The organism is Bradyrhizobium valentinum (assembly GCF_001440405.1).
Taxonomy (GTDB): domain Bacteria; phylum Pseudomonadota; class Alphaproteobacteria; order Rhizobiales; family Xanthobacteraceae; genus Bradyrhizobium; species Bradyrhizobium valentinum.
In genome coordinates this window covers 340-56,679 of the sequence record NZ_LLXX01000221.1, presented here as the reverse complement: position 1 = coordinate 56,679, position 56,340 = coordinate 340, and the positions used below count along the sequence as shown (strand labels likewise).

At 63.1% G+C, this 56,340-nt stretch carries 52 protein-coding genes and 1 pseudogene (1 of these 53 only partly in view); 24 read left to right on the top strand and 29 right to left on the bottom strand.

Annotation, left to right across the window (positions count from 1 at the left end):
• The 5 genes from CP49_RS38300 to CP49_RS38280 form a co-directional block, all read right to left on the bottom strand.
• Positions 1-1,200, bottom strand: the 5' portion of a protein-coding gene (locus tag CP49_RS38300) for an AMP-binding protein (protein ID WP_057855260.1). It extends 531 nt beyond the left edge of the window; the window shows 1,200 of its 1,731 coding nt (coding positions 1-1,200); its start codon is at positions 1,198-1,200; its stop codon lies beyond the left edge, outside the window.
• Between the two features lie 138 nt (positions 1,201-1,338).
• Positions 1,339-2,226 carry a 3-hydroxyisobutyrate dehydrogenase gene (mmsB, locus tag CP49_RS38295; protein WP_057855259.1) on the bottom strand — a complete coding sequence of 296 codons (888 nt, stop codon included), beginning with the start codon at positions 2,224-2,226 and terminating at the stop codon, positions 1,339-1,341.
• Between the two features lie 34 nt (positions 2,227-2,260).
• A complete protein-coding gene (locus CP49_RS38290) occupies positions 2,261-3,334 on the bottom strand; it encodes an enoyl-CoA hydratase/isomerase family protein (RefSeq protein ID WP_057855258.1) in 1,074 nt (357 codons plus the stop codon).
• Entirely contained in the window at positions 3,331-4,476 is a 1,146-nt protein-coding gene (locus CP49_RS38285) for an isobutyryl-CoA dehydrogenase (RefSeq protein WP_057855287.1), read from the bottom strand. The genes CP49_RS38290 and CP49_RS38285 overlap by 4 nt, the downstream gene beginning before the upstream one ends.
• Before the next feature lie 120 nt (positions 4,477-4,596).
• Positions 4,597-6,093: a CoA-acylating methylmalonate-semialdehyde dehydrogenase gene (locus tag CP49_RS38280; protein WP_057855257.1), complete on the bottom strand. Its 1,497-nt coding sequence runs from the start codon at positions 6,091-6,093 to the stop codon at positions 4,597-4,599.
• A 172-nt stretch (positions 6,094-6,265) separates the two neighbouring features.
• Between CP49_RS38280 and CP49_RS38275 the strand changes: the two genes are divergently transcribed.
• Positions 6,266-7,180 (top strand): LysR family transcriptional regulator, encoded by a 915-nt coding sequence (locus CP49_RS38275; RefSeq protein WP_057855256.1) that lies wholly within the window; start codon positions 6,266-6,268, stop codon positions 7,178-7,180.
• Between the two features lie 160 nt (positions 7,181-7,340).
• On the opposite strand, the gene CP49_RS38270 is transcribed toward CP49_RS38275, so the two are convergent.
• Complete coding sequence (locus CP49_RS38270) at positions 7,341-7,961, bottom strand: TetR/AcrR family transcriptional regulator (protein ID WP_057855255.1); 621 nt, start codon at positions 7,959-7,961, stop codon at positions 7,341-7,343.
• Positions 7,962-8,040: 79 nt separating this feature from the next.
• Positions 8,041-8,169, bottom strand: a pseudogene (locus tag CP49_RS48395) (PaaI family thioesterase); the annotation flags it as partial.
• An 83-nt stretch (positions 8,170-8,252) separates the two neighbouring features.
• Here CP49_RS48395 and CP49_RS38265 point away from each other — a divergent pair.
• The 4 genes from CP49_RS38265 (at position 8,253) to CP49_RS38250 (ending at position 12,455) form a co-directional block, all read left to right on the top strand.
• The gene (locus tag CP49_RS38265) at positions 8,253-9,023 is read left to right on the top strand and encodes an enoyl-CoA hydratase (RefSeq protein ID WP_057855254.1); all 771 of its coding nucleotides are present in this window, start codon (positions 8,253-8,255) and stop codon (positions 9,021-9,023) included.
• A gap of 12 nt (positions 9,024-9,035) precedes the next feature.
• Positions 9,036-10,727, top strand: coding sequence for an FAD-dependent monooxygenase (locus tag CP49_RS38260; protein WP_057855286.1), 1,692 nt, complete (start codon positions 9,036-9,038; stop codon positions 10,725-10,727).
• Positions 10,724-10,909: a hypothetical protein gene (locus CP49_RS38255; protein WP_057855253.1), complete on the top strand. Its 186-nt coding sequence runs from the start codon at positions 10,724-10,726 to the stop codon at positions 10,907-10,909. Before CP49_RS38260 ends, CP49_RS38255 begins: the two co-directional genes overlap by 4 nt.
• A 262-nt stretch (positions 10,910-11,171) precedes the next feature.
• Complete coding sequence (locus CP49_RS38250; protein WP_057855252.1) at positions 11,172-12,455, top strand: MFS transporter; 1,284 nt, start codon at positions 11,172-11,174, stop codon at positions 12,453-12,455.
• Between the two features lie 116 nt (positions 12,456-12,571).
• Here the strand turns inward: CP49_RS38250 and CP49_RS38245 are convergent, their stop codons facing one another.
• Entirely contained in the window at positions 12,572-14,131 is a 1,560-nt protein-coding gene (locus tag CP49_RS38245; protein ID WP_057855251.1) for an acyl-CoA carboxylase subunit beta, read from the bottom strand.
• Complete coding sequence (locus CP49_RS38240) at positions 14,061-15,038, bottom strand: IclR family transcriptional regulator (RefSeq protein ID WP_057855285.1); 978 nt, start codon at positions 15,036-15,038, stop codon at positions 14,061-14,063. The genes CP49_RS38245 and CP49_RS38240 overlap by 71 nt, the downstream gene beginning before the upstream one ends.
• A gap of 133 nt (positions 15,039-15,171) precedes the next feature.
• Here CP49_RS38240 and CP49_RS38235 point away from each other — a divergent pair, with 133 nt between their 5' ends.
• The 4 genes from CP49_RS38235 to glsA all read left to right on the top strand — a co-directional run bounded on the left by CP49_RS38235 (position 15,172) and on the right by glsA (position 20,715).
• Positions 15,172-15,393, top strand: a complete 222-nt coding sequence (locus CP49_RS38235; protein ID WP_057855250.1) for an acyl-CoA carboxylase biotin carboxyl carrier protein subunit — start codon at positions 15,172-15,174, stop codon at positions 15,391-15,393.
• A 163-nt stretch (positions 15,394-15,556) separates the two neighbouring features.
• Complete coding sequence (locus CP49_RS38230) at positions 15,557-16,708, top strand: TAXI family TRAP transporter solute-binding subunit (protein ID WP_420807689.1); 1,152 nt, start codon at positions 15,557-15,559, stop codon at positions 16,706-16,708.
• 52 nt (positions 16,709-16,760) lie between these two features.
• Positions 16,761-18,833, top strand: a complete 2,073-nt coding sequence (locus CP49_RS38225; RefSeq protein WP_057855284.1) for a TRAP transporter permease — start codon at positions 16,761-16,763, stop codon at positions 18,831-18,833.
• Positions 18,834-18,855: 22 nt separating this feature from the next.
• Positions 18,856-20,715 carry a glutaminase A gene (gene glsA / locus CP49_RS38220; protein ID WP_057855248.1) on the top strand — a complete coding sequence of 620 codons (1,860 nt, stop codon included), beginning with the start codon at positions 18,856-18,858 and terminating at the stop codon, positions 20,713-20,715.
• Positions 20,716-20,896: 181 nt separating this feature from the next.
• Here the strand turns inward: glsA and CP49_RS38215 are convergent, their stop codons facing one another.
• The gene (locus CP49_RS38215; RefSeq protein ID WP_057855247.1) at positions 20,897-23,233 is read right to left on the bottom strand and encodes a Tex family protein; all 2,337 of its coding nucleotides are present in this window, start codon (positions 23,231-23,233) and stop codon (positions 20,897-20,899) included.
• A gap of 228 nt (positions 23,234-23,461) precedes the next feature.
• Between CP49_RS38215 and CP49_RS38210 the strand changes: the two genes are divergently transcribed.
• A complete protein-coding gene (locus CP49_RS38210) occupies positions 23,462-24,718 on the top strand; it encodes an Hsp70 family protein (protein WP_057855246.1) in 1,257 nt (418 codons plus the stop codon).
• Between the two features lie 13 nt (positions 24,719-24,731).
• Here CP49_RS38210 and CP49_RS38205 read toward each other — a convergent pair whose 3' ends face one another.
• The 14 genes from CP49_RS38205 to CP49_RS38140 all read right to left on the bottom strand — a co-directional run bounded on the left by CP49_RS38205 (position 24,732) and on the right by CP49_RS38140 (position 38,845).
• Positions 24,732-25,259, bottom strand: a complete 528-nt coding sequence (locus CP49_RS38205) for a carboxymuconolactone decarboxylase family protein (protein WP_057855245.1) — start codon at positions 25,257-25,259, stop codon at positions 24,732-24,734.
• Positions 25,260-25,775: 516 nt separating this feature from the next.
• On the bottom strand, positions 25,776-26,135 hold the full coding sequence (locus CP49_RS38200) for a Zn-ribbon domain-containing OB-fold protein (RefSeq protein WP_057855244.1): 360 nt from the start codon (positions 26,133-26,135) through the stop codon (positions 25,776-25,778).
• Entirely contained in the window at positions 26,132-27,268 is a 1,137-nt protein-coding gene (locus tag CP49_RS38195) for a thiolase family protein (protein WP_057855243.1), read from the bottom strand. Before CP49_RS38195 ends, CP49_RS38200 begins: the two co-directional genes overlap by 4 nt.
• A gap of 145 nt (positions 27,269-27,413) precedes the next feature.
• Entirely contained in the window at positions 27,414-28,580 is a 1,167-nt protein-coding gene (locus CP49_RS38190; RefSeq protein ID WP_057855242.1) for an acyl-CoA dehydrogenase family protein, read from the bottom strand.
• An 11-nt stretch (positions 28,581-28,591) separates the two neighbouring features.
• Entirely contained in the window at positions 28,592-29,794 is a 1,203-nt protein-coding gene (locus CP49_RS38185; protein ID WP_057855241.1) for a CaiB/BaiF CoA transferase family protein, read from the bottom strand.
• A gap of 235 nt (positions 29,795-30,029) precedes the next feature.
• Entirely contained in the window at positions 30,030-30,245 is a 216-nt protein-coding gene (locus tag CP49_RS38180; RefSeq protein WP_057855240.1) for a hypothetical protein, read from the bottom strand.
• 172 nt (positions 30,246-30,417) lie between these two features.
• Positions 30,418-31,587 (bottom strand): acetyl-CoA acetyltransferase, encoded by a 1,170-nt coding sequence (locus tag CP49_RS38175; protein WP_057855239.1) that lies wholly within the window; start codon positions 31,585-31,587, stop codon positions 30,418-30,420.
• 55 nt (positions 31,588-31,642) lie between these two features.
• A complete protein-coding gene (gene eda / locus CP49_RS38170; RefSeq protein ID WP_057855238.1) occupies positions 31,643-32,293 on the bottom strand; it encodes a bifunctional 4-hydroxy-2-oxoglutarate aldolase/2-dehydro-3-deoxy-phosphogluconate aldolase in 651 nt (216 codons plus the stop codon).
• The gene (locus CP49_RS38165) at positions 32,290-33,237 is read right to left on the bottom strand and encodes a sugar kinase (RefSeq protein ID WP_057855237.1); all 948 of its coding nucleotides are present in this window, start codon (positions 33,235-33,237) and stop codon (positions 32,290-32,292) included. Before CP49_RS38165 ends, eda begins: the two co-directional genes overlap by 4 nt.
• Positions 33,238-33,270: 33 nt before the next feature.
• Positions 33,271-34,257 (bottom strand): D-erythronate dehydrogenase, encoded by a 987-nt coding sequence (denD, locus tag CP49_RS38160; protein WP_057855283.1) that lies wholly within the window; start codon positions 34,255-34,257, stop codon positions 33,271-33,273.
• 188 nt (positions 34,258-34,445) lie between these two features.
• Positions 34,446-35,381, bottom strand: coding sequence for a carbohydrate ABC transporter permease (locus CP49_RS38155; RefSeq protein ID WP_057855236.1), 936 nt, complete (start codon positions 35,379-35,381; stop codon positions 34,446-34,448).
• Entirely contained in the window at positions 35,374-36,333 is a 960-nt protein-coding gene (locus CP49_RS38150) for a carbohydrate ABC transporter permease (protein ID WP_057855235.1), read from the bottom strand. Before CP49_RS38150 ends, CP49_RS38155 begins: the two co-directional genes overlap by 8 nt.
• A gap of 66 nt (positions 36,334-36,399) precedes the next feature.
• On the bottom strand, positions 36,400-37,719 hold the full coding sequence (locus tag CP49_RS38145; protein ID WP_057855234.1) for an ABC transporter substrate-binding protein: 1,320 nt from the start codon (positions 37,717-37,719) through the stop codon (positions 36,400-36,402).
• 58 nt (positions 37,720-37,777) lie between these two features.
• Positions 37,778-38,845, bottom strand: coding sequence for an ABC transporter ATP-binding protein (locus tag CP49_RS38140; RefSeq protein ID WP_057855233.1), 1,068 nt, complete (start codon positions 38,843-38,845; stop codon positions 37,778-37,780).
• A 193-nt stretch (positions 38,846-39,038) separates the two neighbouring features.
• On the opposite strand from CP49_RS38140, the gene gntR reads away from it, so the two are divergent.
• The 5 genes from gntR (at position 39,039) to CP49_RS38115 (ending at position 44,178) form a co-directional block, all read left to right on the top strand.
• Positions 39,039-40,070: an HTH-type transcriptional regulator GntR gene (gene gntR / locus CP49_RS38135; RefSeq protein ID WP_057855232.1), complete on the top strand. Its 1,032-nt coding sequence runs from the start codon at positions 39,039-39,041 to the stop codon at positions 40,068-40,070.
• A 179-nt stretch (positions 40,071-40,249) separates the two neighbouring features.
• Positions 40,250-42,070, top strand: a complete 1,821-nt coding sequence (locus CP49_RS38130) for an IlvD/Edd family dehydratase (RefSeq protein ID WP_057855231.1) — start codon at positions 40,250-40,252, stop codon at positions 42,068-42,070.
• Between the two features lie 115 nt (positions 42,071-42,185).
• Positions 42,186-42,917: an SDR family oxidoreductase gene (locus tag CP49_RS38125; RefSeq protein ID WP_057855282.1), complete on the top strand. Its 732-nt coding sequence runs from the start codon at positions 42,186-42,188 to the stop codon at positions 42,915-42,917.
• 27 nt (positions 42,918-42,944) lie between these two features.
• The gene (locus tag CP49_RS38120; RefSeq protein ID WP_057855230.1) at positions 42,945-43,691 is read left to right on the top strand and encodes an SDR family NAD(P)-dependent oxidoreductase; all 747 of its coding nucleotides are present in this window, start codon (positions 42,945-42,947) and stop codon (positions 43,689-43,691) included.
• A gap of 103 nt (positions 43,692-43,794) precedes the next feature.
• On the top strand, positions 43,795-44,178 hold the full coding sequence (locus CP49_RS38115) for a RidA family protein (RefSeq protein ID WP_057855281.1): 384 nt from the start codon (positions 43,795-43,797) through the stop codon (positions 44,176-44,178).
• A gap of 73 nt (positions 44,179-44,251) precedes the next feature.
• On the opposite strand, the gene CP49_RS38110 is transcribed toward CP49_RS38115, so the two are convergent.
• On the bottom strand, positions 44,252-45,142 hold the full coding sequence (locus tag CP49_RS38110) for a DMT family transporter (RefSeq protein ID WP_057855229.1): 891 nt from the start codon (positions 45,140-45,142) through the stop codon (positions 44,252-44,254).
• Between the two features lie 89 nt (positions 45,143-45,231).
• Between CP49_RS38110 and CP49_RS38105 the strand changes: the two genes are divergently transcribed.
• The 3 genes from CP49_RS38105 to CP49_RS38095 all read left to right on the top strand — a co-directional run bounded on the left by CP49_RS38105 (position 45,232) and on the right by CP49_RS38095 (position 47,306).
• A complete protein-coding gene (locus tag CP49_RS38105; RefSeq protein ID WP_082646456.1) occupies positions 45,232-46,143 on the top strand; it encodes a LysR family transcriptional regulator in 912 nt (303 codons plus the stop codon).
• A gap of 9 nt (positions 46,144-46,152) precedes the next feature.
• Positions 46,153-46,833 carry a site-2 protease family protein gene (locus tag CP49_RS38100; protein ID WP_057855228.1) on the top strand — a complete coding sequence of 227 codons (681 nt, stop codon included), beginning with the start codon at positions 46,153-46,155 and terminating at the stop codon, positions 46,831-46,833.
• Between the two features lie 62 nt (positions 46,834-46,895).
• Positions 46,896-47,306 (top strand): hypothetical protein, encoded by a 411-nt coding sequence (locus CP49_RS38095; RefSeq protein WP_057855280.1) that lies wholly within the window; start codon positions 46,896-46,898, stop codon positions 47,304-47,306.
• A gap of 46 nt (positions 47,307-47,352) precedes the next feature.
• Here the strand turns inward: CP49_RS38095 and CP49_RS38090 are convergent, their stop codons facing one another.
• Positions 47,353-48,264 (bottom strand): helix-turn-helix domain-containing protein, encoded by a 912-nt coding sequence (locus tag CP49_RS38090; RefSeq protein WP_057855227.1) that lies wholly within the window; start codon positions 48,262-48,264, stop codon positions 47,353-47,355.
• Between the two features lie 168 nt (positions 48,265-48,432).
• On the opposite strand from CP49_RS38090, the gene CP49_RS38085 reads away from it, so the two are divergent.
• From CP49_RS38085 to CP49_RS38060, 6 genes are read left to right on the top strand one after another with little or no spacing between them, the layout of a single operon-like run.
• On the top strand, positions 48,433-49,656 hold the full coding sequence (locus CP49_RS38085; protein WP_057855279.1) for an amino acid ABC transporter substrate-binding protein: 1,224 nt from the start codon (positions 48,433-48,435) through the stop codon (positions 49,654-49,656).
• A 27-nt stretch (positions 49,657-49,683) separates the two neighbouring features.
• The gene (locus CP49_RS38080) at positions 49,684-50,553 is read left to right on the top strand and encodes a branched-chain amino acid ABC transporter permease (protein WP_057855226.1); all 870 of its coding nucleotides are present in this window, start codon (positions 49,684-49,686) and stop codon (positions 50,551-50,553) included.
• The gene (locus CP49_RS38075; protein ID WP_057855225.1) at positions 50,550-51,494 is read left to right on the top strand and encodes a branched-chain amino acid ABC transporter permease; all 945 of its coding nucleotides are present in this window, start codon (positions 50,550-50,552) and stop codon (positions 51,492-51,494) included. The genes CP49_RS38080 and CP49_RS38075 overlap by 4 nt, the downstream gene beginning before the upstream one ends.
• The gene (locus CP49_RS38070; RefSeq protein WP_057855224.1) at positions 51,491-52,240 is read left to right on the top strand and encodes an ABC transporter ATP-binding protein; all 750 of its coding nucleotides are present in this window, start codon (positions 51,491-51,493) and stop codon (positions 52,238-52,240) included. Before CP49_RS38075 ends, CP49_RS38070 begins: the two co-directional genes overlap by 4 nt.
• Complete coding sequence (locus tag CP49_RS38065; protein ID WP_057855223.1) at positions 52,233-52,967, top strand: ABC transporter ATP-binding protein; 735 nt, start codon at positions 52,233-52,235, stop codon at positions 52,965-52,967. Before CP49_RS38070 ends, CP49_RS38065 begins: the two co-directional genes overlap by 8 nt.
• Before the next feature lie 23 nt (positions 52,968-52,990).
• Positions 52,991-54,442, top strand: a complete 1,452-nt coding sequence (locus CP49_RS38060) for an aldehyde dehydrogenase (protein WP_057855222.1) — start codon at positions 52,991-52,993, stop codon at positions 54,440-54,442.
• A 115-nt stretch (positions 54,443-54,557) separates the two neighbouring features.
• Here the strand turns inward: CP49_RS38060 and CP49_RS38055 are convergent, their stop codons facing one another.
• From CP49_RS38055 to exbB, 3 genes are all read right to left on the bottom strand, one after another.
• Positions 54,558-55,349: an energy transducer TonB gene (locus tag CP49_RS38055; RefSeq protein ID WP_057855221.1), complete on the bottom strand. Its 792-nt coding sequence runs from the start codon at positions 55,347-55,349 to the stop codon at positions 54,558-54,560.
• Positions 55,346-55,813, bottom strand: a complete 468-nt coding sequence (gene exbD / locus CP49_RS38050; protein WP_057855220.1) for a TonB system transport protein ExbD — start codon at positions 55,811-55,813, stop codon at positions 55,346-55,348. Before exbD ends, CP49_RS38055 begins: the two co-directional genes overlap by 4 nt.
• Before the next feature lie 3 nt (positions 55,814-55,816).
• A partial coding sequence (exbB, locus tag CP49_RS38045; RefSeq protein ID WP_245311081.1) for a tonB-system energizer ExbB occupies positions 55,817-56,340 on the bottom strand: 524 nt, incomplete at its 5' end.

Genomic DNA, 56,340 nt, shown 5'->3' with positions numbered 1-56,340 from the left:
CGCGGGGCGGTCGGCGCCGAGCACCAGCGTGACTTCGCCCTCTTTGGTGACGTGGCCGTCGCCGTCGGTGATCTGCACGCGGTAACCCGGCAGCGGGCGGCCCATCGAGCCGACCTTGACTTTCTGGCCCGGCGAATTGCCGGCAAGCGCGGTGGTCTCGGTCTGGCCGTAACCGTCGCGGATGGTAAGGCCCCACGCCGCCTTCACCTGGTCGATCACTTCCGGATTGAGCGGCTCGCCCGCGCCGCAGACCTCGCGCAGGCTTACCTTGAAATCCGCGAGCTTCTCCTGAATGAACAGCCGCCACACCGTCGGCGGCGCGCACAGCGTGGTGACGCCGCAGCGACCGACGGTCGCCAGCAAGGCTTTGGCGTCGAAGCGCGGCTGGTTGACCACGAACACGGTGGCGCCGGCATTCCATGGCGCGAAGAAGCAACTCCAGGCATGCTTGGCCCAGCCCGGCGAGGAAATATTGAGATGCACGTCGCCCGGCTGCAGGCCGAGCCAGAACATCGTCGACAGCGCGCCGACGGAATAGCTGCGCTGGCTGTGCCGCACCAGTTTCGGCTTTGCCGTGGTACCCGAGGTGAAATAGAGCAGCATCGGGTCGTCGGCATTGGTCGGGCCATCAGGCGCAAAATCCTCCGACGCGCTCGCGGCCTGCTCGAACGGCAGCCAGCCGTCGTGCTTCGACGCCGCGCCGACCACGATCCGCACCAGATTGTCGCTACCGAGGCCGGCAAACTTCGCGACCTGATCCTGCGAGGCCACCACAACCCTCGCCTTGCCGCGATCGAGCCGATCGCGCAATTCATCCGGGGTGAGCAGCGTGGTGGCGGGGATCACGACCACGCCGAGCTTCATCGCTGCCAGCATCGTCTCCCACAACGGCACGACATTGCCGAGCAATAGCAACAGGTGATCGCCGCGCTTTAGCCCTCGCGCGCGCAAAAAGTTCGCGACCTGGTTGGACCGGCGCGACAGCGTTGCGAAGGAAAGTTTTGTCTCCTTGTCGCCGGGATCGACGATCCAAAGCGCGGTGCGGTCCCGGCTGTCGGCATTGCCTGCTAGTTCCGCATCGAACCAGTCCAGCGCCCAGTTGAAGGGGATCGGGTCCGGCCAGCGAAACCCCTTCACAGCCGCATCGTAATCGGTGCGGTGCTTGAGCAGAAAGGCGCGCGCTTCTTGGAAGGTCGTCATGCTGTTCTCTCAGATGCCTCCACACCCACGACCGTCATCCTGAGGAGCCGCGCCTGCGCGGCGTCTCGAAGGACGGGCCCACACCTATCAAGTCACCCTTCGAGGCTCGCAAGAGCTCGCACCTCAGGGTGACGCCTGCTATTTCGCAGCGAGACCCCTAACGTGCTGGATAATCCCGGAAAAATCCACCCCGCCATGGCCGGCGGCGTCAAAGGCCTTGTAGATCTCCTGCGCGTGCTTGCCGAGCGGTGTCACGGCGCCGGCGGCGTCGGCCGCGTCTTGCGCCAGCGTCAGATCCTTCACCATCAAATTGGAGGCGAAGCCGGGCTTATAATCGTTGTTCGCAGGCGAGGCCGGCACTGGGCCAGGCACCGGGCAATAGGAAGTGAGCGCCCAGCATTGCCCGGACGAGGTCGAGGCGACGTCGAACAGCGCCTGATGCGACAGGCCGAGTTTTTCGGCGAGCGCAAAGGCCTCACCGACGCCGATCATGGAGATGCCGAGGATCATGTTGTTGCAGATCTTGGCCGCCTGCCCCGCGCCGGCGCCGCCGCAATGGACGATCTTCTTGCCCATGTTCTCCAGCGCGGGCTTCGCCGCCGCAAAGGCCTTCTCCTCGCCGCCGCATATGAAGGTCAGCGTCGCTCCCTTGGCGCCGCCGGTTCCGCCCGACACCGGAGCGTCGACCGAGAGCACGCCGTGCTTCGCAGCGAGCGCATGCGCCTGCTTGGCGCTCTCGACGTCGATGGTCGAGCAATCGATGATCAACGTGCCCTTGGTCATGACAGGGACGACTTCGTTCCAGACCGACAGCACATGCTTGCCCGCCGGCAGCATGGTGATGACGACGTCCGCGCCCTTGACGGAAGCGACCGAGCTCTCGGCGATCGCAGCGCCGTCGGCCTTGGCCTGATCGCGCGACGCCGCCACCAGATCGAACGCGGTGACCTTGTGGCCGGCCTTGACCAGATTGGCCGCCATCGGCCCGCCCATGTTGCCGAGGCCAATGAATGCGATATTTGCCATCTCGAATCCTCCGCTTTGAACTTTTCTGTTTTGATCAGGGAAATTTCAATTCGTCGGCGCCGATCTCGGCGAAATAAGGCGCGACCATTTCCGGCGTCACATCTTCGATCCGCGGCGGCGACCATTTTGGATTGCGGTCCTTGTCGATCACGGCGGCGCGCACGCCCTCGCGGAAATCGTCGCTGGCAAACACTTCCAGCGCGGCGCGATATTCCCGCACCAGGCATTCCTCCAGCGAGCGGGCCGTACGCGCCAGCCGCAGCAGTTTCAGCGTCACCACCATACCGCGCGGCGACTTTTCATTCAGCGTCTTCAGCGTCGCCTGTGCGAGATCCGAACCGTCGCGCCGTAGAGCCTCAACGATGTCTTCCATCCGGTCATGCGCGAACCAACGATCGATCTTGTCCTGCATCGCCGCAACAGGACCTGCGGTCTCACCCGTCGCGAAACCCGCGATCAGCGCTTTAACTTCCGCCAAGGTAATCCCGGCGCGAACCTTGGTGAGAGCCTCGCGTAACGCGGAGAGCTTGGCCGATGGCACGACGGCATCGGCAAAGCCGGCATGGATCGCGTCCGGGCCATTCATGGTCTGCCCGGTCAATCCGAAATAGGTGCCGATCTCCCCCGGCGAATGCGACAAGAGCCAGGTGCCGCCGACATCGGGGAAGAAGCCGAGGCCGACCTCGGGCATGGCCAGTTTCGTTTTGTCGGTGACGACGCGATGGCTAGAATGCGCTGATAGCCCCACGCCGCCGCCCATCACGATGCCGTCCATGAAGGCGACGTACGGTTTCGGGAATTTCTTGATGCGGGCGTTGAGGATGTATTCGTCGCGCCACAGGATCTTGCCGAGATCGCCGTTTGCTTTCGAGCTTTCCCAGAGAGCGCGGATATCGCCGCCGGCGCACAGGCCGCGCTCGCCCGCGCCTTCCAGCAGGATCACGGCGACCGCCGGATCGACCTCGAACGCATCGAGCGCCTTGTCGATGTCGTGGAACATCTCCAGCGTCACGGCATTGATCGCCTTCGGCCGGTTCAAGCGGAGGATGCCGGCCGAGCCTTCCTTGCGCGCGATCAGGTCGCCCTGTGCAACAGCCGCGTCCGTCATCGCGCGCCCTCGATCATCTTGCGCGACACGATCAGCCGCATGATTTCGTTGGTCCCTTCCAGGATCTGGTGCACGCGCAGGTCGCGCACGATCTTCTCGATGCCGTATTCGCTGAGATAACCGTAGCCGCCATGCAGTTGCAGCGCCTGGTTGGCGACCTCGAAACCGACGTCGGTGCCGAAACGCTTGGCCATCGCGCATAGCATGGTGGCGTCCGTATCCTTGCGATCAAGCGCCGCCGCGGCGCGCCAGACAAAGGTTCGCGCCGCCTCCAGTTCGGTCGCCATGTCAGCGAGACGGAACTGCAGCGCCTGGAATTCGTCGAGGCGTTTGCCGAAAGCTTTTCGCTCTTTCATGTAGGTCAGCGACTTGTCGAGCGCGCTCTGCGCACCGCCGAGCGAGCACGCCGCGATGTTGATGCGGCCGCCGTCGAGCCCGGCCATCGCGATCTTGAAGCCGATGCCCTCCTCGCCCAGCCGGTTTTCGACTGGCACGCGCGCGTTCTCGAATGTCACCGCGCGGGTCGGCTGCGCATTCCAGCCCATCTTGCGTTCGTTGGCGCCGAATGAGAGCCCGGGCGTGTCGCCGTCGATCACCAGCGTCGAGATGCCACCGGGCCCGTCGCCGCCGGTCCGCACCATCACGACATAGAGGTCGCCGCCACCGGCGCCAGAGATGAACTGCTTCTGGCCGTTGAGCACATAATGATTGCCGTCGCGCACCGCGCGGGTGCGGAGCGCGGCGGCGTCCGAGCCGGAGCCCGGCTCGGTCAGGCAATAGCTCGCCAACAGTTCCATGGTGCAGAGCTTTGGCAGCCATTTCTGCCGCTGGATGTCGTTGCCGTAGGCATCGATCATCCACGACGCCATGTTGTGGATCGAGATGTAGGCCGACACGGTCGGACAACCGGTCGCCAGCGCCTCGAAGATCAGCGCGGCGTCGAAGCGCGTCATGCCGGAGCCGCCGACGTCGTCGCGGATATAGATCCCGCCCATGCCGAGCGTGGCCGCTTCCCGCATCACGTCGACAGGGAAATGCTTCTCTTCATCCCAGCGCAGCGCATGCGGTGCGATTTTCTCCGCGGCGAATTCGCGCGCCATGTCGCGAACCGCCGTCTGGTCCTCATTGAGAGCGAACTGCATTCTGGGCTGCTCATTCTTCTCGTCATTGCGCGGAGCGAAGCGACGAAGCAATCCATTCTTCCTTTTCGCGGCAATATGGATTGCTTCGCTGCGCTCGCAATGACGGCCTGGACTACACCATCAATTCATCGTCGGGATCGAGAACTCGGCGCCCTCCTTGACGCCGGACGGCCAGCGCGAGGTGATCGTCTTGGTCTTGGTGTAGAAGCGGATCGAATCCGGACCATGCTGGTTGAGATCGCCGAAGCCGGACTTCTTCCAGCCGCCGAAGGTGTAGTACGCGATCGGCACCGGGATCGGCACGTTGATGCCGACCATGCCGACGTTCACCTTGGCTGCGAAGTCCCGTGCGGCATCACCGTCGCGGGTGAAGATCGCGACACCGTTGCCGTAATCATGATCCGACGGCAGCGCCAGCGCTTCCTTGTAGTCGTGGGCGCGCACCACCGAGAGCACCGGACCAAAGATCTCTTCCTTGTAGATCCGCATGTCCTTGGTGACGTTGTCGAACAGGCAGCCGCCCATGTAGAAGCCGTTTTCATAGCCCTGCATCTTGAAGCCGCGGCCGTCGACGGCGAGCGTGGCGCCTTCCTTGATGCCGATATCGACATAGTTCCTGACGCGGTCGAGCGCTTCTTTCGTCACTAGCGGACCGTAATCGGCGGAGGGGTCGATCGAGGTGCCGATCTTCAGGGATTCGACGCGCGGGATCAGCTTTTCCATCAACCGGTCGGCGGTGGGCTTGCCGACGGGCACCGCCACCGAAATCGCCATGCAGCGCTCGCCGGCCGAGCCGTAGCCCGCGCCGATCAGCGCATCGACGGTCTGGTCCATGTCGGCATCGGGCATGACGATGGCGTGGTTCTTGGCGCCGCCAAAACACTGCGCACGCTTGCCGGTGGCCGCCGCGCGCTCATAAATATATTGCGCGATCGGCGACGAGCCGACGAAACCGACCGCCTTGATGTCGGGATCGTCGAGAATGGCGTCGACCGCTTCCTTGTCGCCGTTGACGACATTGAGGACACCGGCCGGCAAGCCCGCCTCGATCATCAATGCAGCCAGCATCATCGGCACGCCGGGGTCGCGCTCCGACGGCTTCAGGATGAAAGCGTTGCCGCAGGCGATCGCGGGCGCGAATTTCCACATCGGGATCATCGCCGGGAAATTGAATGGCGTGATGCCGGCGACCACACCCAGCGGCTGCCGCATCGAATAGATGTCGATGCCGGGGCCAGCGCCCTCGGTGTATTCGCCCTTCATCAGGTGCGGAATGCCGCAGGCGAATTCGACGACCTCAAGCCCGCGCTGGATATCGCCCTTGGCGTCGGGGACGGTCTTGCCATGTTCTCGCGCCAGCACGTCGGCGAGCTTGTCGTAATCGCGCTGTGCAAGTTCGAGGAACTTCATCATCACGCGCGCGCGGCGCTGCGGATTGGTGTTGGCCCACTCGACCTGTGCAGCCTTCGCGTTTTCGACGGCAGCCCGAACCTCGGCTTTGGACGCGAGTGCCACCTTGGCCTGGACGTCGCCGGTCATCGGCTCGAAAACGTCGGCAGTCCGTCCGGACGTGCCCTTGACCTCTTTACCGCCGATGAAGTGTCCGATTGAGCGCATGAATGATCTCCCTGAGAGCCGAGCCGCGGTCGAACCGAGGCTCTAAATTGTGTTCTGACGCGCTTTCTTCACGCGAACCGGCACCCACTTCGCTCGAAAACGCTATGGAGCCCTTTTTGACCCGCATTTCTTAGGATACAAGTCCGATATATTGCACCATAGATGTGCGGAAATGCTGGATCAAGGCACCAAGACGATCGACTGGGATGACTTCCGTTTCGTGCTGGCGATCGTGCGCGGCGGATCGGTTTCGGCTGCCGCCAAGCAGCTTTCAGTCGATCATGCCACCGTGATCCGCCGGGTCGATCGGCTGGAACGGCATCTTTCCGCAAAACTGTTCGATCGCCGCAAGACCGGCTATCTCCTGACCGAGGCCGGCCAGCGGGTTGCCGACAGCGCGGAAGCTATGGAATCCACCATCGTCGCCAACCAGGAGGCGGTCGGCGGCTCGCGCGCCCAGCTCACCGGCACGGTCCGGATCGGCGCGCCCGACGGTTTCGGCAGCCACTTCCTGGCCGCCCGGCTGGTAAGATTCACCGAGCGGTATCCCGATCTCGATCTGCAGCTCGTCGCCACCGCGCGTCTGTTCAGCCTGTCGAAGCGCGAGGCCGATATTGCGATCAGCCTCTCGATGCCCAAGGAGGGCCGGATCGTTGGCCGCAAGCTGCTCGACTACAGCCTCGGGCTCTATGCCGCGCCGGCCTATCTCGATCGCGCGGGCGAGATCAGAAGCCGCGGCGACCTGCCCGGGCATCGTTTCGTCGGCTACATCGAGGAACTGCTGTTCACGCCGGAACTGGACTACCTGCCGCAGGTCTCGCCAAAAATCTCGGCCAAATTCCGCAGCGCCAATCTGATCGCGCAGCTCAACGCCACCATCGCAGGCTTTGGCATCGCCGTGCTGCCCCACTTCATGGCGACAGCGCATCCCGAATTGCGGCCGGTATTGCCGGACGAGGTGGCGATCTCGCGCACGTTCTGGATGCTGATGCACGCCGACAGCAAGGATCTGGCGCGGATTCGCGCGGTGGCCGATTACATCTGCGAGACGGTGGAGAGCGAGCGCGCGCTGTTCGGCGGAAGGTGAGGATCGGGGCACAAATCCATCGTCGTCCCTGCGAAAGCAGGGACCCATAACCACAGGCGTTTGTTGTTGCGCGAAAGCCGTCGACCAGCCGTTATAAATCGAGAAGCCGCGGCGTATGGGTCCCGGCGTTCGCCGGGACGACGTGGAGAGGTCGTCGACTCTAATTCACCTTCGCCCGCGCCTTCTTCGCGGCCGGCTTCGTCGCCTCGGCGCGACCCAGCGCCGCCTCGCGGCCGGAAGCGAGAATTTCGTCGGACAGTTCACCGCTGCCCGCCACGCGCGACATCACCAGCGTGCCCATCATCGTCGCCAGCGTGGCCATCGCCTGCCTGCGCGCAGTCTTCCGTGGCACATCCGTAATCTGATCGGCCATCACGTCAATCAACTGCTCCAGCTTGGCGGCAAAGGCCTTGCGGGTCTTGGCGCTTTCCCGGGCAATTTCGGCGCCGAGTGCAGTAACTGCGCAACCTCGACCGGGATCGTCGCGATGCACGGTCGAGACGTAGGAATCCACGATCGCCGACAGCCGCTTCTCCGGTGGGGTTTCATCGGCGAGCTTGCGCCAGTGCTCGATCGAGCGGTCCATCGCGTAGGCAAAGGCCTCGATCACCAGCGCCTCGCGGGAATCGAAATGCGCGTAGAAGCCGCCGTGAGTCAGGCCTGCCTCCTTCATCAGGTCGGCAACGCCGATGCCATGCGCGCCCTTTTCGCGCAGCCGAACCGACGCCTTCTTCACGATCCGCGCGTGGGTCTCGTGCTTGTGCTCTTTCGAATAACGCATCGAGGCGCCCCATTAAATGTCTGCAGTCATATAATAGCAGTTGCGCGGGCGAAAAGCTGCATCTATTTCGCTTTTCAGCGCCGATCATCGTGAACGTTCCGGTCGCGTGCACTGCAAGATTGCCTGCGCCATCGCGAACGAAGCCTTCGGCGTAGCTGGTCTGGCGGCCGAATTTTACCACCTTGCCTTCCGCCGCGATCGTGCCTGACCCCTCCCCCGCCTCCCCTTGACAACCCGGCGCAATGTCCTGGAAGTGACGCCAACCGCGAAAACAAGTCCGGGAAAACAATAATGGAAATGCTCAATCCTCATTGCGGCATCGAGCGTGACAACCGAGGCGTGGTCCGCCTCACGATCTGCAACGCAGGCTCCCTCAACATCCTCTCGTCCGCCGTCACCAATGGGGTTCGCGAAGGCTTTGAAAAGCTCGCCGGCGACAAGGACATTCGCGCAGTGATCCTGGCCGGACAGAGCGAGAAAAGCATGATCGGCGGCGCCGACATCAAGGAGATGGCGAAGCTCGACCAGCAATCGGCCGAAGCCTTCATTACGCGACTGCGCGACCTCTGCGAGGCCGTACGCAACTTTCCCGCGCCGGTGATCGCGCGGCTACCCGGCTGGTGCCTCGGCGGTGGCCTCGAAGTCGCTGCCGCCTGCGATTTCCGTATTGCCGCTCACGACGCCAAATTCGGCATGCCGGAAGTGCGCGTCGGCATCCCCTCGGTGATCCACGCCGCATTGCTGCCGCGGCTGATCGGCTGGGGCCGCGCCCGCTGGCTTGTCATGACCGCGGAAAACATCGACGCGTCCACCGCGCTCGCCTGGGGCCTGGTCGACGTGGTTGCGAAGCAAGGCGGACTCGATGCTGCAGTCGAGCATACGGTGAAGGCACTGCTCGAATGCGGTCCCGAAGCGCTGCGCTCGCAGAAGGTGCTGCTGCGGCAGTGGGAGGAACTGCCGCTAACCGAATCCGTCAACTTAAGCGTCGGCGTATTCGGGCAGTCTTTCCTGACCGGCGAGCCGCAGCGGCTGATGCAGGGATTTCTCGACCGCAAGAGATAGATGGAGGGAGGCATGAGACCTGCCGGCAAGGGAGCGCTGGAGTCGCTCTACTTTGACTATCCACGCTTTGCGGCACGGCGCGTCCCCGAGCTTGACGGTCTCGTGACACGGCATCCCGTCCTGATCGTGGGCGCCGGCCCGATCGGCATGACTGCGGCACTGGTGCTGGCGCGCTACGGTATCCGCAGCGTGCTGATCGATCGCAAGGACACGTTTAATGACGGCAGCCGCGCGATCTGCATCGCGCGGCCGAGCATGCATATTCTGGAGCGGGTCGGGGCGGTCGCGCCGTTTGTTGAAAAGGCGCTCGGCTGGCGGTTCGGCCGCAGCTACTATCGCGGCGAACAGATCTTTCGGCTCGAGATGCCGCAGCCGCCGAGCGAAAAATATCTGCCGATGTACAATCTGCAGCAGCAGTACATCGAAAAATTCCTGCACGACGCGGTCGCGGCCAGCGACCTCATCGACATACGTTGGCAAAGCGAGCTCTCTAGCATCGAGCCCCACAACGACGGCGTATCGGTTCGGATTTCATCGCCGGAGGGCGATTATCGGCTCGATGCCGACTATGTGCTGGCCGCCGACGGCGCGCGCTCGCCTGTCAGATCGATGCTCGGCTTGCGGCTGAAGGGCGACAATTACGAAGGCCGCTATGTGATCGCGGATATCCGGATGGATCACGATTTTCCGACCGAGCGCCGTGCTTTTTTCGAACCAAGCGGCAATCCGGGCGGGACAGTGCTGATCCACAAGCAACCGGACAGTATCTGGCGCGTGGATTATCAGCTCCGCGAAGGCGAGAGCGAGCAAGAGGCGCTGCGGGAGGAAAACATCCGCGCCCGTGTGAGCGCGATCCTTGCCGATATCGGACATACAAAGCCGTGGGAGCTGGAATGGTGGAGCATCTATTCCGCCAACACCTTGTGTCTCGACGATTACCGGCACGGCCGCGTGTTCTTCATCGGCGATACCGCGCATATCGTGCCGATCTTCGGTGTGCGCGGGCTGAACAACGGCCTGGCGGATGCCGAAAATATCGGCTGGAAGCTGGCGCTTGTGCTCCACGGCGAGGCGGACGAGCGGCTGCTCGACAGCTATTCGCCGGAGCGGCGCGGCGCGACCCTCGACGTGTTCGCCAACGCCACCAAGAGCACCCGCTTCATGACGCCGCCGACGCGCGGCTGGCGATTGGCGCGCGAGGCGGCGCTGTCGCTCAGCTTGACACACGAATTTCCGCGCGGGCTCGCCAATCCGCGCCAGATGCAACCCTACACCTATTCGGAAAGCCCGCTGACGCCCTATGCCGGACGCGATGCCGAATTTGCCGGCGGCTCGCCTTGCGGCAGCGCCGCGCCCAACGCCACGCTTGCCGACGGAAGCTATCTGCTGGATCGCGCCGGCAACGGCCTGACGGCGATCCTGTTCTGCAAAGGGCAACCCACGGCTGAACAGGCGGCGCTACTTGTGCAACTCGGCCGGGTCGACAAGCGTTTCGTTCCGGTGCTGGTCAGCTCACGCGACTCGCCCGCCGCAGCGAATACCATTGCGGATAGCGGCGGCGAAATCGCCCGCCTGTTCGCCGCAAGCCCCGGCACGTTCTATCTGCTACGGCCCGACCTGCATATTGCCGGGCGATGGAAGGCCGTCGTTCCCGGCGAGATCCTGAAAACCGCGAAGATTTGCCTGGGAAGCGAGACGCCATGAGCGCCATGCCGTTCGAGGACTTCGAGACCGCCTACGAGACGCTGGCAACAGCAATCGACCAGGCGGGACCTGCGCGCGAAGCGCTGTTCCTGACCCGGCTTGCGCTCGTGCTCGGCCACGAGCTCGGCGATATCGCGGCCTTCAGGAAGGCCATCGAGACCGCGCTTGACGGACTGGAGTAGCGGGCGTTCGCATCAATCGCTGCCGATCAATTTATCTCATGCGAACGGCGAGATTTTTCATGGGAGGATCTGTTGCGATTTTTTGCAGCGCATAATATTATGTCTATAATCTAATGCCGGATTGACTCGCGTGCGGATCAATTCCGGCACCAGCGCTTCCCGGTGGTCATGTCTTAAAATGAGGGAAGTACGGCATTCAAGTCAGACCATCGTCACGTCAGAATGCGCCAAGCAAACCAGGCAAACCTTCCCCTGAGGCCCAATGATCTCGAACTGGCTGTCAGCCACCCTCGCCCGCCGCAACATCCACTACGGCTGGGCGATGGTCGCCGTGACCTTCCTCACTGCCTTGATCTCCGCCGGCACGGTCGGAGCTCCCGGCGTTTTCATTGTGCCCCTGCAGAAGGAATTCGGTTGGACCACGGCCGAGATTTCCTCGGCGCTGTCGATCCGCTTCATCCTGTTCGGGCTGATGGCGCCGTTCGCCGCCGCGTTGATGAACCGCTACGGGCTGCGCAACGTGACGCTATTGGCGCTGCTGATCGTCGTATCCGGCCTCGTCGCATCGCTGGCGATGACGCAGGTCTGGCAGCTCATGCTGCTGTGGGGCGTGGTGATCGGGATCGGCACCGGCATGACGGCGCTGGTGCTGGGCGCCACGATCGCCGCGCGCTGGTTCGTGGCGCGGCGCGGCCTCGTGGTCGGCATCCTGACCGCAAGCGTCGCCACCGGGCAGCTCGTCTTCCTGCCGCTCCTGGCAAGCCTGACCGACACCTATGGCTGGCGGCTCGCGCTGGCGCTGGTGTGCGTCATGCTGGGCGTCGCAGCCTTTGCCGTGCTGATGGTCATGCGTGACCGGCCGAGCGATGTCGGCCTGCGGCCGTTTGGCAACGAAGGCTCCGAGCCGCTGCCCGCGCCTCCCCCCAACAACACGCCGATCATGGCGGCAGCGCTCGGCACCCTGCGCGACGCCTCGAAGTCGGGCGTGTTCTGGATCCTGTTCGCCACCTTTTTCATTTGCGGCGCCAGCACCAATGGCCTGGTGCAGGTCCACCTGATCCCAATGTGCCTCGATTTCGGGATTCCGCAGGTGCAGGCGGCGAGCCTGCTCGCGGCGATGGGCATTTTTGATTTCGTCGGCACCATCGCCTCCGGCTGGCTGTCCGACCGCTACGACAACCGCTGGCTCCTGTTCTGGTACTACGGGTTGCGCGGACTATCGCTTCTGTTTCTGCCTTTCTCCGACTTCACGCTCTACGGCCTTTCGCTGTTTGCGATGTTCTACGGGCTCGACTGGATCGCGACCGTGCCGCCAACTGTACGGCTCACCGCCCAACGGTTCGGTCCCGAACGCGCCAACCTCGTGTTCGGCTGGATTTTTGCCGGCCATCAATTGGGTGCAGGCGTCGCAGCCTTCGGCGCCGGCCTGTCGCGAACAATGCTGCAGACCTACCTGCCGGCGTTCTTCGTCGCCGGCGCGCTCTGCGTGGTGGCGGCGCTGATCGTGCTGGCGATCTCGCGGCCGCCGAAGTCGGTGGCGGCGTGAGAGAACACGTCATTCCGGGATGGTGCGTTAGCACCAGACCCGGAATCTCGAGATTCTCAGGTGCGCAATTGCGCACCATAGTTCGATGCTGCGCATCGCCCCGGAATGACATCCCATCACGGCCGCGTCGACATGTTCATTGGCGGGCCTACGTTGCGAATCGGCTCCGCCAATCGCGCGAATTCGCACAGTAGCGAACGCGTCTTGCGGGGATCGATCACCTCCTCGACCCAGAATTTCTCCGCGGAGCGGAACGGCGAGCGCAGCTTGTTGAGGCGCTCCTCGATCTCTTTCAGCTTCGCGGCCGGATCCTCCGCCGCGTCGATGTCGGCGCGGTAGGCAGCCTCGATGCCGCCTTCCAGCGGCAGCGAGCCCCAATAGGCCGACGGCCAGGCATAGCGCATCGAATAACGGTTGGCCGGCTGGTGCACGACTCCAGCCACGCCGAACGCGTTGCGCACGATGATGGTGCACCAGGGCACTGTGCTCTGGTTGACTGCCGCCATTGCGCGCACGCCGTGGCGGATGGTCGCCGATTTTTCGGCCTCGAGCCCAATCATAAAGCCGGGGCAATCCATCAGGTACACGACCGGCAAATGGAAGGTTTCGGCGAAATCGACCCAGCGCACCACCTTCTGGCACGCTTCCGCCGTCCACGACCCGCCATAGTGGAAGGGATCGCTCGCCAATAGCAGCACCGCCCGGCCTTCGAGCCGGGCAAGCCCGGTGATGATCGGGCGGCCGAAATTGGCGTTGACCTCAAAGAACGAGCCTTTATCGACGACGGCGTCGATGATCGGGCGCATCTTGTAGACTTGGCGGCGATTGCGCGGCACCGCCTTCAACAGCGATTCTTCTGCGCGCTCCGGATCGTCGCTGCAGGGCGCGGTCGGCGGCAGGTCATACACCGATGACGGCAGATAGGACAGAAAACGCCTGGCGCGCTCGAACGCCTCCTCCTCGGTGTCGACGGCATCATCGACGCCGCCGGCGCGGGTCTGGATCTCCGCGCCGCCAAGCTCCGTTTTCGTCAGGTCCTGGCCAAGGCGTTTCACGACCGGCGGACCCGCGACGAACATCGCGGAATTCCTGGTCATGACCGAATAATGGCTGGCAGCAAGCCGCGCCGCGCCAAGGCCCGCGACCGAACCAAGCCCAAGCGCGACCACGGGCACGCGCGCCATGTTCGCGGTCGTGAACCAGTACCAGCGCGTGCCGCCGACGCCGCCGGGCAGATTGGCCGCGCCACGGGTTTCGATTGTCTTCACCGAGCCGCCGCCGCCCGAGCCTTCGATCACGCGAATAATCGGCAGGCGAAGATCGTGCGCCATCTCCTCGGCCATCAGCGGCTTGGCGGAAATCGAGGCGTCGGCTGAACCGCCGCGCACGGTAAAATCGTCGCCGACCACGACCACGGTGCGACCGTCGATCCTGCCGCGGCCGAACACGCAGTTGGCCGGCGTCAGGTGCTTGAGCTCGCTGTTATCGTCGTATTCGGCGATGCCGGAAATCGCGCCGATCTCGTGGAAGGAATTCTTGTCGATCAGTCTGTCGATGCGCTCACGAACCGTGAGCCGGCCCTGGTCATGCTGGCGCTTGACCTTGTCAACGCCTCCCATCTCGCGCGCGAACGCTTCGCGCCGAGCGAGCTCGTCGAGCTCCGGCTTCCAGTTCATTCGTATCCTCCGTCTTGATGATCTTGTTGTTGTTATGGGTCGGCACCGGAAGCGGCTTTCGTTCGATGCGGCTCGGGAAGATGTCGCCCTCGGCGCCTTCGAGCAGGCCGCCAAGCGCAACGCCGAGTTCGAGCATCTGCGGCGCCACTTCCTTGTGCAACCGCTTCTCATCAAACATCGCGGAGAGAAGGCCGATCGTCGCAACTACGAAGGTTTGATATTGCGGCGACCAGATCGGCACCGCGCAACCGTTGATATGCGGGCTCCAGGTGCCACAGCCGACGACGTAGCCGTGTTCGCGCAAGTGGCGGCGGTTGTCCTCGATGCGTGACTTCAACAGCGCCGCATCTCCCGGGATCTCACGCTCCATTTCGGCGATCAGGGCGTCGCCGACGTCGGTATCGAGCGCTGCGGTGTAGGCAAAGCCGGCCGCGGTGCTGGTCATCGAGATGCGGCTGCCGGTGCCTTCATGCAGGCCGAGCGCGTTGGCTGCACGCGCAAATTCGAGATAGACCAGATGATAGCGGTCGGGAATCACGAAGCCGACGGTGCCGGGCAATTGGTCGGCGACATCCTGTAGCCGCAACCGGATCAGGTTGCGAAGCTGCAACCCCTTCATCATCGAGGTGCTCATCGCCACTGCGCTCGGGCCGATGCGGTATTTCTGGTCGCGCGGCAGATAGACGAGCTGGCCCATCCGCGTCAGCGTGTGGGTAAGCCGCGATACTGTCGATCGCGGCAGGCCGCAGCGACTGGAAATTTCCAGATTGCCTAGCCTGGCTTCGTGACCCTCGAAGCAGCGCAAGACGTCGAACGCCCGCGACACCACCTGGATCACATCACCCTCGCCGGCCAGATCGCTGGCGAGCATTCCCTGTTTGCTTAGCCGTTCCGAGCGTCTTCCCATGTTCATGGCTCCATTCCGCCCTGCGGAATAAAATTCCACTTGCAGAACAAACTACCTCAGGCAATCTGCGGCCACAACAAAAAGCCGTTCACGAGGACAGTCAGTCCGTCAGACGGTCCCCGGGAGAACGGAAATGCCAGAGATCAAGATTGTCACCGACGTCGCCGGCCGCGTGTGCGCGCTTCCCGTCACAACTGGCGGAGATGTCGACGACGGCGACGAGATCGCCTTCGTCGAAGCCATGAAGATGGAAATTCCGGTCATGTCGACGACGGCGGGAAAAATCAAAGCCATCCTGGTCAAACTCGACGATGTCATCGCCGAAGGACAGGTCGTCGCGATCATCGAAGCTTAACCGGATCACGGCATAGATTTGCTCGCGGCGAAATTCCGCGACAATCTGTCCAGCTCTGGTGTTGGTGTATACCCAACGTTGCCATCGCAAGCAGCCGATGACATGATCAACGAGAAAATTTCGCATAGCGAAACAATCTGAGGGGAAAATAATGATTCATCGGATGAAGGCGTTCGCGCCAATCGCCCTAGCAGGCGCCGCACTGCTGACCTCGCCGGCGGCATACGCCGAGGACGTCAAGCTGCCGCCGACCATGACGTTCACCGCCTACGACACCGGCACCGCCGGATTCAACATCGCGGTCGCCGTCGGCAAGGTGATGAAAGACAAATACGGCACCGACGTCCGCGTGCTGCCCGCCGGCAACGACGTGGCGCGGCTGGCGCCGCTGCGCGCCAAGCGCGCGTCCATGTCAGCGATGGGCTCCGGCACCTATTTCGCCCAGGAAGGCGTGTTCGAATTCGGCTCCAAGGAGTGGGGTCCTCAACCCCTGCAACTCGTTCTGTCCACGGTCGACTGCAACGCCGCCACGCTCGGTGTCGCCAAGGATACCGGCGTAACCGAAATCAAGCACCTCAAAGGCAAGCGCGTCGGCTTCGTCGTCGGTTCGCCGGCGCTGAACCAGAACGCGCTCGCCATCCTGGCCTTCGGCGATCTCAAGCAGAGCGACGTCAAGGCCGTCGAGTTCTCGAGCTATGGCGCGATGTGGAAGGGCATGATTAACAACGACGTCGATGCTGCCTTCGCTACCACCATCACTGGCCCGGCGAAGGAACTCGAGACCTCGCCGCGCGGCATCATCTGGCCGCCGCTACCCCACAACGACAAGGCCGGCTGGGAGCGCGTGAAGAAGGTCGGCTCGTTCTTCTTCCCACATATGGCGACCTGCGGCGCCGGTATCTCCAAGGACAAGCCGATCGAGCTTGGCAACTACCCCTACCCGATCTTCATGGTCTATGGATCGCTGCCCGTCGACGAGGTCTATTCCATCACCAAGGCGATGATCACGGGCTATGACGGCTACAAGGATGCCGCTCCAGGAGCCGCGGGCCTCGGGGCCGACCGGCAGACCAAGAACTGGGTGGTTCCAGTGCATCCGGGCGCCGCGAAGGCATTAAAGGAAGCCGGCCAGTGGACCGACGCGCAGGAAGCCCATAACAAGGAATTGCTGAAACGCCAGCAAGTGCTGGCGGCAGCATGGGCCGGTTATGGCAAGGCCAACCCGCCTTCGGATGACAAGGCGTTTCTCGACGGTTGGATGAAGGCACGCGCTGAAGCGCTGGCAAAGGCCAATATGCCGAACGGCTTCGAGTGATACGGCCTCTTCCGACCTCGGTAGAAGGCGAATACCATCTTTGGGGGAAATGATGTCACCTTCTGCGAGTGATAGCGTAGTCGCGCCGGCAAAGCGGATCGAATTCGACGATCCGCATGCCGGCGCGGGCAATATGCAGGAGGCCGAGGTCACGCGCGTACGGACCTTGCGCGGCGCGTGGCGCTGGGCGCTCGTGGTTGCCACCGCGGCAACCATCCTCCTGTGTATCAACCAGCAATTCTCACTGCGCTTCTTTCTCGGCTATACCCAGCTCAACACTGAATATTTCTATCTCCTCATCGCGCTGATGCTGCCGTTCACGTTCCTGATCTTTCCGGGAACCGAGACCTCGCCGCTCGATCGCATTCCCTGGTACGACATACTGCTCTTCATCGCCACCTTCGGTTGCGCCCTCCTGTTGATGCTAAGCGTCCGCAAGGCCGCTGAAGCCGGCTGGGAATTCGGCGGCGCGCCAACCAATGTTATCATCGCCGGCGTTATCATGTGGGTGGTGCTGATGGAGGCGCTGCGGCGCACCGGGGGCTGGAGCCTGCTGCTCAGCGTGCTGCCGTTTACGGTCTACCCCCTGTTCGCCGACGCGAAGTGGTTGGGGCCGTTTCGTGGCACCGAATCGACGCTTGAGCAGGCGACGGCTTATCACGTCCTGTCGGGCGAAAGCCTGCTTGGCATTCCGATCCAGGCCTTCGCCGATACCGTGATCGGCTTTCTGGTCTTCGGCACCGCGTTGATGATGACGGGCGCGGGAAAATTCTTCATCAACATCGCCTTTGCGCTGTGCGGTACCTTCCGCGGTGGCGCCGCAAAGGTTTGCATCTTTGCCTCTGGCCTGCTCGGCATGATGTCAGGTTCGATCATCTCCAACGTGCTGACCGCCGGCACCATGACCATTCCCGTCATGAAGAAGAGCGGTTTTCGTGCCTCCTATTCTGCCGCGATCGAGGCCTGCGCATCGACCGGCGCAGTGCTGGCGCCGCCGGTGATGGGCGCGACCGCATTCGTGATCGCGCAGTTCCTCAACGTCAGTTACGCGGAAGTCGCCGTTGCCGCGATTATTCCGGCCACGCTCTATTACATTGGCCTGTTCATGCAGGTCGATTCTTATGCCGCCCGCCACGGGCTAAAGGGCATTCCGCGCGCCGAGCTGCCGAAGATCTGGGATACGGTCAAGGCCGGCTGGTACTACATTTTCGTCATCGCGCTGTTGATCGTGATGCTGCTGCATTTCAAGCGTGAGAGCCACGCGCCGTTCTACGCGACCGCGCTGCTGCTGGTCTTGAACCAACTCTTCTCCAAGGACACGCGCTGGACGCTCGGGACCATCAACAAGTTCCTCGAGGTCAACGGCCGCACCTTCGTCGAACTGGTCGGCATCCTCGCCGGCTGCGGCCTCCTGATCGGCGCGTTCTCGATGACCGGCGTGGTTTCCAGTCTCGCCAACGACCTGCTGCGGCTCGCCGGCGACAATGCGTTGCTGCTGCTTGTGATGTGTGCCTTTACCAGCCTCGTTCTCGGGCTCGGACTGACGACGACGGCCTGCTACATCTTCCTCGCCATCCTGGTGGCGCCCGCGCTGGAGAAGCTCGGCCTCAATCGCATGGCCGTGCACATGTTCATCTTCTACTGGGGCATGCTGTCGTCGATCACGCCTCCGGTTGCCATCGCCTCCTTCGCCGCAGCCGGCATCGCCGGCTCACCGGCGATGAAGACCGGCTGGGAATCGATGTGGGTCGGCAGCATCATTTACTTCATTCCGTTCTTCTTCGTGCTGAACCCGGCGCTGGTGCTGCAGGGACCAAGCCCGTATCTGGAAGGAATCGGACTGATGGCGCTGGCGGGCTTCGGCACGCTGTTCATCTGCGGCGGCATTCAGGGCTACCAGGTCTTTGTCGGCGACCTCCGGCGCACCGGCACGCTGGAATGGCCGTTGCGCGTATTGCTCGTCATCGGCGGGTTCGTGGTGGCCACGCCCGGCGGAGGGATCATGCCGCTGTCGCAGATGCAGGTGACAATGCTCGGTCTCGCCATTCTCGTACCCACCACACTGCTCGCGCTGGTGCTGATCCGGCGGCAGGCGCCGGCAGCGAACCAGTTGCACGCACCCTGATTGCGTTGCACAAGAGGAGGCGATGAAACAATCGCCTCCTCCGGTCACAACCGGTCCCGCAGCCTGGATCAGTTCGAAGCCGCCCTTGCTGCGGTTCCTGAACGCCTGTCACGTGGAATTCGCGCCCGAGACCAGCGGCGCGGTCGCCGATTACATCCCCGAGCTCGGCAAGGCCGACCCTGACCATTTCGGCATCAGCCTCGCCACGCTCGACGGCCATGTCTACGAGGTCGGCGACACCCAGATCCCCTTCACCATCCAGTCGATGTCAAAACCCTTCGTGTTCGCGCTGGCGCTCGATACGTTGGGTGCAGCACGGGTCGAAAGCGTCATCGGCGTCGAGCCCTCGGGCGATCCCTTCAACTCGATCCGGCTTAACGCCGAAAACCATCCCTTCAACCCCATGGTGAATGCCGGCGCGATCGCCTGCTCCGGCTTGATCCATGAGGCCAAGGGCGACGCCGCGTTCGAATATATCAGGCAGGCGCTGGGCCGGTTTGCCGGACGCGAACTCGACGTCGACGACGCCGTCTACGCCTCCGAAAGCACCACCGGCGACCGCAACCGGGCAATCGGCTATCTCCTGCGCACCAATGCCGTGATCCGGGACAACGTGGCTGCCGTGCTGGAAGTCTATTTCCGGCAATGCGCGATCCTGGTGACGGCACGCGACATCGCGGTGATGGCGGCCACCCTCGCCAATCGCGGCATCAATCCGGTGACCGGCGAACAGGTGACGAGCGCCTACGCCATCTCGCGTACGCTTTCCGTCATGACCAGTTCCGGCATGTACGATTACGCCGGGGAATGGATCTACCGGATCGGAATCCCCGCCAAGAGCGGCGTTGGCGGCGGCATCCTCGCCGCGCTCCCGGCCCGGCTCGGGCTCGGCAGCTATTCGCCGAAACTCGACAAGCACGGCAACAGCGTGCGCGGCATCAAGGTCTGCGAGGCGCTGTCGGCGCATTACGACCTGCATATGCTCAACCGCAGCGACGACGCGCGCAACAGCATCATCGCCGATTACGATATCGGCAACAGCCCGTCGCGGCGGGTGCGGCGCGCGCAGGAACAGAGCATCCTCGCCGCCCATCACCAGGACGTCCGCATCATCGAGCTGGTGGGAACGCTGTCGTTTTCCAACGTCGATTACGTCTCGCGCCAGCTCGCAGCCAAGCCGCGTCCGCAACTCGTGATTTTCGACCTGCGCCGCGTCACCGCCATGACCCGCGCCGGCGCCCGTCTCCTCGCCGAGGAATTCCGCGAGTTGGCCGCGTACCACATCACCGTGATCTTGTCCGGCATCAGGCGGTCGTCGCCGGACTGGAAGATGCTCGCGGATTGGACGGAAGGTCTCACCAACATCCGCAACTACTATTTGCTCGACGCTGCGATCGAATGGGCGGAAGACCAGGTGGTCTATCGCTATGGCGGCGCGATCGATTTCTTCGAGGCGACCGAGCTGTCCGAACAGGCGCTGCTGTCAGGGCTGACGGTTGAGGAATTGGCCGATCTGGCCTCACTCGCCGCCATCAAGAGCTACCAAGCGAGCGAGAAAATCATCGCCGCCGGCGACGCCGCCACTTCGCTGTTCTTTCTCAGAAGCGGCGTGGTGCACGTCACCCTGCCCGATGGGATCAGGCTGGCGACGCTGACCGCGGGCATGCCGTTCGGCGAGATGGCGCTGCTGGAGCCGCGCCGCTCAGCCGATGTGCTGGCCGATATGGCTGCGACGGCCTACGAAATCCCGCTCCGCGATTTCGAACGTTTTCGAAAGCAGCATCCACGCGCCGGCGAGCGCATCATGCGCAACCTCGCGCAATTGCTGGCCGACCGCCTGATCCTCGCCAACGCCAAGCTGAATCTGTTGACGTCAGGCTAGGGCTGGGCTCCCCGTGTCCCGGACGCGGCGCAGCGTGCAACGCTGCTCCGCAGAGCCGGGCCCCATCGCCGCAGCATTGGCCCCCGGATCAGCAGCGCACCGCCATGGCGTGTCGAAGACGTGCGTGAACGCGCTCATGGCTACGCAGCATCCGGGGAACGCCAAGCAGCGTTCTCCTGCGTTACGTCCCCGCCTTGCCCCGCCCGTTCTTCTCGGCGGCACGCCGCAGGGCTTCGGCAAGCGCGCCGCCCTGCTCCTGCGCCTTGCGCGGCGCGGACGACGTCATCGATGCCTTGGAATACTCGCGCATCTTGCTGTCCGACAGCTTGGGGCCCTTGGCGCCGACCTCATCATCCAGCCGCAGCGTCAGCGCGATGCGCTTGCGGGCGACCTCGACCTCCAGCACCTTGACCTTGACGATATCGCCCGGCTTCACCACCTCGCGCGGGTCCCTGATGAAGGTCTTCGACATCGCCGAGATGTGCACCAGTCCGTCCTGATGCACGCCGATATCGACGAAGGCACCGAACGCCGCGACATTGGTGACCGTGCCTTCGAGAATCATGCCGCGCTTGAGGTCCTTGATTTCCTCGACGCCTTCCTTGAACACCGCGGCCTTGAACGCCGGGCGCGGGTCACGGCCGGGCTTTTCCAGCTCGCGCAGGATATCGGTCACCGTCGGCAGCCCAAACGTTTCGTCGACAAAGGCCTGTGGCTTCAACTGGCGCACCACATCGGCGTTGCCGATCAGCGCCTTGATGTCGCTCTTGGTCGCGGCGAGAATTCGCCGCACCACCGGATAGGCTTCGGGGTGCACGCCGGACGAGTCGAGCGGGTCTTCACCACCGTTGATGCGCAGGAATCCGGCGCACTGCTCGAATGCCTTTGGCCCCAGCCGCGGCACTTCCTTCAGCGCCTTGCGCGACTTGAACGGCCCATTGGCGTCGCGGTGCTGCACGATGCTCTGCGCAAGCCCCGCGCCGATGCCCGACACCCGCGCCAGCAGCGGCGCGGAAGCCGTGTTGGCATCGACGCCGACAGCGTTCACACAGTCTTCGACCACGGCATCGAGCGAGCGCGCCAGCTTGGTTTCGCCGAGATCGTGCTGATACTGCCCGACACCGATCGCCTTCGGATCAATCTTGACGAGTTCGGCAAGCGGGTCCTGCAGGCGCCGCGCAATCGAGACCGCGCCGCGCAGGGTGACGTCGAGCTCCGGCAGTTCCTCGGACGCAAACGCCGAGGCGGAGTAGACCGACGCGCCGGCCTCCGACACCACGATCTTCGACATCTTCAGGTCCGGCAGCAGCTTGACCAGCTCGGTTGCGAGCTTGTCGGTCTCGCGCGAAGCGGTGCCGTTGCCGATTGCAATGAGATCGACGCGGTGGGCGACCGCGAGCTTGCCCAGCGTCGCCAATGTCGCGTCCCATTGCCGCTGCGGTTCGTGCGGATACACCGTGGTGGTCGCCACCACCTTGCCGGTGGCGTCGACGACGGCGACCTTCACGCCGGAGCGATAGCCGGGATCGAGCCCCATGGTCACGCGCGCGCCAGCCGGCGCCGCCAGCAGCAGGTCGCGCAAATTCGAGGCGAACACCCGCACGCCCTCGGTTTCCGCCGCGGTCCAAAGCCTCATCCGCAGGTCGATATTGAGGTGCACCTGGATCTTGGTGCGCCACGCCCAGCGCGCGGTCTCGATCAGCCAGCGGTCGCCCGGGCGGCCCTGATCGGAAATGAGGAAGCGCTGCATGATCTTCAATTCATATGCGCTCGGCACGTTGGCGACCGGGGCTTGCGCATCGGGCAATATCTGCAGCTCGAGGATTTCTTCCTTCTCGCCGCGAAACAGCGCGAGAATGCGGTGCGACGGCAGCTTGTGGAGGGCGCCGTTGTAGTCGAAATAATCCTTGAACTTCTCGCCTTCGATCTTCTTGCCCTTGCGCACGGCCGAAACCATCACCCCGTTCGACCACATTTCTTCGCGCAGCTTCCCGATCAGGTCGGCGTCTTCGGCGAATCGCTCCACCAGAATCGCCCGCGCGCCCTCGAGCGCGGCGGCGACGTCCGCCACCTGCTTCTCGGCATTGACGAAACCGGCGGCGACGACTTGCGGATCGTTCTGCGGCTGCGTCAGCAACAGCTCTGACAGCGGTTCGAGGCCGGCTTCCTTGGCAATCTCGGCCTTGGTGCGGCGCTTCGGCTTGAACGGCAAATAGATGTCTTCCAGGCGCCCCTTGCTGTCGGCCGCCATGATCGCCGCTTCCAGCGCGGCGTCGAGCTTGCCCTGCTCGCGGACCGAATTGAGGATCGCTGTCCGGCGCTCTTCGAGCTCGCGCAAATAGGTCAGGCGCTCTTCCAGGTTGCGCAGTTGGGTGTCGTCGAGCCCGCCGGTGATTTCCTTGCGGTAGCGCGCCACGAACGGGACGGTAGCACCGCCGTCCAGCAGTTCGACCGTCGCCGCGATCTGTTCTTCGCGAACGCCAAGTTCTTGCGCAATCTGTCGATTGATATTTGCCACGCGACCTCTTTCCAAAGCCGTTTGCGGCGGGCGGATCCACCGCGGGGACGCAGCTTATGGACCATCTCGGATTGATTTGCCAACCCGCCAAACGAAACAAATTGATCTGTGGATGGCCCCACCCGGCAACTTAATTCGGACCAAAGAGCGGCCGGATCAGACGGCGAGATAAGGGTGGATCGATGGCGTTGCAGTGTGTAAACGGACGCTCCTTTCCCCGGAGCACCCATGTCGATCTGCGGCCTTGATTTTGGAACGTCAAACACGACGCTCGGCACCATCGAGGGCCGAGCCCCGGTTCTGGCGACGCTGGAGGCGGCGCAGACCGCGATTCCGAGCGCAATCTTCTATGAGGCTGATAGTGGCGTCCAGATCGGCCGCAGGGCCGTGGAAGCCTATGTCGAGGGCGTTCCCGGCCGTCTGTTGCGCAGCCTCAAATCGGTGCTCGGAACCTCCCTGATCGACGAAACCACGCGGCTCGGACGCGCGCGGGTCAGTTTTCGCGATGTGATTGCCTATTACCTCGGCGCGGTGAAACGCCGCGCGGAACAGGCGACCGGCCGCCAACTGCGCAACGTTGTCCATGGCCGTCCCGTACACTTCGTCGACAACGCACCGGACGCCGACCGCAAGGCGGAAGAGACCCTGCGTACGATTGCGCAGGGAATCGGATTCGAGGCCGTAACGTTCCAGTTCGAGCCGATCGCGGCGGCGCTCGACTATGAGCGACAGATCGCGTCCGAGGAAGTAGCACTAATCGCCGATATCGGTGGCGGCACGTCCGACTTTTCGATCGTGCGTCTCGGGCCCGAGCGCCACGGCAAGGCCGATCGCGCGGCCGATATTCTTGCCAATGACGGCGTGCGCGTCGGCGGCACCGATTTCGACCGTCAGCTCAGCCTCGGCGTGGTCATGCCGCTGTTCGGCTTCGGCAGCGCCATGAAGCGGCCGGGGCTTGACGTGCCGTCGAGCTACTTCCACGACCTCGCGACCTGGTCCAACATCAACCGCATGTATGAACCGCGGGTGCTTGCCGATATCCGCCAGGTGCGGCAGGAGGCTGCCGAGCCGGAACTTCTCGACCGGCTGATGCGCGTGGTTCACGAACAGCGCGGCCACACGCTGGCCATGGAAGTCGAAGATGCCAAGATCGCGCTGTCCGAGCAGCGCCGGTCGGAAATCCCGCTGGAATGGGTTGCCCCGGGACTCAGCGCGGCCATCGGCCGGCCCGATCTCGTCAGCCATACAAAACAGTTGGCGGATCGCATATCGGCGCGCATCAAGAACTGTCTCGTTCAGGCGGGATTGACTGCCGGCGCCATCGATTCCGTGTTCCTGACCGGCGGATCGGTGAAACTCGCCCACGTGCACATGGCGATTACCAAAGCCGTGCCGTCGGCCCGCATCGTCGAAGGTGACATCTTCGGCGCCGTCGGCAAAGGATTGACGCTGGAGGCGCTGCGACGGTACGGGCCTTTGAGCTGAGAACGAACGCCGGTCAGCCGACCACTTCCGTCACCGGCTGCAGGTCTATGGCAAAGGTTTCCAGAAACTTCGACGTCATGATGTAGAATCCGACCGAGAGCTGCAGCTCGACGAGCGCGGCCGGAGTCAGTTTGGCGGCAATGGCGTTGAAGGTCGCATCCGTCGGCTTGTGAAGCTTGACGATTTCATCGGTGAAGGCGAGCGCGGCGCGCTGCACTTCGTCGAAGCATGTCGCCTTTTCCCAATTCTCCAGCGCCTCGTTCTGCTCGTCGGTGACGCCGACGTTCTTGCCGATCCGCTTGTGGGCGACGATTTCGTAGGGCGCCTCGCACAGGATGCCGGTGCGGGTGATGGCGAGCTCCCGCACGATCGGGTCCAGCTCGCCCTTGTGCCTGATAGCCCCGCCGAGCCGGCAGTATTGTTCGAGGTAGCTCGGCGAATGCGCCATCATGCGGAAGATGTTCGCATTGCGGTTTTTGCCCAGCAATTCGCGGGTGCGCTCATTGTGCTTGGCGGGATCGCTATAGTCGACGCGGGCCATTCATCACCTTGGGGTTTTGGATTTTCTGATTTGTTGACAGAGAGATCATGCACCGCAGCAGGGAGCCGATCAACCGCCGAAACGAGGCTGAAGCCTGCGCCCAGGCCGTTCGACCCGCTCCAAAAAACTCCCTCTCTCGTGCACAAACCGGCTGCGAGCGAGCCAAATTGCCGCCTCAATGCTGGTCGATTCTCAGGACTGTCGATATTCGCTGAGTGGGGACTCAAAAGAGCGAATACTCGTCGCGGGGTGTTCCGAGTAAAACCAAACTGAGCTCATCAGGCCTTCACGGGCAGGGATGACTCATGCCCAAGTCTAGGGAGTTAGGCATGAAGGAAGCCACCAGGAAGGCGGCCTCGGAAGCGCTTGCGCAGATGCTGGCGGTAACAGCGATGCTCGTCATCGCCAGCGTTGTGTTCTACTGGCACTGAATGTTGACGCGTCGAAGCACTCAGATATTTCACCTGTTCCGCGTAATTCTGGGTTGCTTCGCTGCGTAAGCATTGTGCCTGAGGCTCACTTCGTTTTCTCGAAATACGGGATCAGCTTTCCCGCAAACGGCCGATAGCTTGCGGTGACTTCATCGCCAATGGCGAGATCTTCGGCACCATGGGCCATCATGCGAAAGCCGTCGGCCGCATCGACCAGCACAATGTTGTAGGGAACGTGCGCGCGGGTTTCCGGCGTCGCGGCACGGCATACCAGCGAGGTCGCATAGACCGTCGCTGCTCCGCCGGCACGCTTCTCAGCCGGATCCGGTGCACCACAGGCGGCGCAGAAGCTGCGGTGGAAATACTGCACGTTCCCGCAAGCAGCGCAGGATTGATAGACGATGGCCTCGGCACCTTTAGTCCAGTCGGCGATTCTATCGGTCATCGCACCCGCTCCAGAAACATGCTGACATGCGACGACAGCACGCCGCCGTCGCCATGCAACAGCGCGATCGAGGCATCGCGGACCTGCCGGGGACCGGCACGCTCCGTCATCTGCAAATGCGTCTCGACCAGATGCGCCATCGCGCCGCCGACGCCGCAATGGCCGTAGCTCAAGAGCCCGCCATGGGTATTGAGCGGCATGGCGCCGTCGCGGCCAAAATGCCCTGCCCGCACCCGTGCGGCCGCTTCGCCGCGCCCGGCGAGGCCGAGGTCTTCCAGCAGCATCGCGAGCGTAATGGTGAAACTGTCATAGACAGCGGCGTAACGCACATCCGATATCGCGACGCCGGATGCTGCCTTCGCCTTGGCGATCGCGATCTCGGCGCCGAGTTCGCTTAAACGCGGCGCGGCCGTGACGTGCTGATGGGTATGCGTCTGCGCACAACCACGCACGCGAATGCCGGTCGCACCGGTCGGCTCGCGGCTGACCACGAACGCCGCGCCACCATCGGACACCGGGCAGCAGTCCAGCAATTTGAGCGGCATCGCCACCGGCTTTGAGGCCATCACATCGGCGACGGTGATCGGCTCGTGGAACTGCGCTCCCGGATGGGTCAAGGCATGGGCGCGCATCAGCACCGCGAATTCGGCGAGGTCCTCCTGGGTGACGCCATACTCGTGCATGTAGCGCGACGCGACGAGGCCGTAATAAGCGGGGATCGTCGGTCCCAAGGTCACCTCGTAGTCGGGATGGCCGACCTGCGCCAGCGCCTGGATCGAGGCGTCGCGGCTCTGCCCAGTGAGACGGTTTTCGCCGCCGACCACCAGCACATGCTTTGCGACGCCGGCGTCGACCAGATGATGCGCGAGCATGGTCATGGCGAGTCCGGTGGCGCCGCCGACCTGCACGGCGTGTGCGTAGGATGGCTGAATGCCAAAATGCTCGGCGAACACGGTTGCCAGCATGATGTGCGGCGAGACGGTCGAATAGCCGCAGAGAATCCCGTCGATCTCCGATCGCTTCAGCCCGGCATCGGCAATGGCAAGCTCGGCCGCCTTGCTCATGAGATCGAGCGAGGACGAGCCTTCGTGCTTGCCGTAGGAGGTTAGTCCGACGCCGGTGATGAAGCTCATGGCAGTGCCGCCTCCCTCACGGTCATTCCGGGGCGCGTCGAAGACGCGAACCCGGAATCTCGAGGTTCTCCGGTGCGCAATTGCGCACCATAGTTCGATGCTTCGCATCGCCCCGGAACGACGATTTGAGAGCACAGTCTCATGTTCAATACGACTTCGGCAGACCCAGTACCTTCTCGGCGATAAAGCTTAGAATGAGTTGCGGGCTGATCGGGGCGATGCGCGGGATCAGGGATTCCCGCAAGTAGCGCTCGACGTGATACTCCTTGGCATATCCGAATCCGCCATGCGTCATTACTGCCTGTTCGCAGGCGTGGAAGCCGGCCTCGGCGGCAAGATATTTTGCGGCGTTGGCGGCCGGCCCGCACTGCATGCCCTGGTCATATTGCCAGCCGGCCGAGAGCACCATCAGCCATGCCGCTTCCAGCTCCATCCAGTTCTTCGCCAGCGGATGCTGGATACCCTGGTTCATGCCGATCGGGCGATTGAACACGATGCGGTTCTTCGCGTAGGCCGAGGCCCGCGACAGCGCGACCTGACCCAGCCCCACCGCTTCCGCCGCGATCAGGATGCGCTCGGGATTCATGCCGTGCAGAATATATTCGAAGCCACGGCCTTCTTCGCCCAAGCGATCCTCGACCGGGATCTCGAAATTCTCGAAGAACAATTCGTTGGAATCGACGGGCTTGCGGCCCATCTTTTCGATCTCGTGCACGGTGACACGCTGCTTGTCGAAATCCGTGTAGAACAGGCTGAGCCCGTGGGTCGGATTCTTCACTTCCTCGATCGGTGTGGTGCGTGCGAGCAGCAAAATCTTGTTGGCGACCTGGGCGGTGGAAATCCAGACCTTCTGGCCATTGACGATGTATTTGTCCCCCTTGCGCACCGCGCGGGTTTTCAGTTGCGTCGTGTTCAGCCCGGTATTGGGTTCGGTCACCGCGAAACATGACTTGTCGCGACCGTCAATGATCGGCGGCAGCATGCGCGTGCATTGCTCCCTGGTGCCGAACACGACGACGGGATTGAGCCCGAACACGTTCATATGCACGGCGGATGCGCCGGACATGCCGGCCCCCGATTCCGCAATCGTCCGCATCATGATCGCAGCGTCGGTGATGCCTAGCCCCGACCCGCCATATTCCTCGGGGATGCAGATGCCGAGCCAGCCGGCGTCCGCCAGAGCGCGGTGGAAGTCGGCGGGGTAGCCGCCTTCCTTGTCCTTCTTCAGCCAATAGGCATCGTCGAAGCGCGAACAGATTTTCCCGACTGCGTCGCGGATCGATTCCTGGTTGGCCGACAGCGCAAAATCCATCTATCCTATCCTTACGTGTTTAACGCGGCCTTGGTGACGCCATCGCGCACCAGCGCTGCGATCTCATCCGATGAAAAGCCGGCTTCCTGGAGAATTTCCGCGCCGTGCTCGCTCAGGCGCGGGGCCAGCCGCTTCGTTTCAACCGGCGTTTCCGAAAATCGCGCCGATGGCCTCATGTTACGGATACGGCCCTCGGTCGGATGATCGACCACCGGGAAGAAATCGGTCGCTACGATGTGGGGATCGCCGAGCAGGCTTTCGAGGTCGTGCATCGGCATAACAGGCACATCGGCCTTCTCCAGGATGTCGCTCCATTCGGCCGTTGTTTTGGTCTCAAGGATGCGCGCCAGTTCGGCATAGACCGCATCGATATTGATCGCGCGGCCAGCGAAAGTTGAAAAGTTCGGATGGACGCGGAGGTCGTCTCGCCCCGTTGCATCGAAGAAATTCTGCCACTGCTTGTCGTTATAGACGATCACGCAGATGTAGCCGTCGGAGGTCTTGTAGGGGCGCCGGTCCGGCGACAGATGCCGGGCATAGCCGCCCTTGTCGAGCGGCGGCTCATAGGTGAGACCGCCCATGTGGTCGCCCATCACGAAACCGGCCATGGTTTCGAACATCGGGATATCGACGCGCTGGCCGCGTCCAGTACAGTTGCGATCGACGAGGCTGGCGCAGATCGCGCCCACGGCCGTCAGTCCGACGATGCGGTCGACCAGCGCATTAGGCACATAGCGCGGCACGCCATCGGCGGTCTGCGCCATCAGCGCCGGCAGTGCCGTCGCGCCCTGGATCAGATCGTCGTAGGCAGGCTTTGCCGCATAGGGACCGTCCTGGCCGAAGCCGAACACGCCGGCATAGATCAGCCGCGGGTTGATTTTCGACACCACGTCGTAACCGAGATTCAGCCGCGCCATTGCCTGCGGGCGCACGTTGTAGACCAGCACGTCGGCGGATTTGATCAGCCGCAACACGGCGTCCCGCCCGGCGGGCTTCTTCAAATCGAGACAAATCGAGCGTTTGCTGCGGTTGGTGTTGAGGAACACCGGTCCCATGCCGGGATGGCGGGTCGGCCCGATCTGCCGAGTCACGTCGCCATCGAGCGATTCCACCTTGATGACGTCAGCGCCGTAATCGCCGAGCATCTGGGTGGCATAGGGCCCCATCAGCACGGTCGTCATGTCGATGACCTTGATGCCCTCCAATGGTCCCATGGGTCAATTCGCTCCCGGATTGTCGTTCCGGCCAAGTAACGGCAGCGGGTTGGGAAGATCAAGCGCGCCGAGCGTATGGACGTATGCGCTGGAGACCAACAACCGATGTCGTCCCTCCGAAATACGCCGCGGCCCTTCCGTTGAGCGATGAGTCACCTACAATTAATGCCTGTGGCTATGGGTCCCTGCGTTCGCATGCGTTCGCAGGGACGACGATGGTCGATGCATGTAGCGGCTATTTCTTCGGCGGCTCGTTCTGGGATCTCGCGTCGCGCTCCCGGGTCAGGCGTTCCAGCTCTTCATTCTGCTGGCTGAGGCGGTCTGCGATGCGCGCTTCGTTCCGTTCGCCGGAGGCGGCGGCAGCCTGTTCGATCAACTGCCGGATATTGTCTTCCAGAATCCTGATCCGGCTGTTGAGCTCTGCCAGCGACAGCGAACTTTCGTTACCCATGATGCACGCTCCGGAAAATTGTAGGGTGGGCAAAGCCACCGGGTCGCGCGAAATGCGCGCCCGATGACAGGCTCCGCGTGCCCACCAGTCTCATCGCGCGGCACTCATGGTGGGCACCGGCGCTAGCGCGCCTTTGCCCACCCTATGGTAGCTACGATAGCACGTTTCGCGGCTACTTCGCAGGTTCCAGCACGGAGACGTAGTTAGCCACCGCCGCACCGCCCATGTTGAAGATGCCGGCGAGCTTGGCATTCTTGAGCTGCATGCCCTCGGGCGCCTGGCCGACGAGCTGCATCGCGCTCATCACGTGCATGGAGACGCCGGTGGCGCCGATCGGGTGGCCTTTGGCCTTCAATCCGCCGGATGGATTGATCGGCAGCTTGCCGTCTTTCTGGGTCCAGCCTTCCTTGATGGCGCGGGCGCCCTGCCCGCGCGGCGTCAGGCCCATTGCCTCATATTCGATCAGTTCGGCGACGGTGAAGCAGTCATGGGTTTCGACAAAGGAGAGATCGGAGAGCTGCACGCCGGCCTGCGCCAGCGCGCGCTGCCAGGCGACGGTGCAGCCTTCGAACTGCAGGATGTCGCGCTTGGACATCGGCAGGAAATCCTGCGCATGCGCGGTGGCGCGGAAGTTCACCGCCTTGCCCATGGTCTTCGCGGTTTCCGAATCCGTCAGCACCAGGGCCGCCGCGCCATCCGACACCAGCGAGCAATCGGTGCGCTTCAGCGGACCGGCCACGAACGGGTTCTTCTCGCTCTCGGCCCGGCAAAACTCATAGCCGAAGTCCTTGCGCAACTGCGCATAGGGGTTGGCAACGCCGTTCTTATGGTTCTTGGCAGCGATCATCGCCAGCGCGTCCGACTGGTCGCCATATTTCTGGAAATAGCTTTGCGCGATCTTGCCGAACACCCCGGCAAAGCCGCCGACGGTGTCGCCGTCCTCGGGCAAATAGGATGCCTTCAGGAGGTAACGCCCGATATCGGCCGAGGGCGTCCGCGTCATCTGTTCGACGCCGACCACCAGCACAATCTTCGCCGCGCCCGAGGCGATCGCCCTGATACCCTGATGCACCGCCGCCGAACCGGTGGCGCAGGCGTTCTCGACCCGGGTGGCCGGCTTGAAGCGCAGTTTGGGGTCGGCCTGGAGCACCAGCGAGGCCGTGAAATCCTGCGGCGAGAAACCAGCGTTGAAATGGCCGAGCACGATCTCGTCGACGTCTTCGGCAGAAATGCCGGCGTCGGCCAGCGCGTCGGTCGCCACCTTGACCACGAGGCTTTCGACGGTTTCCGCGTCGAACTTGCCGAATGGCGTGTGCGCCCACCCCACAATGCTGGCTGTCATGGTCGTTCTCCTTGTTCCGGTTCCGACCAATTTGTAGCCTATCGGGGAAAAGACTTCACGCCGGTTTCAGCGATTTCAGGGTCCGCACGCACATGGCGGTTATGCCGGCCCAGTTGCCGGACCGGATGTCGGCCGGCGGGCACAGCCAGGAACCGCCCACCGCCACCACGTTCGGCTCTGCCAGCCAGGTCGCGGCATTGGCCTCGCCGATGCCGCCGGTCGGGCAAACCCTGATACTCGGAAACGGCCCCGCCAGCGCCCGAAGTGCCTTGATACCGCCGGCCTGCTCGGCGGGGAAGAATTTCACCAGATCGAAGCCGGCCGCCAGCGCCTGCATCAGCTCGGAAGCGGTCGCGATCCCAGGCGCAAACGGCAGGTCGCTTGCGGCGGCGGCCTTCAAAAGCTCCGGCGTCGCGCCGGGGCTAATGCCGAATTTGGCCCCGAGCGCCCTCGCCCTTGCGAGATCGTCGGCATTTAAAATTGTACCGATGCCGACGATGGCTTCCGGCACCTCTGCGATCATGGCCTTGGCGGCGTCTGCGGCGACCGGCGTTCGCAGGGTGACTTCCAGCACGCGCACCCTGCCTGCAACCAGCGCGCGGGCCAGCGGCACCGCGTCCTCCAGCCGATCGATGGTGAGCACGGGGATCACCGTCGCGGACTTGAAGATGGCGGCGAGTTGTTCCTGCCTTGTGGTTGCGGTCATGGAGATGCCTTGCCAGAGGTAGTGGGAATGAGTCCGGGCGGCATCGCCGCACGCGGGATGATCGCCCCGGCATGACATACCACAACGCCGGCCAGACGATGCCCCGCGCGGGCGGCTTCCTTCGGGTCCGCGCCCGCAAGCCGCGCGGCAACATAGGCCGCGGCAAAACTGTCGCCGGCCGCGGTGGTGTCGACGACGGGCGCCTTTAGCGGCTCAGCCCTGATCTGGTGCGAAACGCCCGCCAGCCGCAGAATGCTCGCGGGTTCGGACAATTTTAGAACCACCTCGTTGCCTGGAATCTGCGCCAGCAAGGCTTCATTGCTTTCGCCGGGATAGAGCGGCAGCAGGTCCTCCGTCGAAGCCAGCACGATATCGGCAAGTTCGAAGGCATCGTGATAAACGGCGCGCGCGACGTCGAGATCGGGCCAACCGCGGGCGCGGAAATTGGTGTCGAAGGCAAGCCGCGCCCCGGCTTCACGCGCGCGCTTGAGGGCCGCGAACAGCCGCGCCCGTCCCTCCTCGCCATAAAGCGACAGCGTGATCGCCGAGAGATAGATCATCTCATAGGTAGCCAGCGAACCCAGGATCTCCGGCGTCTGCGGCAAATCCATCAGGCTGCGCGCGGCGGCGCTGTCGCGCCAGTGAAAGAACCGGCGCTCGCCCTTGTCGTCGGTCTGGATCATGTAGAGACCCGGCAGCTTGCCCGGCAGCCGCGCCACCCGTGTCGTCCCGACCCCTTCCGCAGCCCAACCGGCGATCATCTCATCGCTGAGGCTGTCATCACCGAGCGCGGTGATGTAGTCGGTGCCGGCGCCAAGGCGGGCGAGATAGACGGCGGTATTGAGGGTGTCGCCGCCATAGCCGCGCGAAAACAGGCTGGCCTGGGTCCCTTGGGCCTGCTTAAGCTCGATCATGCACTCGCCGATGCAGGCAACTTTGGTCATGACCGCATCCGCGTAAACTAGCGTAAAGTCACATCAGGCCGCAAACTTGCCGCCGAGCTCATCCTCGATGTGGATCCGGATGATGTCGTCAAACGTCTTCTCGGCCGTGGTGAAGCCGAGCTTGAGCGCGCGGGCGGTGTCGAAATCCCGCGGCCAACCGCTGACGATGCCGATGATGGTCGGATCGGGCACGCGCTTGATGCGGGCGGTGACGTTCTTGCCGGCGACGCGATCGAGTGCTGCGATCTGCTCGCCGACGGTTACCGACATACCGGGCATGCTGAGATTGCGCCGCGGTCCCATCGCGTCGAGATCCATGGTGCCGGCGTGCATCAGGAAGCCCACCGCCGATTTCGGCGAGGCATGCCAGTGCCGTACGTCCTCGGACACCGGCAGCACCGCCTCCTCGCCCGCCAACGGCTCGCGGATGATGTTGGAGAAGAAGCCGGACGCAGCCTTGTTCGGCTTGCCCGGCCGCACGCAGATCGTCGGCAGGCGGATCGAGATGCCGTCCAGCAGGCCCTTGCGCGTGTAGTCGTTGATCAGGAGTTCGCAGATCGATTTCTGCGTGCCGTAGCTCGTCAGCGGCGTATGGAAGAACTCGTCGCCGATCTTTTCCGGGAACGGCGCGCCGAACACCGCGATCGAGGACGTGAACACCAGCCGCGGCTTGTAGCCGCCGCCGGCATGGCGGATGGCATCGATCAGATATCGTGTGCCGTCGAGATTGATCCGGTAGCCCTTGTCGAATTCGGCCTCGGCCTCGCCGGAGACGATCGCGGCGAGATGAAAGATCACCTCCGGCCGATCGGCGATCAGCGGCTCCGCCGCGCCGGGATCGGCAAAATCGGAAGCCACGACTTGAATCGGGATCGACGCATTGGCGGGCTCGGCAGGCGCCACCACGTCCTGCAGCGTCATGCGCGTGATTTCGTGCTTGCCGAGGCGCCCGTCGCGCAACAACCGTTCGGTCAGCTTGCGGCCCACCATGCCGGCGGCGCCGAGAATCAGAATGTGCAAGACCCCTACTCCCTCTTCATACTTGGTCGTCCCGGCCTTGAGCCGGGACCCATACGCCGCGGCCGATGCAATCAAGATGGGATGGTTGACGGCTTCGTCTCAACAATTGCCGCCGGTGGTTATGGGTCCCTGCTTTCGCAGGGACGACAGCGATAGTTTTGCTATTTCTTGATGCGGGCCCTAGGCGCTCACTCTTTCACAGCTCCCGTCATGGCCGACACATAATGCTCGACGAAGAAGGCGTAAAGAATGACCAGCGGCAACGAGCCCGCCAGCGCGCCCGCCATCAGCGAACCCCAGCGATAGATATCGCCATCGACGAATTCGTTGACGATCGCTACCGGCACCGTCTTGTTGGATGTCGATTGCAGGAAGGTCAGCGCGTAGATGAACTCGTTCCAGCACAGCGTGAAGCAGAAGATGAACGCCGAGATCAAGCCGGGAATCGCCAGCGGCAGCACGATCTTGATCAGTATCTGCCAGCGGCTGGCGCCGTCGATCAGCGCGCATTCCTCCAGCTCGAACGGGATGGTCTTGAAGTAACCCATCAATAGCCAGGTCGAGAACGGGATCAGGATGGTCGGATAGGTCAGGATCAGCGCCATCGGCGAGTCGAACAGGCCGTACTGGAACACGACGGTGGCGAGCGGAATGAACAGGATCGAGGGCGGCACAAGATAGGCCAGGAAGATCAGGCCGCCGACCAGGTTGGCGCCCTTGTAGCGGAGGCGAACGATGGCATAGGCGGCGAGCACGCTCGCAATGATCGACAGGATGGTGGCGCAGACCGCCACATACATCGTGTTCCAGAGCCACATCGGATAGTGGCTTTCGAACAGGAGCTTGTAAAAGTGCTTGAAGGTCGGATTCCACGTCCAGAACGGGTTGTACCTGTCGAGATCGAGCAGTTGCTCGTCCGGTTTGATCGCCGTCAGTCCCATCCAGTAGAACGGGAACAGCAGGACGACGACGATGATCGACAGCGGCAGATAGAGCGTCACCATCCGCCGGGGCACCGACTGCAGATAGCTCATACCCTCGCTGTGATCGTCCTTCGCGATCGTCGGCGCCGAGCTATGCAGTACAGCCTTGAGATCGATCCTAGAGGTGGGCAGGTCAGTCATTGCTTTCTCCCTGCTGCCACTTGCGGCGCTGCAGCCCGAACCAGGACACCATGATCGCGGCGAGCAGGAACGGAATCATCGCGCTTGCGATCGCCGCGCCTTCTCCCAATTGGCCAGCGATGATCGCACGCTGGTAGGACAAGGTCGCCATCAGATGAGTGGCGTTGACCGGGCCACCCCGCGTCATCGCCCAGATCAACTGGAAGTCGGTGAAGGTGAACAGCACCGAGAAGGTCATCACGACCGCGATGATCGGAGTCAGCAGCGGATAGGTGATGAACCGGAATCGCTGCCAGCTGGTCGCGCCATCGAGAATCGCCGCCTCGTAAAGCGACGGAGACACGGTCTGCAGGCCGGCCAGCAGCGTGATCGCGACGAACGGCACGCCGCGCCAGATATTGGCGAAGATCACGCAGATACGCGCCCAGGTCGTATCGCCGAGGAAATTGATATTCTCGGTGATCAGCCCCATCTGCTTCAAGGACCATGAGATGATCGAGAACTGAGAATCGAAGATCCACCAGAACGCCAGCGCCGACAGCACCGTCGGCACGATGAAGGGGATCAGCACCAGCGCGCGCAGCATCGCCTTGAACGGCATGTTCTCGTTCAGGAGCAGCGCCAGATAGAGCCCGATGCCGAATTTGATCGCGCTTGCGACGAACGTGTACAGAAGCGTGTTGAACACCGAGAGCCAGAAGATCGCGTCGTCCCACAGCCACTCGTAATTCTCGGTCCCGACATATGCCCCGACGCGGCCGATGCGGGTGTCGGTGAACGAAAGCCAGATGCCGAGGCCCAGCGGATAGGCCAGGAAGAAGATCAGGAACGCCAGCGCAGGCACCATGAACCAGAAGCCCAGCCAGTTGGGGTTGTGCTTGAGCTGGTCCCATGCGGTGGCCTCGCGAATCTCCGTCTTGGCGCGTCGTGGCGCGATTGCGATGTCAGCCATGGGCGATGTCCCGATTGAAAATGAATGGAGCGGACGGCGGTCACCCGCCGTCCGCTCCGGCTCTCGTTAGCGATAGATGCGCTTCAACTGCCGCTCGGTTTCCGCGATCGCGGTCTTGGCATCCTTGGCGCCGGTGCAGTAGTTGGCGAACATGTCGACCACCAGGAAGTCGGCAATCGCGGTTGCCGCCTTCTCGCCCGGCGTACCGATGCCGGACGCGGGAAGCGCGCGCTTGCTCGCCTGGCTGAACACCTGGTTCTTCGGATCCGCGGTCCAGACCGGCGAGTTATCGTAGGCATTGAGCGTGTGGGTGAGATAGCCGCGCGCGCCCATCAGCCACTTGTCGTAGTTTTCCTTCTCCAGCATGAAGGCGATGAAGGCCTTCGCGGCGTTCGGATATTTGGTGAACTTGAACGCCAGGATCGGCACGCAAAGCTGCAGTTCGGTCGGCTTCCCGATGGGACCGACCGGCCACAGCGCATGATACGTGTCTTCGGTGAGTTCCTTCTTGGTCGGATCGTCCTTCGCCGCGACATAGATCGAGATGCCGTTGGCGGTGCAATGCAGTTCGCCCGACAGAAACGCCTTGTTGTTCGACGAATCGTTCCACGACGCGACGCCGGGAATAAAGGTGTCGGACAGCGCCTTGCAGTACTCGAGCGCCTTTACGGTCTCGGGCGAGTTGATGATGACCTTGTTGTCCTTGTCGACCGTGTAGGCGCCGTGACCCCAGAGGATCCAGTGCAGCCAGGCATTGGCGTCGCCCGAGGCGTGGCCCAGCGGGAAACCGGCCGGCGTGTTGTTCTTCTTCAGCGCCTTGCACATTTCGAGGAAACCCGGGAAGTCTTTCGGGAAATCCTTGAAACCGGCCTTCTCCACCGACGATTTGCGGTAGGTCATGTAGCCGCCGATGGTCGCGACCGGGATGCCGAGCCAGTTGTCACCCTGCTTGCAGGTCACCGCCGCGGCTTCGGTCCATCCACCGTATTTCTTGCCGAGATAGTCGGCGACGTCGTTTAGCTGCAGCACTTGCGCCGGGAACAGTTGCGGCAGCGTGTGTAGGCCCCAGGCGAGGTCGAGACCCGAGCCGGTGTTGGCGGCAACGGACGCCTTCGGCTGCACGTCCTCGAACGACTCCGAGAACACGTTCATTTCGGTGCCGGTCGCGGTCTTGAATGCGGCGACCATGGCGTTGAAGGCGTCGTCTTCCGCCGGCACGAAGCGCTTCCAGCGCATCACCGTGAGCTTGGCGCCGGACTCCGCCTTCCAGGGCGAGGCTTGAGCCCAGGCCTTGGCGAAATCGAGCAGTGCCGGTCCGGTCAAGGCGCCGGCCGCAGCCAGCGCCGTGCCACCCTGAAGCAGAGAGCGGCGGGTAAAGTCGTGCATGGTCCATCCTCCCTTTGAATATCTTTTTTGGTTATTGCTCAGCCACTTTGGTTATTGCTCAGCCATTCAGTCGCTTTCCTGTCGTCTCGTCGAACAGATGCACGAGCGACGGATCCGGCTTGAGCCGAACCTTGTCGCCCGGACTGAATTGATGCCGCTCGCGGAACACGGCGACCACCTGCTCTCCGCCAAGCTTGGCGAAGACCTGGGTTTCCGAACCGGTCGGCTCGACCACGACGATCTCGGCTTCGGCGCCGTCATCGGCGATGGTGAAGTGTTCGGGCCGCACGCCGTAGACTGCCGGCTGACCTTCGGAATTGGCGGGCGCGGTTTTCAGCGGCAGCTTGACGCCGTTCGGACCTTCGAACCCGGCACTGCCGTTCGACTTCACCTTGCCTTTGAGGAAGTTCATCGCCGGCGAACCGATGAAGCCCGCGACGAACTGGTTGGCCGGAGTGTCGTAGAGCTCGAGTGGCGTGCCCATCTGCTCGACGATGCCGTCGTGCATCACCACGATCTTGTCGGCCATGGTCATGGCCTCGATCTGGTCGTGGGTGACGTAGACGGTCGTGGTCTTCAGCCGCTGGTGTAGCTCCTTGATTTCGGTGCGCATCGCGACGCGCAGCTTGGCGTCGAGGTTGGAAAGCGGCTCGTCGAACAAAAACACCTGCGGGTCGCGCACGATGGCGCGGCCCATGGCGACGCGCTGGCGCTGGCCGCCCGACAATTGCCGGGGATAGCGTTCGAGCAGCGGCGTCAGGGCCAGGATTTCCGCGGCACGCTTGACGCCGTTCGAGATTTCGTCAGGCTTGGCGCCGCGCAGCTTGAGCGAAAAGCCCATGTTGTCGGCAACCGTCATATGCGGATAGAGCGCGTAGTTCTGGAACACCATGGCAATGTCCCGCTCTTTGGGCTGGACATTGTTGACCACGCGGTCGCCGATCGAAATCGTGCCTGAGGTGATGTTTTCGAGGCCGGCGAGCATCCGCAACAAGGTCGATTTGCCGCAACCGGAAGGGCCGACGAGCACGACGAACTCGCCATCCTCGATCGGAATCGACACGCCGTGCAAAACTTCAAAATTGCCGAACGACTTTCGCACGTCGCGAATCTGTACCGACGACATCGAACTCTCTCCCCTCATCTTCTGTTTTGTGGCGCCACGGGTGGGCGGCGACGCCCTGCTGTCTTTTCGACTTTAATGCCGGAAGCCGAATTCAACCGTCATCATCATCCGCAGTTTGGCGGCTTTTAGCAATCCGATGGTAGCGCTGTCAATAATTGTTCAAACGTCTAATCTGTTGTGATATGAGCGCAAGATGGGACGAAAACAGACAAAGTCTGGCAAAATCCGCCTCACCGAGGTCGCCAAGCTCGCCGGCGTCAGCCCAATCACGGCATCGCGTTTTTTCAGGAACCCCGAAGCACTGTCGTTGAGCAAGCGGGAACGCGTCGACAGCGCGGTGAAGGAATTGGGCTACGTACCCAATCTCGCCGCGCGCGCCCTCGCCTCGCACCGCACCGAAGTCATCGGCGTCGTAATTCCTTCCCTCACCAATAACGTATTCGCCGATGTATTGCGCGGCGTCTACGACTCTTCCGAAGGCAGCCGCTACAGCATCCAGCTTGCCAATACCCGCTACAGTATATTGCAGGAAGAGAAGCTCCTGCGTCTGTTCCGGGCGCAGAAGCCCGCGGGATTGATCGTGACCGGCATCAACCAGACTGCAGAATCGCGCGCAATTCTGGAGTCCATGAATTGTCCGGTCACGCAGATCATGGAAATCGGCGACAGTCCCGTGGACATGATGGTCGGTTTCTCGCACTACGATGCGGGTTTTGCGGCCATCTCACACATTCTCGAGCAAGGATGCCGGCGTATCGGATTTCTCGGCGCACGAATGGATCCCCGCGTCCAGCGGCGGTTCGAAGGGTATCGTGATGCCATGAAAGCCGCCTCCCTGTTCGATCCGAACCTCGTTGTCACCACCTCCGTACCAACTACTGTTACGCTAGGCGGGACATTGTTCGCCGATCTTCTTGCCCAGGCGCCCGATATCGACGCGGTCTTCTGCGTCAACGACGACCTTGCGCTCGGCGTGCTGTTTGAATGCCAGCGCCGCCAGATATCGGTTCCCGGAGACCTGGCGATTGTCGGCTTCAACGATCTGGAATTCATGGCTTCCGCCGTTCCGTCACTCACCAGCGTGCGCACCAATCGCTATGAAATGGGCCGGCACGCCGTCACGATGGTGATCGACGCGATCGAAGGCCGTCGCCCGAAGGAACCGGTTCTCGACCTTGGCTTTCAATTGATCGTCCGCGAGAGCTCGACTCCGCAAAGTATTTGATGCCTATTTTCGCCGCGGATGGCGCATGGACAGAAAATGGTAGCGCTATCTTTTGGCCGAACTAAGATCGGATTGCTCAGACGGGAAAGGCAAGCGCGTTGCGGCGGATGAAATTTTCAGCATGGTGCATCACCGCCGTGATTTAAGCCGTCCACGAGTTTGCAGTGCGGGAGGAACCAATGAAAAAGAATGACAACAAGACTGCCACCAATGGCAAAGGCCGAAGACTGCGTTCCCTCGAATGGTTTGACAACCCGCATAATCCGGGAATGACCGCGCTCTATCTTGAGCGCTACCTGAACTACGGCCTGACGCGCGAAGAATTGCAGTCCGGCAAGCCGATCATCGGCATCGCGCAGACCGGCAATGATCTGTCGCCGTGCAACCGGCACCATCTCGAACTCGCACACCGGGTGCGCGAAGGCATCCGCGCGGCCGGCGGCATCGCGATGGAATTCCCGACACATCCGATCCAGGAAACCGGAAAGCGGCCGACCGCGGCGCTCGACCGCAACCTCGCCTATCTCGGCCTGGTCGAAATCCTGTTCGGCTATCCGCTTGATGGCGTGGTGCTGACCACCGGCTGCGACAAGACCACGCCGGCCTGCCTGATGGCGGCGGCGACCGTCAATCTGCCCGCGATCGTGCTCTCGGGCGGCCCGATGCTGAACGGCTGGCACAACGGCGAGCGCACAGGTTCGGGCACCATCGTCTGGAAAGCCCGCGAGATGCTGGCCGCGGGCGAGATCGATTACAACGGGTTCATCGAGCTCGTGGCCTCCTCGACCCCGTCGGTCGGCCATTGCAACACCATGGGCACCGCCTCCACCATGAACTCGCTCGCGGAAGCGCTGGGCATGTCGCTGCCGGGCTGCGCGGCGATCCCCGCGCCGCATCGCGAGCGCGGCCAGATCGCCTATGAGACTGGAAAACGGATCGTCGAGATGGTCTGGGAGGATCTCAAACCCTCCGACATCCTGACCCGCAAGGCGTTCGAGAACTGCATCGTGGTGAATTCGGCGATTGGCGGCTCGACCAACGCGCCGATCCACATCAACGCGCTGGCGCGGCACATCGGTGTCGAGCTCTCGATCGACGATTGGCAGAAACATGGCCATGACATCCCACTGCTGGTGAACATGCAGCCGGCCGGCTTCTATCTCGGCGAGGAATATCATCGCGCCGGCGGCGTGCCGGCGGTGGTGCGTGAATTGATGGCGCACAAGCGCATCCACGAGGACGCTGTCACCGTCAACGGCCGCACCATAGGCGAGAACTGCCGCGAGGCGCCCAAGCCCGACGGCGACGTGATCTGGAGCTACGACAAGCCGCTGGTGAAGGACGCCGGCTTCCTGGTGCTGCGCGGCAATCTGTTCGATTCCGCGATCATGAAGACCAGCGTGATTTCGAAGGAATTCCGCGACCGCTACCTGGTCAATCCGAAAGACCCGAATGCGTTCGAAGGCCGCGCCATCGTATTCGAGGGGCCTGAGGATTATCACAACCGGATCGACGACCCCGCACTCAATATCGACGAGCACTGCGTGCTGTTCATCCGCGGCGCCGGGCCGATCGGCTATCCCGGCGGCGCCGAGGTCGTCAACATGCAGCCCCCGGCGGCGCTGATCAAACGCGGTATTCTCTCGCTGCCCTGCATCGGCGACGGAAGGCAGTCCGGCACGTCGGGTTCGCCGTCGATCCTCAACGCCTCGCCGGAGGCCGCCGCCGATGGCGGGCTTGCGATCTTACGGACCGGCGACAAGGTTCGCATCGACCTCAACAAGGGCGACGCCAACATCCTGATCACGAGCGACGAATTGAAGAAGCGTCGCGCCGAGCTGAAGGACAAGGGCGGCTTCCCCTACCCGGCCAATCAGACGCCATGGCAGGAGCTCTATCGCTCGACCGTCGGCCAGCAGGCCACCGGCGCCTGCATGGAGCTCGCAACGCGCTATCAAAATATCGCCGGCACGGTCGGCGTGGCGCGGGATAATCATTAGCCACTACCGTCATTGCGAGCGAAGCGACGCAATCCATGCCTCCGCGTAGGAAACGATGGATTGCTTCGTCGCTATCGCTCCTCGCAATGACGAAGAAAAAGAGGAAAAGAAAAACATGTCAGATCGACTGAAGGGAAAGCGCGCTGTTGTCACCGCCGCAGCGGCGGGCATCGGCCGGGCATGCGCAATAGCATTCGCGCGCGAAGGCGCCACGGTGATCGCCACCGACATCAATGAAAGCGGCATCGCCACCCTGGGCAAAGAAGGCGTCGCCGAGACGGCACGACTTGACGTTCGCAGCACGGCCGAGGTCGACGCCTTCGCCAAGCGCATTGGAAAGATCGACATCCTGCTCAACGCGGCGGGCTTCGTGCACCACGGAACCATCCTGGACTGTTCGGAAGAGGACTGGGACTTCTCCTTCGACCTCAACGTCAAATCCATGCACCGGACCATCAAGGCGTTTCTGCCGGCGATGCTGACGGGCGGAGGCGGCAGCATCGTCAACATCTCATCTTGCGCGGCGTTGAGGCCACCGGCCAATCGTTATGTCTACAGTGCGTCCAAGGCGGCGGTTTCGTTGCTCACGCGCGCGGTTGCGCTCGACTTCATCACCCAGGGCATCCGCTGCAACAGCATCTGCCCCGGCACCGTGGAGACACCCTCGATGCTCGACCGGGCCGCGGCCGTCGGCCCGCAGGGCAAAGAGATGTTCATCGCCCGCCAGAAGATGGGGCGGCTGGGCACCGCAGAGGAAATAGCGGCCATGGCGATCTATCTTGCGAGCGACGAAGCCGCGTTCACCACCGGCGTCGACCTCGTCGTCGATGGCGGCTACATGCTCTGATGTCCACGCAATCAAAAGGCTTCCAGCATGAACAAGATCGATCTCAACGGCCGCAGCGCCATCGTCACCGGCGGGGCACAGGGTTTTGGCCGCGCCATTGCCGAGCGCTTCGTCGCATCAGGCGCGAAGGTGGCGATCTGGGATCATGACCTGCTTTTTGCGGAAAAGACCGCCAAGGAAATCGGCGCTGATGTCTCTGCCTTCAAGGTCGACGTTTCCGATCTTGTCGCCGTCGAGAAGACCCGCGACGAAACCCTGAAGGCGTTCGGCAAGATCGACATCCTCGTCAACAACGCCGGCATCGCCGGCATCAACAAGACGGTGTGGGAAACTGACCTCGACGAATGGCGCAAGGTGCTGCGCATCAATCTCGACGGTCCCTTCATCTGCTGCAAGGCCGTGGTGCCTGTGATGTTGCAGCAGAAATACGGCCGCATCGTCAACATCGCCTCCATCGCCGGCAAGGAAGGCAACCCCAACGCCGCGCATTATTCGGCCTCGAAGGCCGGCCTGATCGCGCTGACCAAGTCGCTCGGCAAAGAGCTCGCGCAGCACGACATCCTCGTCAACGCAGTAACACCGGCGGCGGCGAAAACCGCTATCTTCGACCAGCTCACACAGCAGCACATCGATTTCATGTTGTCGAAAATTCCGAAAGGACGTTTCGTCCTCGTCGAAGAACTCGCGGCGATGGTCGCGTGGCTGGCATCGGAAGACTGCGCCTTCTCAACCGGCGCGGTGTTCGACATTTCCGGCGGCCGGGCGACTTATTAGACGGCTGGCGCCGAGGCGAGCCGCCATGCGACAACGGCGGTGGCCTTCTTACAGCCCGCCTGCTGGATCGCCCGAGCAAACTGCTGGACAAGAAACGATGCCGTTGAAACTTCGATCGATAAACGCCAAGTCGGCCCCTGAGGCGATCGGCGGCTATTCCCAAGCCCTGGAAACAACGAACAGCGTCCGGCGGCTTTATATCAGCGGTCAGATTCCCATGGCTCGCGGGGGCGCGGTGCCGCACAGTTTTGCTGAGCAAGCGAGACTTGTATGGGCCAACGTCATTGCACAGCTCGAAGCCGCAGACATGACGATCGGCAATCTTGTGAAGATTACGATCTTCCTGTCCGACAGAAAATACGCGCTCGAAAACCGTCAAGCGCGACAAGAGACTTTGGGTAATCACGCCCCCGCGCTTACAGTCATCATTGCAGGAATTTTCGACGAAGCCTGGCTATTGGAAATAGAAGCCATTGCCGAGGCGTAACTGACATCACCGGATATCAACCGCCAGAACGGCGAATGCAGCCGCTTCGCTCCATCCGGGCCCGTTACCCCATCTATGTTGCCGACGCAGGACGCCGACCTGCGGTGGTCGCGATCCAAATGCCTGCGAAGACCGTCACGATGCCGGCAACAAGATTCCAGCGGAGCGGTTCGTCCAGCAATACCGCGCCAACCAGCGACGCGGTGATCGGATTGACGGTGACCGAGATCGCGACTCGGGTCGGCGTTGTGCGCTCCAGCGCGAATGCCCACAAATAAAACGTCAGCGCGCTACCGAAGGCGCCGAGATAGAGCGCCGCCAGCCAATGCGGGACCTCGAAAGCCGCAACGGGCGTAAAACTGCCGCGCCAGTGCGAGATCAGGACAAGGCATAAAGCCCCAACCCCCATGGACACCGTCGTAAAGGGAATCGGCCCGGAGCGAGCGATGAATGGCTTGGACCAGATGCTGTAGAGCGCCATACACAGGGCTGCCGCGATCATCAGGAGATCGCCGCGCCAGGCTCCCGACGGCGCGGAAGCAAGGCCCGACAGAAGAGCCAGGGCAACTCCGAGCGTTGCGGTCACGACACCGATCGATTTGCGCACCGTAAGGCCTTCGCTGCCGAGCAGCGCTCCCACGACCATCGTCAGCAGCGGAAGCGTCGACAAGGCGAGCGCGCCCCTCGCTGCTGTCGTGAAAATCAGAGACGCATTGAACAGGATCGGGAACAGGGCGAAGTACAGTACACCCAATCCGGCGACGCCCGACCAGTCGCGGCGCGGCGGCCACCGGCCGCCTTGCAGAAGCGCCGCCGGCAACAACAGCAGAAACCCGATGCCGAACCGGAATGAACCGATCGCCAACGGATCAATTGCATTCACCAGATAGCGGGTTGCCGCAACCGAAGTTCCGCCTAGACCGCTCGACAGGACTGCTGCAACCACGGCCCACGTCTCGTTCATGCATTTCCCCTTACGACTTGCGGACAAGGTACGGAGGGGCTACTTATCAAGAAATGGAATTTTCCTGATAAGAGAAATAACGTTTAGTTATGAGCGTACCTCTCCTCGATCCTGAGCTGTTGAAGGCTTTCGTGGCGGTGGCTGACAGCCGCTCCTTCACGCGCGCCGCTAGCCAGCTTAACCGGACCCAGTCGGCCGTAAGCATGCAGATCAAGCGCCTTGAGGAACGCCTTGGCGTGGAGCTGTTCAACCGCACCAAGGCCAATGTCGACTTAAGCTCCGCGGGCGAAGGGCTGCTCGGATACGCGAGGCGCATCCTGACGCTGAACGACGAGGCCGTCGGCAAGCTGCGGGAGCGCAAGATTGAAGGTGTTGTGCGCCTGGGCGTGATGGACGACTATGGCACCTTGATCGTTCCGCCCTTGCTGGCAAGCTTTGTCGCCTGTTATCCGCTGGTCCATGTCGAGATGGAGACAGGACTCACATCTTCCATGCCCTCGCGCCTCGGCAATGCCTATGACCTCGTCATTGCGATGCATCCGGAGGGAAGTGGCGAGGGCGAATTCCTGCGGCGCGAACAGGCTGCGTGGGCAACCGGTGCATTTCACCCTGTCGAGCAACAGAACCCGCTGCCGCTTGCGCTTTATCCGCAGGGCTGCCTGTTCCGAAAATGGGCGATCGAGGCGCTCGATGCCGCCAAGCGACCGTGGCGGTTGGCTTTCGTCAGCCACAGCCTTGCAGCCGTCGAGTCGGTTGCGGCGCAGGGGCTTGCGGTGACCGTCGTAAAGGCAGGTACATTTCCGCCGAAGCTGCGCCCCCTGTCGGAGCGCGACGGCATGCCGCGACTACCGGCTGCGGACATTTGCATGCATCGCACCGCGAATCTGTCACGGGCGGGCAAGCTACTCGCGGATCACTTGCGCTCAACCATATCAAACCATCTTGATGAAATCTCGGTGAGGCGCGCAACCCGCGACGCCATCCCGATCGCCTTCAACTGAGCGGATCACGTGAATATTTCATTGTATGCCATCTCGGTCTGGGTGCTCCCGCTCCTCATCGCCATCACGTTTCACGAGGCAGCGCACGCCTTTGTGGCATACAAGCTCGGCGACAATACCGCCTGGCAGCTTGGCCGGGTCAGCTTCAACCCTTTCAAGCATATCGATCCGTTCGGGACCCTGATTCTTCCGGGCCTGCTTTTGCTGGCACACTCTCCGTTCCTGTTCGGCTACGCCAAGCCGGTCCCGGTGAATTTCCGGAACCTTAACCATCCGCGGCTCGACATGGTCTGGGTGGCGCTCGCCGGGCCCGCCACCAACATTATCCTGGCGATCGTCGTGGCGTTTGCCTTCCACGCCCTGCCCCTGGTGCCGGCAGAGGCCGCCAAATGGACTGCGGATAACCTCAAAAACGCTTTCCTGATCAATATCGTGCTGGCGATCTTCAACATGATGCCGATCCCGCCGCTGGACGGCGGCCGGGTCGCCGTCGGGCTGTTGCCGCAGGTGCTGGCATACCCGCTGTCGCGCCTGGAACCCTATGGGATTCTGATCCTGCTCGGTCTTCTGATCCTGCTTCCCATCATCGGCGCGCAACTCGGCCTAAATCTTGATGTTATTTCGGCGATACTGCGGACACTGACCGGTTATGTGATCAGCGCGCTTCTCTTCATCACCGGCAACGCTTAAGCTTCAGATAGAAACAACGCAGGGAAGAGCCGACCGGGGCCATGGCGACAAAAGCTGCCGATATGTTGATTGCACGACGCGCCGATACCCGTGCGAGGGCAGATTTTGCAACCTGGCTAATGATGGCCAAGCTCAACGGTTTTTCTGCCCTGCCCGCCGAGGCGCAGACCTTTCTTGAAGGCTACCGGCAGTTGCTGGCGAGGATGACCGAGGCGGACGCATCGGAGGCCACCATCCAGCTCATGTACAAGAGCTACTATGCCGAGATGGGCGGCTCCGGAACGCCACCCGAGATTCCTTCGCGCGCGAGCGAGCCGGTCGCCGATACCGGCAAGGTCACCGCGTTCCGCCGCCCGCCCGCACGCCCGAAGCCAGTCGCTGCGAGATCGACGGAAAAGCCGCGGCTCCCGGTGGCACTGATTTTTATCTGCCTTGCCATCGTCTACGTCAGCATTCGCTACTTCTGGCGCTGAGGCGGACGCATTCCCGCACCGGTTGAAAGTCCGCGATACAACCGCTTCATGGCCACGCCGCGTAGGACGGGCCGCTGCGCGCGTGCTCCAATCGTATCTGCCGGCGATAGTTGCCCGGTGAAGCTCCCCGATACTTGCGGAAGAAACGACTGAAGTAGGCCGGATCGCGGAAACCCAGACCGTATCCGATCTGCTCGACGGGAAGATCGAGCTGCTGCAGCCGTGTGCAGGCTTCGCGCACCAGGCGCTCGTGGATGATCGCGCGCGGGCCGCAGTTCTTCTCGCGCTGACAATGGGCGTGCAGCTTGTCCGACGTGACGCCAAGCGCGTCCGCATAGCGCGCCACTGGCCAGCCGTCGCGATAATGCAGCTCGACCATCTGCAGGAAATTGCCGACCAGGGCCGGACCGCCGCCCCGCGCAGCCATCTCGTGGCGCTCATCGTGCGACGCGCTGAGCCGCCAGAGCTGCAAACACAGCAACAGCAAATGCGAGGAGATCAGCGTCGCACCGCCAAAGCCCGGCGCGCGAAGCTCCGCCACGATGGCGCGGCATGACTCAGCGATCGTGTCGAGAGATGGCGGAAGCGCTTCGCCTGCGATCAGCGCGACACGCTCGGTGGTCCTGCGCAGATGCAGCGCCTCGGCATTGCCGGCGACGATCTTGATCAGGAAATCGTCCTCCACCGACAACAGAAACCCGTGCGCGCCCGGGCCAACACCTACCGTCGCATCGATGCTGCCCGGCAGCCAAAGCAAAGCCGGCGCTTCAAGCGCAACGCCGGTCCCGTGCCAAGACGCGCGGCCGCGATCCGATTGCAGCAGCAACAGATGCGCCCGGCGCTCGGACTTCTGGCGGATAACCCACGATCGTGCCGCCAACGATGCCGAAAATGCCTCCGCACGCACCGCCAGCGCAATGCTAACCGGCAGTCCGTTCAGCGCTGGTGATACCGACATGACCCCGCCTCCTGAGACAATCCGCCGCCAGTAAACCGGGGCCTTTGCCAGAAAAGTACAATCTTTCCCCGGTTTCGTCCAATTCCAAGCCTCCCAGGACCTCCCCTAACGTCAGGGCGATCAGAGCGCCAGCCAATGGCGCCACCGAAGCATCCCCGGGAGGAGAACATGACGACATTTCTGACGCGGCGCGCCGCCCTGTTCGCGGCCGCCACCTGCGCCGCCACCCTCGGCCTGACCGCCATCGCCGAAGCGCAGACCTCGATCAAGATCGGCTATGCGATTTCGCGCACCGGGCCCAATACCGGCGGCGCCGCTGTCACCACGATCCCCAACTACGAATTGTGGGTGAAGGAGGTGAACGCCGCTGGTGGCATCAAGCTCGGCGACAAGCGCGTCCCGATCGAGGTCGTGCAGTATGACGACCGCTCCAACGCCGAAGAGGCCGTGCGCGCGCTCGAGCGGCTGATCAACCAGGACAAGGTCGATTTCATCTTGCCGCCATGGGGCACCGGTCTCAATCTCGCGGTCGGCCCGACGCTCAACCGGGAAGGCTATCCGCATATCGCCGCGACTGCCGTGACCGACCGCGCGCCCGAACTCGCCAAACGCTGGCCCAACAGTTTCTGGATGCTCGGCACCAGCGGGGATGCCGCCAGAACACTCGTCGAACTGCTTTCCAAACTCCGCGACGAAAAGAAGATCGGCGACACCGTGGCGATGGTGAGCATTGCCGACGGCTTTGGCATCGACCTGTCGACCGCAGCGCGGCCGGCGCTCACCAACGCAAAATTCAAGCTCGCCTACGACAAGAGCTATCCGATCGGCACCCAGGATCTCGCCCCTATCATCAACGAGGTGAAGGCGCTCAATCCGGATGTCTTCATCGCCTTCAGCTATCCGCCGGATACGCTGGCGCTGACCGAGCAGTCGCGTATCGCCGGGCTCAATCCGAAGGTGTTTTATACCGGCGTCGGCACCGCGTTCCCGCTCTATCGCCAGAAGTTCGGCAAGAATACCGAAGGCGTCATGGGCATCGGCGGCTGGAGCGGCGACAGCCCGGCAATCAAGGACTATCTCGCCCGCCACAAGGCCTCCGCCAACGGCGCCGAGCCGGACCGCTGGGCGAGCGCGGTCACCTACGCCAGCCTGCAGATGCTGCAGCAGGCGATCGAGCGCGTCGGCAAGATCGACCGTGCCGCCGTGATCAAGGATCTGCAGACGGGCACGTTCGAAACCGTGATCGGCAAGGTCAAGCTCGAGAACAACATGCCGACGCGCTACTGGTGGGTCGGCCAGTGGCAGGATGGCGAGTTCTACGGCATCGCTCCGGCAAAGAACGAAGGTGCGCGCGCCGCGATCGTGCCGAAGCCGGCGTGGATGGCTCCGTAACCTCGAACCAATACGGCCGGTCCAGTCATGACGATCGCCATTCTGACCGGCCTGATGCTGGGCGGCATGTATGCGCTCATCGCCATGGGGCTTACGCTCCAGTACGGCGTTGCGCGCATCATGAACCTCTCCTACGGCGAGTTTCTGATCGCCGCCGCCTTTGCATCGCATTGGCTGTTCACGGGCTGGGCGATCAGTCCGTTTGTCGGACTGGCGGTGGTCGTCCCCCTCGCCTTCGTGCTGAACTTTGCGATCTATAAGTTGCTGCTGACGCCGCTGGTGCGCCGCGCGCCGAACCGCGATGCGCTCGAGGTCGACAGCATTCTCGCGACCTTCGGGCTCACCTTCGTTATTCAGGGCTCGATGCTCGCGCTGTTCGGCGGAGCCTATTACAGCTATTCCTTCCTCGCCTTCCCGGTGCAGTTTGTCGGCGAGACCGTCGCGGCCAACCGCCTCGCCGCGCTCGGCATCACCATCCTGCTTGGCCTCGCGCTCTATCTGGCCCTGACGCGCACCCGCGCCGGCACCGCGGTACGCGCGGTCGCGGTCGATCCCTTTGCCGCCCAGCTTGTCGCGATCAACGTGCCGCAAGCTTCCGCCCTAACCTTTGCATTGGGCGGCGCGCTGGCGGCCGCGGCAGGTGTGCTGATCAGCACATTCCTAACCTTCAGCGCATCATCCGGCGTGGTCTTCACGATGAAGGCGTTGATCGTCGTCGTGATGGGCGGCGTCGGCAACATGCTGGGCTGTCTGGTCGCAGGGCTGGCGCTGGGTCTGAGCGAGGCACTGGTTGCCTCCTATGTCGATCCCGGCCTCACCCTTGCCGTCAACTTCGCCCTGTTCCTCGCCGTGCTGCTGGTGAAGCCGGCCGGCCTGTTTGGCAGGGCTACGCGATGAGCGCGAAAACCGCAGGCCTCGGCGTCGGCGCGCTCGCAGCCCTTGTCCTGCTGGCCTTTGTGCCGCGCCTTGGCAACGCCTACTACCTCGCGCTTGCCATCAGCCTTCTGCAATATACCGTGCTCGCGACGGCCTGGGGCATGTTCTCAGGCCCGACGCGCTACGTGTCGCTGGCAACAACGGCGTTCTTCGGCGTCGGCGCCTATACCGTCGCTGTGCTCGGCGAAATATTGCCTTGGCCGCTGGTGCTGCTGATCGCAGCGGCGCTCGGCGCCATCGTGGCTGCCATTGTTGGGCTCTCGACGCTGCGTCTGAGCGGCGTCTATTTCGTCATCTTCACGTTCGGGCTGACCGAACTGATACGCCAGCTTGTGGTGTGGTTCGAAGTCAACAAATCGCGCGTGCTTGGACGCTATGTCTTCGTCGACATCACCCAGGCCGATATTTACTGGCAATTGCTGGGGCTCACGGCCGCCGTGTTCCTGCTGGGCTGGCTGATCGCGCGCTCGCGCCTCGGCTTTGCGCTGCGGGTGATCGGCGAGGACGAGACCGTCGCAACGCATTGCGGGATCAATACCACCTTCGCCAAGGTCGCGCTGTTCACGATCAGCGCCACGGTCATGACGCTGGTCGGCGCAATCATGGCGCCGCGCTGGACCTATATCGAGCCGTCGATCGCCTTCAATTCGATGATCTCGTTTCAGGTGCTGATCATGGCGCTGCTCGGCGGCGCGCACCGGTTGTGGGGGCCGGTACTTGGCGCCGTGCCGCTGACGCTACTGTTCGAACTCCTGAGCGCGCGTTTTCCGAACACGTTCACGATCATCCTCGGCTGCATCTTCCTGCTGATCGTCTACATGCTGCCGCGGGGCGTCGCGGGACTGTTCGAGAAGCTGTCGACGACGCCGGGCGGCAAAACCACGGAGCGGGTGGCCGCATGAGCCAGGACACCGCAACGCGGGTTCTCGAAGTCGAAGGCCTGCGGCGCGCCTTCGGTGGGCTGGTCGCGGTCAATGATCTCGGCTTTGCCGTCGGGCAAGGCGAGATCATGGGCCTGCTCGGGCCCAACGGGTCGGGCAAGACGACGGCGCTCAATCTGATATCGGGCGTGCTGCGTTCCGACGCAGGCACCATCCGCCTGATGGGCCAGAACATCGCCGGCCTCGCCTCGTACCGGATCGCCCGGCTCGGATTGGCGCGGACATTCCAGCTCGTCCGCGTGCTAGACGGCATGGACTGCCGCGAGAACATCAAGGCGGGGCTGGCGTTCCAGAAGCCGCATGTGCCCGCCGCCGAGGCCGAGGTCCGGATCGACGCCCTCCTCGACCGCGTCGGCCTTGCCGGGCACGACCGGCGGCCGGCAGCCGACCTCACCTATATCGACCGCAAGCGCCTGGAGCTTGCCCGCGCCCTTGCCGCGAAGCCGCGGTTGCTGCTGCTCGACGAATGGCTCGCCGGGCTCAATCCATCCGAGCTTACGGTCGGCATCGAGCTGATCCGATCGTTGAAGGCGGACGGGATCACCATCGTGCTGGTCGAGCATGTGATGAGCGCGGTTCGCGCACTTTGCGACCGCTGCATCGTCATGAGCAGCGGCCGCAAGATTGCCGAGGGCGCGACTGCGGACGTGCTGAGCGATGCGGCGGTCGTCAAGGCCTATCTCGGCGGAGTGGCCGCCGATGCTTGAGGTCGCCAATCTCAGCCTGGCCTATGGCCTCCACCGCGCGCTCGACGGTGTCGCCCTCGATGTCGGACGCGGCGAGATCGTAACCATCCTCGGCGCCAATGGCGCCGGCAAGACCTCGCTGCTAAAGGCCATCGCCGGCGTCGTGCGTACGCTTCCGGGCAAGCAGGTGCGCCTCGGCGGCCGCGATATCTCGGCGCTTGCCGCGCACGACATCGTCGAATGCGGGCTGGCGCTGGTGCCCGAGGGCCGCGGCATCTTCGGTGACCTCTCGGTGAAGGAAAATCTCCTGCTCGGCGCCAATCCGAAGCGCGCCCGCGACGGCGAAACTGCCCGGCGCGAGCAAGTGCTCGAACTGTTTCCGCGCCTGCGCGAACGCGCCGCCCAGATCGCCCGCACCATGAGCGGCGGCGAACAGCAGATGCTCGCCATCGGCCGCGCGCTGATGTCCAATCCGGATATCCTGCTGCTCGATGAGCCGTCGCTCGGGCTCTCGCCTGCCATGGTGCAGGAGCTGTTCGCCACGCTGCGGCGGGTGCGCGAAGCAGGTGTCGGATTGCTGCTGGTCGAGCAGAACGCGCAGGAGAGCCTGCGGATCGCCGACCGCGGCTATGTGCTGGAAAACGGCGTCATCGTCGGCCACGGCACCGCCGATCATCTGAAGTCCGATCCCGCCGTCCAACGCGCCTATCTCGGCGGCGCGCCGCCGTCCGCCGCACCATCACCGTAACGCTACCGCCCAAGGAGAAGGCCATGTACGAAATCTCGCTGCTGCTCGAGAGCAAGGATGTCCCGGCGTCGAACGGCGAAACATTCGATCGCCTCAACCCCGTCACGGGTGACGTCGCAAGCCGCGCCGCGGCAGCCCAGATCGCGGATGCGAAGCGCGCGGCCGACACCGCCGCCGCCGCCTTCCCCGCATGGTCCGCCACCGGCCCGAATGCCCGGCGCGCGATCCTGCTGAAAGCCGCCGATCTTCTGGCGTCGAAGGCGGCCCAATTTGTCGAGCTGATGGCGGCGGAGACCGGGGCGACCGCGGGTTGGGCCGGCTTCAACGTCCACCTCGCCGCCGGTATGCTGCGCGAGGCGGCCGCCATGACCACGCAGATTTCCGGCGAGGTCATCCCCTCGGACAAGCCCGGCTGCATCGCGATGGCGGTGCGCCAGCCCGCAGGGGTGGTCCTGAGCATGGCGCCGTGGAACGCGCCGGTCATTCTCGGCGTGCGCGCCATCGCGCTGCCGCTCGCCTGCGGCAATACCGTCGTGCTGAAGGCGTCCGAAATCTGCCCGGGCACCCACCGGCTGATCGCCGAATGCCTGCGCGACGCCGGCCTGCCGCCGGGCGTCCTCAACGTCATCACCAACGCGCCGGAAGATGCGCCGGCGCTAATCGAGATGCTGATCGGCCATCCCGCCGTGCGCCGGGTCAATTTCACCGGCTCGACGCGGGTAGGTCGCATCATTGCTCAGGTCGCGGCCAAATATCTCAAGCCGGCGCTGCTCGAACTCGGCGGCAAGGCGCCGATGATCGTGCTCGACGATGCCGATATCGACGCCGCGGTGGCCGCTGCGGCGTTCGGCGCCTTCATGAACCAGGGCCAGATCTGCATGTCGACCGAGCGCCTCGTCGTCGACGAAAAGATCGCCGACGCATTCGTGACCAAGCTCGCGGCGAAAGCGGGATCGCTGGTCGCCGGTGATCCCCGCAAGGGCAATGCGCCGCTGGGATCGCTGATCGGCACCGATGCCGCGGCGCGCATCCAGGCCCTGATCAACGACGCCGTCAGCAAGGGCGCCAAGGTGGTTGCGGGGGGACGCAGCGAAGGTACGCTGATGTCGGCGACCGTGATCGACGGCGTCAATTCGTCGATGCGCATCTATGGTGAGGAGTCGTTCGGTCCGGTGGTCTGCGTCGTGCGCGTCAACGGCGCGGACGAAGCCGTGCGCGTCGCCAATGACACCGAGTACGGACTGTCCGCGGCCGTGTTCGGCCGCGACATTGCCCGCGCTTTCGAGGTCGCCAAGCGCATCGATTCCGGCATTTGCCATGTCAACGGCCCCACCGTTCACGACGAGGCGCAGATGCCGTTCGGCGGCGTCAAGGCGTCGGGCTATGGCCGCTTCGGCGGCAAGGCCGGCATTGCCGACTTCACGGAATTGCGCTGGATTACGATCGAGACCGGGCCGCAGCATTATCCGATCTAGAGCTTCGTTTCTGACTGCGTCAGAACCGAAGCTCTAGATTCTTGTTTTGACGCGTTTTCTTCACGCGAACCGGCGTCCACTTCGCTCGAAAACGCTATAGCGTGAATGCGAGGCGTCAGCTCTTGGTCTTGACGCGGAAGATCACCGGCAGGGTGAAGGTCAGGCCTTCGTCGGCGATCACAGGTGGCGGCATCGGCACCGGATCGGAGCGCCGCACCATCGCCAGCGCTGCCTCGTCGAAGGCCGGATCGCCCGAGCCCTTTTCGATATCGGTCGAGAGCACGTGGCCCATGCGGTCGAGCGTGAAGCGAATCTGGATCTCGGCGGATTTCTGCTGCCGCTCCTTCGGGTAGCGCTTGTGCTTGTCGAGATGCGCGACCAGTTCCTTCTGCCAGGTCGCGCGCACGCGTCGTGCGCTCTCGCCGGTGCCGATCACCGGCGCGACGGAACGCTGTCCTTCCGGAATGTCCTCCGAACTCGGCGTTGCGGTCGCCTCCGAGGCGACCGACTCGGGGGACGCCTGCGTTTGCACCGCCGCGATCTTCGGGTCGTCCTCTTTCGGTTTCTTGGATTCGGTCTCCGTCACCACCCGATCGGCCTCTTCGGGCTCGGTCGGCTTGTCCTGCGGGAGATCGGTTTCCTTCGCCTCCGCATTCTGCTCAGGAAGCGGCGGCGAGTGCGCGGCAGCATCGGTGTCCGGCCCTGGCGGCAGGTCGGTCACCTCGCGGCGCACCGCGGCCATTTCGAGCCCGACCTCGATCGCCGTCGCGCCGAGGGCGTCATCGGCTTCCTCGGTCTGCAAATGCGCAATCGCCAGCGCTGCCCCGCCGATGTGAAGCGCGAGCGCAATCACCGCGGCCGAAATCCAGAGCCGCCGGGATGGCTTTTGCTCGTCGAGACCGGTCAAGGTTTTGCCGGCGCAGCTTGCGCCGCCGCTGCTTCGGGAACGCCTTCGAGCGCAACCAGCTTGAGTTTGGAATAGCCGCCGGCGCGCAGGATTTCGAGCACGTTCATCAACTCGCCATAGGGTACGGCGCGGTCGGCACGCAAGAAGATGTAACGCTCCTTGCTGGCGTCCGGCATCGCATCGAGCGAGCGTACCAGATCGACGCGCTTGACCATGTCCTCCCCGATCGCAACCGAGAGATCCGGCTTAATGCTCACGTAAGTGGGCTTGTCCGGCTTCTTCTGCGGGGTTGCGGTCGACGTCGGCAAATCGATCGGCAGGTCGACGGTCGAGAGCGGCGCCGCCACCATGAAGATGATCAGGAGAACGAGGATGACGTCGATGAACGGCGTGACATTGATCTCGTGCGATTCCGCGAAATCGCTGTCGTCATCGTGGTCGTGTTCTGCGATCGACGCGCCCATCGCCTACTCCGCTGCCGCCGCGCGCGAATGCGGGCCGCCGTGTGAACTGACATGGGTACGGTCGAGGTCGCGCGACAAGAGCCGCCCTGCGGCGCCCGAGGCACGGCTGACCAGCTCCAGATAGCCCTTGGTCACGCGCGCGAAGTGATTGTAGATGATAACGGCGGGGATCGCCGCGACGAGACCGATAGCGGTCGCGAGCAGCGCCTCGGCGATACCGGGCGCTACCACCGCGAGATTCGTGGTCTGCGATTTCGAAATGCCGATGAAGCTGTTCATGATGCCCCAGACCGTGCCGAACAGTCCGACGAAGGGCGACGTCGCGCCGATGGTTGCCAACAGGCCCATGCCGAGCCGGATCCGTCGCGCCTCGGCGCGCACGATTTCCGCAAAGCTCGATGCGGCGCGCTCCTTGATGCCGGCGTCGCTTGAGATGCCCGCCGACAGCCGCGCTTCGCGCATCGCCGCCTTAAGGAACGACGCCAGCACGCTGCCCTTGGCGCCCAGCGCGAATTGCGCTTCTGCCA

What these genes read in the sequence shown, in the direction of transcription:
- mmsB (WP_057855259.1), bottom strand. Translation starts at nt 2,226, where the DNA reads ATGGCAAATATCGCATTCATTGGCCTCGGCAACATGGGCGGGCCGATG.
- CP49_RS38290 (WP_057855258.1), bottom strand. Translation starts at nt 3,334, where the DNA reads ATGACGGACGCGGCTGTTGCACAGGGCGACCTGATCGCGCGCAAGGAA.
- CP49_RS38285 (WP_057855287.1), bottom strand. Translation starts at nt 4,476, where the DNA reads ATGCAGTTCGCTCTCAATGAGGACCAGACGGCGGTTCGCGACATGGCG.
- CP49_RS38280 (WP_057855257.1), bottom strand. Translation starts at nt 6,093, where the DNA reads ATGCGCTCAATCGGACACTTCATCGGCGGTAAAGAGGTCAAGGGCACG.
- CP49_RS38275 (WP_057855256.1), top strand. Translation starts at nt 6,266, where the DNA reads ATGCTGGATCAAGGCACCAAGACGATCGACTGGGATGACTTCCGTTTC.
- CP49_RS38270 (WP_057855255.1), bottom strand. Translation starts at nt 7,961, where the DNA reads ATGCGTTATTCGAAAGAGCACAAGCACGAGACCCACGCGCGGATCGTG.
- CP49_RS38265 (WP_057855254.1), top strand. Translation starts at nt 8,253, where the DNA reads ATGGAAATGCTCAATCCTCATTGCGGCATCGAGCGTGACAACCGAGGC.
- CP49_RS38260 (WP_057855286.1), top strand. Translation starts at nt 9,036, where the DNA reads ATGAGACCTGCCGGCAAGGGAGCGCTGGAGTCGCTCTACTTTGACTAT.
- CP49_RS38255 (WP_057855253.1), top strand. Translation starts at nt 10,724, where the DNA reads ATGAGCGCCATGCCGTTCGAGGACTTCGAGACCGCCTACGAGACGCTG.
- CP49_RS38250 (WP_057855252.1), top strand. Translation starts at nt 11,172, where the DNA reads ATGATCTCGAACTGGCTGTCAGCCACCCTCGCCCGCCGCAACATCCAC.
- CP49_RS38245 (WP_057855251.1), bottom strand. Translation starts at nt 14,131, where the DNA reads ATGAACTGGAAGCCGGAGCTCGACGAGCTCGCTCGGCGCGAAGCGTTC.
- CP49_RS38240 (WP_057855285.1), bottom strand. Translation starts at nt 15,038, where the DNA reads ATGGGAAGACGCTCGGAACGGCTAAGCAAACAGGGAATGCTCGCCAGC.
- CP49_RS38235 (WP_057855250.1), top strand. Translation starts at nt 15,172, where the DNA reads ATGCCAGAGATCAAGATTGTCACCGACGTCGCCGGCCGCGTGTGCGCG.
- CP49_RS38230 (WP_420807689.1), top strand. Translation starts at nt 15,557, where the DNA reads ATGAAGGCGTTCGCGCCAATCGCCCTAGCAGGCGCCGCACTGCTGACC.
- CP49_RS38225 (WP_057855284.1), top strand. Translation starts at nt 16,761, where the DNA reads ATGTCACCTTCTGCGAGTGATAGCGTAGTCGCGCCGGCAAAGCGGATC.
- glsA (WP_057855248.1), top strand. Translation starts at nt 18,856, where the DNA reads ATGAAACAATCGCCTCCTCCGGTCACAACCGGTCCCGCAGCCTGGATC.
- CP49_RS38210 (WP_057855246.1), top strand. Translation starts at nt 23,462, where the DNA reads ATGTCGATCTGCGGCCTTGATTTTGGAACGTCAAACACGACGCTCGGC.
- CP49_RS38205 (WP_057855245.1), bottom strand. Translation starts at nt 25,259, where the DNA reads ATGGCCCGCGTCGACTATAGCGATCCCGCCAAGCACAATGAGCGCACC.
- CP49_RS38200 (WP_057855244.1), bottom strand. Translation starts at nt 26,135, where the DNA reads ATGACCGATAGAATCGCCGACTGGACTAAAGGTGCCGAGGCCATCGTC.
- CP49_RS38195 (WP_057855243.1), bottom strand. Translation starts at nt 27,268, where the DNA reads ATGAGCTTCATCACCGGCGTCGGACTAACCTCCTACGGCAAGCACGAA.
- CP49_RS38190 (WP_057855242.1), bottom strand. Translation starts at nt 28,580, where the DNA reads ATGGATTTTGCGCTGTCGGCCAACCAGGAATCGATCCGCGACGCAGTC.
- CP49_RS38185 (WP_057855241.1), bottom strand. Translation starts at nt 29,794, where the DNA reads ATGGGACCATTGGAGGGCATCAAGGTCATCGACATGACGACCGTGCTG.
- CP49_RS38180 (WP_057855240.1), bottom strand. Translation starts at nt 30,245, where the DNA reads ATGGGTAACGAAAGTTCGCTGTCGCTGGCAGAGCTCAACAGCCGGATC.
- CP49_RS38175 (WP_057855239.1), bottom strand. Translation starts at nt 31,587, where the DNA reads ATGACAGCCAGCATTGTGGGGTGGGCGCACACGCCATTCGGCAAGTTC.
- eda (WP_057855238.1), bottom strand. Translation starts at nt 32,293, where the DNA reads ATGACCGCAACCACAAGGCAGGAACAACTCGCCGCCATCTTCAAGTCC.
- CP49_RS38165 (WP_057855237.1), bottom strand. Translation starts at nt 33,237, where the DNA reads ATGACCAAAGTTGCCTGCATCGGCGAGTGCATGATCGAGCTTAAGCAG.
- CP49_RS38155 (WP_057855236.1), bottom strand. Translation starts at nt 35,381, where the DNA reads ATGACTGACCTGCCCACCTCTAGGATCGATCTCAAGGCTGTACTGCAT.
- CP49_RS38150 (WP_057855235.1), bottom strand. Translation starts at nt 36,333, where the DNA reads ATGGCTGACATCGCAATCGCGCCACGACGCGCCAAGACGGAGATTCGC.
- CP49_RS38145 (WP_057855234.1), bottom strand. Translation starts at nt 37,719, where the DNA reads ATGCACGACTTTACCCGCCGCTCTCTGCTTCAGGGTGGCACGGCGCTG.
- CP49_RS38140 (WP_057855233.1), bottom strand. Translation starts at nt 38,845, where the DNA reads ATGTCGTCGGTACAGATTCGCGACGTGCGAAAGTCGTTCGGCAATTTT.
- gntR (WP_057855232.1), top strand. Translation starts at nt 39,039, where the DNA reads ATGGGACGAAAACAGACAAAGTCTGGCAAAATCCGCCTCACCGAGGTC.
- CP49_RS38130 (WP_057855231.1), top strand. Translation starts at nt 40,250, where the DNA reads ATGAAAAAGAATGACAACAAGACTGCCACCAATGGCAAAGGCCGAAGA.
- CP49_RS38125 (WP_057855282.1), top strand. Translation starts at nt 42,186, where the DNA reads ATGTCAGATCGACTGAAGGGAAAGCGCGCTGTTGTCACCGCCGCAGCG.
- CP49_RS38120 (WP_057855230.1), top strand. Translation starts at nt 42,945, where the DNA reads ATGAACAAGATCGATCTCAACGGCCGCAGCGCCATCGTCACCGGCGGG.
- CP49_RS38110 (WP_057855229.1), bottom strand. Translation starts at nt 45,142, where the DNA reads ATGAACGAGACGTGGGCCGTGGTTGCAGCAGTCCTGTCGAGCGGTCTA.
- CP49_RS38105 (WP_082646456.1), top strand. Translation starts at nt 45,232, where the DNA reads ATGAGCGTACCTCTCCTCGATCCTGAGCTGTTGAAGGCTTTCGTGGCG.
- CP49_RS38095 (WP_057855280.1), top strand. Translation starts at nt 46,896, where the DNA reads ATGTTGATTGCACGACGCGCCGATACCCGTGCGAGGGCAGATTTTGCA.
- CP49_RS38090 (WP_057855227.1), bottom strand. Translation starts at nt 48,264, where the DNA reads ATGTCGGTATCACCAGCGCTGAACGGACTGCCGGTTAGCATTGCGCTG.
- CP49_RS38085 (WP_057855279.1), top strand. Translation starts at nt 48,433, where the DNA reads ATGACGACATTTCTGACGCGGCGCGCCGCCCTGTTCGCGGCCGCCACC.
- CP49_RS38080 (WP_057855226.1), top strand. Translation starts at nt 49,684, where the DNA reads ATGACGATCGCCATTCTGACCGGCCTGATGCTGGGCGGCATGTATGCG.
- CP49_RS38075 (WP_057855225.1), top strand. Translation starts at nt 50,550, where the DNA reads ATGAGCGCGAAAACCGCAGGCCTCGGCGTCGGCGCGCTCGCAGCCCTT.
- CP49_RS38070 (WP_057855224.1), top strand. Translation starts at nt 51,491, where the DNA reads ATGAGCCAGGACACCGCAACGCGGGTTCTCGAAGTCGAAGGCCTGCGG.
- CP49_RS38065 (WP_057855223.1), top strand. Translation starts at nt 52,233, where the DNA reads ATGCTTGAGGTCGCCAATCTCAGCCTGGCCTATGGCCTCCACCGCGCG.
- CP49_RS38060 (WP_057855222.1), top strand. Translation starts at nt 52,991, where the DNA reads ATGTACGAAATCTCGCTGCTGCTCGAGAGCAAGGATGTCCCGGCGTCG.
- exbD (WP_057855220.1), bottom strand. Translation starts at nt 55,813, where the DNA reads ATGGGCGCGTCGATCGCAGAACACGACCACGATGACGACAGCGATTTC.